The 57,671-nt window shown below is 65.0% G+C and carries 40 protein-coding genes, 1 tRNA gene and 3 pseudogenes (1 of these 44 running past the window's edge); 24 read left to right on the top strand and 20 right to left on the bottom strand.

All coding sequences use genetic code 11. The annotated features are described in order from the left end of the window. From N825_RS27900 to ubiE, 4 genes are all read right to left on the bottom strand, one after another. A protein-coding gene (locus N825_RS27900) for a type II toxin-antitoxin system VapC family toxin (RefSeq protein ID WP_051513333.1) crosses the window boundary here: on the bottom strand, nt 1-379 show its 5' portion. The gene continues 56 nt to the left of window position 1, outside the view; only the first 379 of its 435 coding nucleotides appear in the window; the start codon lies at nt 377-379; its stop codon lies beyond the left edge, outside the window. Further along, a complete protein-coding gene (locus N825_RS27895) occupies nt 349-780 on the bottom strand; it encodes a type II toxin-antitoxin system Phd/YefM family antitoxin (protein WP_157619585.1) in 432 nt (143 codons plus the stop codon). The genes N825_RS27900 and N825_RS27895 overlap by 31 nt, the downstream gene beginning before the upstream one ends. A gap of 109 nt (nt 781-889) precedes the next feature. Next, complete coding sequence (ubiB, locus tag N825_RS27890; RefSeq protein WP_037459202.1) at nt 890-2,476, bottom strand: 2-polyprenylphenol 6-hydroxylase; 1,587 nt, start codon at nt 2,474-2,476, stop codon at nt 890-892. Nucleotides 2,477-2,528: 52 nt separating this feature from the next. Next, nucleotides 2,529-3,365, bottom strand: coding sequence for a bifunctional demethylmenaquinone methyltransferase/2-methoxy-6-polyprenyl-1,4-benzoquinol methylase UbiE (ubiE, locus tag N825_RS27885; RefSeq protein WP_245613254.1), 837 nt, complete (start codon nt 3,363-3,365; stop codon nt 2,529-2,531). Nucleotides 3,366-3,490: 125 nt separating this feature from the next. On the opposite strand from ubiE, the gene mutM reads away from it, so the two are divergent. From mutM to gyrB, 7 genes are all read left to right on the top strand, one after another. Continuing rightward, nucleotides 3,491-4,330 carry a bifunctional DNA-formamidopyrimidine glycosylase/DNA-(apurinic or apyrimidinic site) lyase gene (mutM, locus tag N825_RS27880; RefSeq protein ID WP_037459251.1) on the top strand — a complete coding sequence of 280 codons (840 nt, stop codon included), beginning with the start codon at nt 3,491-3,493 and terminating at the stop codon, nt 4,328-4,330. Between the two features lie 141 nt (nt 4,331-4,471). After that, the gene (locus tag N825_RS27875) at nt 4,472-5,248 is read left to right on the top strand and encodes an enoyl-CoA hydratase (protein WP_037459199.1); all 777 of its coding nucleotides are present in this window, start codon (nt 4,472-4,474) and stop codon (nt 5,246-5,248) included. A gap of 177 nt (nt 5,249-5,425) precedes the next feature. Next, entirely contained in the window at nt 5,426-5,686 is a 261-nt protein-coding gene (gene rpsT, locus N825_RS27870) for a 30S ribosomal protein S20 (RefSeq protein ID WP_037459198.1), read from the top strand. Nucleotides 5,687-6,317: 631 nt separating this feature from the next. Then, the gene (dnaA, locus tag N825_RS27865) at nt 6,318-7,724 is read left to right on the top strand and encodes a chromosomal replication initiator protein DnaA (protein ID WP_037459248.1); all 1,407 of its coding nucleotides are present in this window, start codon (nt 6,318-6,320) and stop codon (nt 7,722-7,724) included. 182 nt (nt 7,725-7,906) lie between these two features. Further along, a complete protein-coding gene (dnaN, locus tag N825_RS27860) occupies nt 7,907-9,037 on the top strand; it encodes a DNA polymerase III subunit beta (protein ID WP_037459196.1) in 1,131 nt (376 codons plus the stop codon). 104 nt (nt 9,038-9,141) lie between these two features. Then, the gene (recF, locus tag N825_RS27850) at nt 9,142-10,371 is read left to right on the top strand and encodes a DNA replication/repair protein RecF (RefSeq protein WP_084165126.1); all 1,230 of its coding nucleotides are present in this window, start codon (nt 9,142-9,144) and stop codon (nt 10,369-10,371) included. A gap of 97 nt (nt 10,372-10,468) precedes the next feature. After that, nucleotides 10,469-12,955 (top strand): DNA topoisomerase (ATP-hydrolyzing) subunit B, encoded by a 2,487-nt coding sequence (gene gyrB / locus N825_RS27845; protein WP_051513331.1) that lies wholly within the window; start codon nt 10,469-10,471, stop codon nt 12,953-12,955. A 365-nt stretch (nt 12,956-13,320) separates the two neighbouring features. On the opposite strand, the gene N825_RS27840 is transcribed toward gyrB, so the two are convergent. Continuing rightward, complete coding sequence (locus N825_RS27840; RefSeq protein WP_037459191.1) at nt 13,321-14,289, bottom strand: hypothetical protein; 969 nt, start codon at nt 14,287-14,289, stop codon at nt 13,321-13,323. Between the two features lie 195 nt (nt 14,290-14,484). Here N825_RS27840 and N825_RS37055 point away from each other — a divergent pair, with 195 nt between their 5' ends. The 4 genes from N825_RS37055 to N825_RS37050 are packed head-to-tail and all read left to right on the top strand — an operon-like array spanning nt 14,485 to nt 20,009. Beyond that, nucleotides 14,485-15,045 (top strand): TnsA endonuclease N-terminal domain-containing protein, encoded by a 561-nt coding sequence (locus tag N825_RS37055; protein ID WP_051513329.1) that lies wholly within the window; start codon nt 14,485-14,487, stop codon nt 15,043-15,045. 3 nt (nt 15,046-15,048) lie between these two features. Beyond that, nucleotides 15,049-17,076 (top strand): Mu transposase C-terminal domain-containing protein, encoded by a 2,028-nt coding sequence (locus N825_RS27830; RefSeq protein ID WP_037459189.1) that lies wholly within the window; start codon nt 15,049-15,051, stop codon nt 17,074-17,076. Continuing rightward, complete coding sequence (locus tag N825_RS27825; RefSeq protein WP_051513327.1) at nt 17,073-18,059, top strand: TniB family NTP-binding protein; 987 nt, start codon at nt 17,073-17,075, stop codon at nt 18,057-18,059. Before N825_RS27830 ends, N825_RS27825 begins: the two co-directional genes overlap by 4 nt. 6 nt (nt 18,060-18,065) lie before the next feature. Beyond that, nucleotides 18,066-20,009 carry a TniQ family protein gene (locus tag N825_RS37050; RefSeq protein ID WP_281174386.1) on the top strand — a complete coding sequence of 648 codons (1,944 nt, stop codon included), beginning with the start codon at nt 18,066-18,068 and terminating at the stop codon, nt 20,007-20,009. Nucleotides 20,010-20,195: 186 nt separating this feature from the next. On the opposite strand, the gene N825_RS37045 is transcribed toward N825_RS37050, so the two are convergent. Continuing rightward, complete coding sequence (locus tag N825_RS37045) at nt 20,196-20,642, bottom strand: hypothetical protein (protein WP_157619584.1); 447 nt, start codon at nt 20,640-20,642, stop codon at nt 20,196-20,198. 195 nt (nt 20,643-20,837) lie between these two features. On the opposite strand from N825_RS37045, the gene N825_RS27810 reads away from it, so the two are divergent. From N825_RS27810 to N825_RS40935, 6 genes and pseudogenes are all read left to right on the top strand, one after another. Next, entirely contained in the window at nt 20,838-21,179 is a 342-nt protein-coding gene (locus N825_RS27810; RefSeq protein ID WP_051513323.1) for a helix-turn-helix transcriptional regulator, read from the top strand. Between the two features lie 129 nt (nt 21,180-21,308). Next, a complete protein-coding gene (locus tag N825_RS39220) occupies nt 21,309-21,920 on the top strand; it encodes a hypothetical protein (protein WP_157619583.1) in 612 nt (203 codons plus the stop codon). 531 nt (nt 21,921-22,451) lie between these two features. Continuing rightward, a pseudogene (locus tag N825_RS27805) lies at nt 22,452-23,891 on the top strand (ISNCY family transposase); the annotation flags it as partial. A gap of 151 nt (nt 23,892-24,042) precedes the next feature. Beyond that, nucleotides 24,043-24,171, top strand: a complete 129-nt coding sequence (locus N825_RS41055) for a hypothetical protein (RefSeq protein ID WP_425423755.1) — start codon at nt 24,043-24,045, stop codon at nt 24,169-24,171. Nucleotides 24,172-24,243: 72 nt separating this feature from the next. Further along, on the top strand, nt 24,244-24,453 hold the full coding sequence (locus N825_RS41050; protein ID WP_157619582.1) for a hypothetical protein: 210 nt from the start codon (nt 24,244-24,246) through the stop codon (nt 24,451-24,453). 427 nt (nt 24,454-24,880) lie between these two features. Beyond that, nucleotides 24,881-24,988 (top strand): annotated as a pseudogene (locus N825_RS40935) (Arm DNA-binding domain-containing protein); the annotation flags it as partial. Nucleotides 24,989-25,049: 61 nt separating this feature from the next. On the opposite strand, the gene N825_RS27795 reads toward N825_RS40935, so the two are convergent. The 7 genes from N825_RS27795 to N825_RS27765 all read right to left on the bottom strand — a co-directional run bounded on the left by N825_RS27795 (nt 25,050) and on the right by N825_RS27765 (nt 40,870). Then, nucleotides 25,050-25,841: an HNH endonuclease gene (locus N825_RS27795; protein ID WP_051513319.1), complete on the bottom strand. Its 792-nt coding sequence runs from the start codon at nt 25,839-25,841 to the stop codon at nt 25,050-25,052. Nucleotides 25,842-25,844: 3 nt separating this feature from the next. Continuing rightward, nucleotides 25,845-26,360, bottom strand: a complete 516-nt coding sequence (locus N825_RS27790) for a hypothetical protein (protein WP_037459188.1) — start codon at nt 26,358-26,360, stop codon at nt 25,845-25,847. Then, nucleotides 26,357-27,640, bottom strand: coding sequence for an HD domain-containing protein (locus N825_RS27785; RefSeq protein ID WP_211098418.1), 1,284 nt, complete (start codon nt 27,638-27,640; stop codon nt 26,357-26,359). Before N825_RS27785 ends, N825_RS27790 begins: the two co-directional genes overlap by 4 nt. A gap of 219 nt (nt 27,641-27,859) precedes the next feature. Next, on the bottom strand, nt 27,860-28,972 hold the full coding sequence (locus tag N825_RS27780) for an ImmA/IrrE family metallo-endopeptidase (RefSeq protein WP_037459183.1): 1,113 nt from the start codon (nt 28,970-28,972) through the stop codon (nt 27,860-27,862). 4 nt (nt 28,973-28,976) lie between these two features. Beyond that, nucleotides 28,977-32,924, bottom strand: a complete 3,948-nt coding sequence (locus tag N825_RS27775) for an Eco57I restriction-modification methylase domain-containing protein (protein WP_037459181.1) — start codon at nt 32,922-32,924, stop codon at nt 28,977-28,979. Nucleotides 32,925-32,927: 3 nt separating this feature from the next. Further along, the gene (locus N825_RS27770; protein ID WP_037459237.1) at nt 32,928-35,693 is read right to left on the bottom strand and encodes a DEAD/DEAH box helicase; all 2,766 of its coding nucleotides are present in this window, start codon (nt 35,691-35,693) and stop codon (nt 32,928-32,930) included. 5 nt (nt 35,694-35,698) lie between these two features. Beyond that, nucleotides 35,699-40,870 (bottom strand): DEAD/DEAH box helicase, encoded by a 5,172-nt coding sequence (locus N825_RS27765; RefSeq protein ID WP_037459179.1) that lies wholly within the window; start codon nt 40,868-40,870, stop codon nt 35,699-35,701. 633 nt (nt 40,871-41,503) lie between these two features. On the opposite strand from N825_RS27765, the gene N825_RS27760 reads away from it, so the two are divergent. Further along, a complete protein-coding gene (locus N825_RS27760) occupies nt 41,504-43,279 on the top strand; it encodes a hypothetical protein (RefSeq protein WP_037459176.1) in 1,776 nt (591 codons plus the stop codon). A gap of 82 nt (nt 43,280-43,361) precedes the next feature. Here the strand turns inward: N825_RS27760 and N825_RS39215 are convergent. Beyond that, nucleotides 43,362-43,463: pseudogene (locus tag N825_RS39215) on the bottom strand (IS5/IS1182 family transposase); the annotation flags it as partial. An 832-nt stretch (nt 43,464-44,295) separates the two neighbouring features. On the opposite strand from N825_RS39215, the gene N825_RS27750 reads away from it, so the two are divergent. The 4 genes from N825_RS27750 to N825_RS27735 all read left to right on the top strand — a co-directional run bounded on the left by N825_RS27750 (nt 44,296) and on the right by N825_RS27735 (nt 50,639). Continuing rightward, nucleotides 44,296-45,258: an aldo/keto reductase gene (locus N825_RS27750; protein ID WP_037459235.1), complete on the top strand. Its 963-nt coding sequence runs from the start codon at nt 44,296-44,298 to the stop codon at nt 45,256-45,258. Between the two features lie 187 nt (nt 45,259-45,445). After that, nucleotides 45,446-48,145 carry a bifunctional acetate--CoA ligase family protein/GNAT family N-acetyltransferase gene (locus tag N825_RS27745; protein ID WP_037459174.1) on the top strand — a complete coding sequence of 900 codons (2,700 nt, stop codon included), beginning with the start codon at nt 45,446-45,448 and terminating at the stop codon, nt 48,143-48,145. A gap of 97 nt (nt 48,146-48,242) precedes the next feature. Beyond that, on the top strand, nt 48,243-49,526 hold the full coding sequence (locus N825_RS27740) for a DUF445 domain-containing protein (RefSeq protein WP_051513317.1): 1,284 nt from the start codon (nt 48,243-48,245) through the stop codon (nt 49,524-49,526). An 84-nt stretch (nt 49,527-49,610) separates the two neighbouring features. Next, nucleotides 49,611-50,639 carry a TAXI family TRAP transporter solute-binding subunit gene (locus tag N825_RS27735; protein ID WP_245613252.1) on the top strand — a complete coding sequence of 343 codons (1,029 nt, stop codon included), beginning with the start codon at nt 49,611-49,613 and terminating at the stop codon, nt 50,637-50,639. On the opposite strand, the gene N825_RS37035 is transcribed toward N825_RS27735, so the two are convergent. From N825_RS37035 to N825_RS27720, 3 genes are all read right to left on the bottom strand, one after another. Beyond that, the gene (locus tag N825_RS37035; RefSeq protein ID WP_157619581.1) at nt 50,640-52,730 is read right to left on the bottom strand and encodes a hypothetical protein; all 2,091 of its coding nucleotides are present in this window, start codon (nt 52,728-52,730) and stop codon (nt 50,640-50,642) included. 213 nt (nt 52,731-52,943) lie between these two features. Further along, nucleotides 52,944-53,020, bottom strand: a tRNA-Asp gene (locus N825_RS27725). Nucleotides 53,021-53,417: 397 nt separating this feature from the next. Further along, complete coding sequence (locus N825_RS27720; protein WP_037459172.1) at nt 53,418-53,900, bottom strand: hypothetical protein; 483 nt, start codon at nt 53,898-53,900, stop codon at nt 53,418-53,420. Between the two features lie 255 nt (nt 53,901-54,155). Here N825_RS27720 and N825_RS39210 point away from each other — a divergent pair, with 255 nt between their 5' ends. Beyond that, nucleotides 54,156-54,314: a hypothetical protein gene (locus tag N825_RS39210; protein WP_157619580.1), complete on the top strand. Its 159-nt coding sequence runs from the start codon at nt 54,156-54,158 to the stop codon at nt 54,312-54,314. Nucleotides 54,315-54,413: 99 nt separating this feature from the next. On the opposite strand, the gene N825_RS27715 is transcribed toward N825_RS39210, so the two are convergent. From N825_RS27715 to N825_RS27705, 3 genes are read right to left on the bottom strand one after another with little or no spacing between them, the layout of a single operon-like run. Continuing rightward, nucleotides 54,414-55,067, bottom strand: a complete 654-nt coding sequence (locus tag N825_RS27715) for a class I SAM-dependent methyltransferase (protein ID WP_037459170.1) — start codon at nt 55,065-55,067, stop codon at nt 54,414-54,416. 42 nt (nt 55,068-55,109) lie between these two features. Further along, complete coding sequence (locus N825_RS27710) at nt 55,110-56,000, bottom strand: alpha/beta fold hydrolase (RefSeq protein WP_198038922.1); 891 nt, start codon at nt 55,998-56,000, stop codon at nt 55,110-55,112. A 39-nt stretch (nt 56,001-56,039) separates the two neighbouring features. Continuing rightward, entirely contained in the window at nt 56,040-56,225 is a 186-nt protein-coding gene (locus tag N825_RS27705) for a hypothetical protein (protein ID WP_037459168.1), read from the bottom strand. Nucleotides 56,226-56,372: 147 nt separating this feature from the next. On the opposite strand from N825_RS27705, the gene selA reads away from it, so the two are divergent. Next, a partial coding sequence (gene selA / locus N825_RS27700; RefSeq protein WP_051513311.1) for an L-seryl-tRNA(Sec) selenium transferase occupies nt 56,373-57,671 on the top strand: 1,299 nt, incomplete at its 3' end.

Below are 57,671 nucleotides of genomic sequence, written 5' to 3'. Positions count from 1 at the left end.
CCGCCGTCAACAGAGGGGCGTTTTCACTCAAGGCGGTCGCCACGATGATCCGATCGGCGGGATCAGGATGGAAGTCGAAAAGATGAGCCGCGGCCACCCCAATCCTGCCTGTCATGGGGATTTCCACCAAACCGATGGAGAGAACCGTCTCCCGCCATGCCGCGGTGTCGACCCTGTCCAGTATCTTACCACGCTGCGCCAGCATGGCGATTTCCCAAAACGAGATGGCGGATACCATCACGCGATTCGCCGAGAAGTGGTTCGCCGTCATTTGGCGGGCCTGGTCGCCCAGTCTCGACAAGCCTTCGAACAACCATACGAGGACGTGGGTGTCGAGCAACAACGAGGTCAAAGGAGAATGCCTTTGGCGGCGTTCCATTCAACATCCACCGGCGCTTCCAAATCCTCATCCCCAAGCGGCATCCGGCCTTTCAAGATGCCGAACAGCCGTTCCGGCGGCACGTGGGACGGTTTGAAGTCGGGTGGGGTGAATTCGGCCAAGACGCCATCATGATCGACCAGCCTGACACTGGCTCCCGCCTCCCGTGCCGTGGTCTCCGCGAGCAGCATCATGGCGCCGAGGGTGTCGCCGGGATTTCCCCGGATCTCGATCATGTCCAGCGCGTCGGTACCGGCGCTGGATCCCTCGTGGTCGATCGGCACGAGTTCCAGGAAGGGTTGTCCGCCAGTGGTGAGCACGACGGGCTCGCCCGTGCGGGCGATCTCCCGCACGAAATCGAGCACGGCGTCCTTGAGGTCCGATGCGCTGATCGTCTTCATCATATCGCTCCCGCCCACGCCAATGCCGTCGGCTGGTATCGCCGGCTGGCGATCATGCCATCAATCCGGGCTCGGCGCCAACACGCCGACGCCAGCCGTCACCAAGCGCTCACCCCACCACCAGCGCCAGCGCGGTCACCACCACGGCCGTCGCCAGCCACATCGACCACATCAGGCGCCTGCGCCGACGCACGGAACCCTCCAGCAGGGTTTCGATGGTCGCCGGGTGCAGCTTCAGGCCATTCTCGGTCAGCATGGTCGCCATCCGCTCGGTCTCGCGCAGCACGCGGGGCAGGGTGCGGAACGCGTTCATGATGGCTTCCAGCTCGTCCACCACGCGCGCTTCGGGTCCCCGGTGCTCGCGCATCCAGTCCTCGATCAGCGGACGGGCCAGCTCCCACATGTTGATGTCGGGATTCAAGGCGCGGCCGACGCCCTCCGCCGTCAGCATGCTCTTCTGAAGCAGCAGCAGCTGCGGCTGTGTCTCCATCTCGAACTGCTCGGTCACCGAGAGCAACTGGGCCAGCAGGCGGCCGATCGAGATCTCGTGCAGCGGCTTGTTCAGCAGCGGCTCGCCGATCGCCCGGCAGGCCTGGGTGAAGTTCTCGATGTTCTGGTGCGCCGGGACATAGCCGGCCTGGAAATGGACTTCCGCCACCCGGCGATAGTCGCCGTTGAGGAAGCCCAGCAGCATGTCGGCCAGATAATACCGGGTGGCGCGGTCCAGCCGGCCCATGATGCCGAAATCGACCGGCGCTATGTTGCCGTCCTCGTTGACGAACAGGTTGCCGGGGTGCAGGTCGGCGTGGAAGAAGCCGTCGCGGAACACCTGGTTGAAGAACGACGACGACGCCTGCGCCAGCACGTCGTCGGGATCGAACCCGGCGGCGCGGATGCGGTCGACCTCGTCCACCTTGATGCCGCGGATCCGCTCCAGCGTCAGCACCCGCTGGCTGGTGCGGTCCCAATTGACTTTCGGCACGTTGAAGGCGCTGTCGCCCTTGAAGTTGTCGGCCAGCTCGGACGCGGCCGACGCCTCCATCCGCAGGTCCATCTCCATCTTGACCGTGTCGGCGAAGATCTGCACCACCTCGCCCGGCCGCAGGCGTTTCAGCCGAGGCTGGATCGTCAGCGCCAGTTCGGACAGCCAGCGGAACAGGTCCAGGTCGCGGCGGAACGCCTGTTCTATCCCCGGCCGCAGCACCTTGACCGCGACCTCGCGGGCGCGGCGGTCCTCCGGGCTCTCGGGTCCCTGTTGGTCCAAGGGCCGCGCCACCACGGCGAAATGGACCTGGGCGATCGAGGCGGCGGCCACCGGCTGCGCGTCGAAGCTCTCGTACAGGACCTCGATCGGACGGCCCAACTCCGCCTCGATGATCCGGCGGGCCTCGGAGGTCGGGAACGGGGGCAGCTTGTCCTGCAACTCGGCCAAGTCGGCGGCGATCGCCTCGCCGACCAGATCGGAGCGGGTCGACAATATCTGCCCGAGCTTGATGAAGCTGGGGCCGAGATCGCGCAGCGCCGCCGCGAGACGTTGCCCCGGCCGTCCCGGCACCCCCTTGGCGGAGAGCAGGCGCGCGAAGCCCGCCAGACCCGGCGCCACGTCGCGCACCTCGTTGGGAAACAGCGCGTCGTGGCGGCCCAGCGTCCGCATGATCACGACGAGGCGGGCGAGATTGCGGATCGTGCGGATCATGGCGAATTTCTAACTTGCGGAGAACCGACTCGGGGGCGAACTGGGGATAAGGTCAGAGCCGCCAGCCAGAATGGATCGCGGCGACGCCGCCAGTCAGGTTGCGGTACCGGACCTGGCCGAAGCCGGCCGCCTCGATCCTGCCCACCAGGCTTTGCTGGTCGGGAAACTGGCGGATGCTCTCCACCAAGTACTGATAGGCCTCGCGATCCCCCGCGACCATCTGGCCCAGACGGGGCAGCACGGTGAAGGAATAGCGGTCGTAGATGTCGCGCAGCACCGGCAGCACGACCCGGCTGAACTCCAGGCAGAAGAACCGGCCGCCCGGCTTCAGCACGCGGCGGGCCTCCGCCAGCGCGGCGTCGATCCGCGTCACGTTCCGAAGGCCGAAGGCGATGGTGTAGACGTCGACCGACCGGCTTTTCAACGGCACCTTCTCGGCGTCGCCGACGATCCAGTCGACGCCCTCGACCACGCCCCGGTCGATCGCCCGGTCGCGGCCGACCAGGATCATCTTCTCGTTGATGTCGCAGACGAAGGCCTGGGCGGGGCCACCCGCCGCCTCCAGGAAGCGGAACGAGATGTCGCCGGTGCCGCCGGCCACGTCCAGCAGGGTCATGCCCGGCTTGGGCTGGATGAGATCGATCAGGGTCGTCTTCCACAGCCGGTGGATTCCGCCCGACATCAGGTCGTTCATCAGGTCGTAGTTGCCGGCGACGCTGTCGAACACCTGGCGCACCATCGGCGCCTTGGTGCCGGGATCGACCTCGCGGAAGCCGAACCAACGCGATTCCGGCCCCTCGACGCGATCGGCGGGCGAGGAGGCCCCGGGAGTCGGGGCGGGGGAGGACGGGGGGCGCGTCGCCGCGCTGGGAATCGGATCATCGGCCATGGTCCGCAACATAGCGGCTCGACCGTGCCCTTGCCAGTTGCGACGATCCGTTTTCCGAGCGGTTTCCCCCGGTGGAAGCCATCGCGGCGCTTTTTGTCGCGCCTCGAACCGGTTATGGTCCGGCCATGCCCGAACTTCCCGAAGTCGAAACGGTCTGCCGCGGCCTCGCGCTCAAGATGGAGGGCCGAGTGCTCGCAAAGGTCGAGCAACGCCGCCCCAACCTCCGCATCCCGTTCCCGAACCGGATGGTCGAGCGGTTGACCGGCCGCCGGGTGCTCACCATCCGGCGCCGCGCCAAATACATCCTGATCCACCTGGACGATGGCCAGGTGCTGATCGTCCATCTCGGCATGTCCGGCAGGATGACCATCGGCCGCGACCTGGGGCCGCCGACGGCGCATGACCATGTCCTGCTGACGACCGACGACGGGTCCGACATCCGATTCAACGACGCCCGCCGATTCGGCCTGATGGCGCTGACCACGGCGGAGGAGCTGGAGCGCCATCCCCTGCTGGCCTCGCTGGGACCGGAACCGCTGGGCAACCAATTCGACGCCGAGACCCTGTCGCGGGCGATCAAGTCCAAGATCACGCCGATCAAGTCGGCCCTGCTCGACCAGACCGTGGTGGCGGGGCTCGGCAACATCTATGTGTGCGAGGCGCTGTTCCAGGCCGGCATCAGCCCGAAGCGGATCGCCGCGACGGTGGCCGGGCGCCGGGCCGAGCGGCTGGTGCCCGCGATCCGGGAGATCCTGGGCCGGGCGATCGAGGCCGGCGGCTCGACGCTCCGCGACTATGTCCAGGCATCCGGCGAGCTGGGGTATTTCCAGCACCAGTTCGCGGTCTACGACCGCGAGGGCGAGGCCTGTCCCGGCTGCACCTGCGACATAACCACCACCGGCGGGATCGAGCGGATCGTCCAGGCGAACCGCTCGACTTTCCATTGTCCGCGGCGGCAGCGCTGATGTATCAGCTTTCGACCCTGTGGCGCGCACCGGCGCTGGCGGCACCGTGATGGTCCGGGTCACGCCAAATCCGCGATAACCTTCCGAAGGCCAATTACCGGGACGAAACCCTGGAGGCCGAAATCTTGGGGAGCGATAGTCATGCCTTACGAGAACATCCTGGTCGAAACCCGCGGGCACGTCGGGCTCATCACGCTGAACCGGCCGAAGGCGCTCAACGCCCTGTCCGACGCGCTGGTGACCGAGCTGGCCGCCGCGATCGACGCCTTCGAGGCGGATGACGAGATCGGCTGCATGGTCCTGACCGGCAGCGAGCGGGCGTTCGCCGCCGGCGCGGATATCAAGGAGATGGCGTCCAAGAGCTACATGGACGTCTTCCTGTCGGACTTCATCACCAAGAAGTGGGGCAGGGCCGCCACCGCGCGGAAGCCGATCATCGCGGCGGTCGCCGGCTACGCGCTGGGCGGCGGCTGCGAACTGGCCATGATGTGCGATTTCATCCTGGCGGCCGACACCGCCAAGTTCGGCCAGCCCGAGATCACCATCGGCACCATCCCCGGCGCTGGCGGAACCCAGCGCCTGACCCGGTTCGTCGGCAAGTCGAAGGCGATGGAGATGGTCCTGACCGGCCGCACCATCGACGCCGCCGAGGCCGAGCGCAGCGGTCTGGTCAGCAGGATCGTGCCGGCGGCCGACCTGGTGGACGAGGCGCTGAAGGTCGCCGCCCGGATCGCGTCGCTGTCGCGTCCGATCGTCATGATGGCGAAGGAGTCGGTCAACCGAGCCTACGAGACCACCCTGGACGAGGGCATCCGGGTCGAGCGCCGGTTGTTCCATTCCACCTTCGCCACCGAGGACCAGAAGGAAGGCATGGCCGCCTTCGCCGAGAAGCGCGAAGCCAACTTCAAGAATCGCTGAAGCTGTCCCGAGTCGCGCTTCTTGTCCGATTCTTCGGTCCCCTCGGGTTGGGCCCATCACGGCGGCGGGAGAAAACGCATTCCTCCCGCCGCCACTCTCGGACTTGACTCTCAATTGGCGCGCCCCCTATAAAGCGCGCTCGCATTCGGCACAGGTGTGTCCGCAGAAGGTTTAGTTATGGCCAATCATACGTCCGCAGAAAAAAGAATCCGTCAGACCGAGCGGCGCACCGCCGTCAACCGCGCCCGGGTCAGCCGCATCCGCACCTTCGTCAAGAAGGTCGAGACCGCCATCGCGACCGGCGACAAGTCCGCCGCCGCCGAGGCCTTCAAGGAAGCGCAGCCCGAGATGATGCGTGGTGTGTCGAAGGGTGTGCTGCATCGCAACACCGTTTCGCGCAAGCTGTCGCGGCTGTCTTCCCGCATCAAGGCTCTCTAAGCCTCCTTGCGGCGAGATCAAGCCGCGCCGCTATCCGGCGCGGCTTTTTTGTTCCTGGGTCTCCTATTATTCCTGCCGCTCGACGTTAATCCCGTCGAGCCCATAAACATGCATACGTCGCATGGGTGCGGGAATAATTACTTCGAGACCGAAATTTGCTTTTTCGGCCGTTCCCTTTTCGATCCTGTTGTCAGCAAGACGGCAGACCATTAACATTTGTGGATGCGCTGACCAGTGACGCGCCGGGCCAAGTAAAAGCCTGGGGTTGTATGGTGGGGCGCATACCAGAAATGGAAATTGGATGGGTGGCGGAAGAACTTTCAGAAGTATCTTTCCCGGCATCCGGTTACACTAAAACATGAAATCGAATAGCGGCGAAGGGGTTCAACCTTTGCCGGCAGGGAGCGGTATTGCCCATTTTCATGGTGTCGACCCGGAGCTTTCCGTCTCCAGGAACCTTGTCCGCGACCGGACGCGTTCCCAGGGAGCGGAGGTGCCGCGCGCCATATTTCCCGCGTCCCTGTGACCCCGCAGCCGATTTGGCGGATGGGGTGTTGTCATACGGTGTTTGGAATGGGGCCGGTCACCGCCGTGCGGGACCGATGGAATTTGGTGTCAGGAGCTGATGGGCATGTCGGTGGGCGGTTCGTTGGATCAGCAATGGGTGCGCGTGAGCGGTCGGCTCAAGGAAGAGGTTGGCGAAACCGCGTATAGGAGCTGGCTTAAACCGCTGACGATCGGCGAGTTGAAGGGCGGCGAGGTGCGCATCACCGTGCCGACCCGGTTCATGCGCGACTGGGTGCAGACCCACTACGCCGACAGGATCAGGGCGATCTGGTCGGGCGAGAACCCCCGCGTGCAGTCGGTCGACATCGTGGTGGCCCAGGCCCGGCTCGATGTCGGCGCCTCCGCCAACGACGATGCCGACATCGTCGAGTCGCCGATGCCCTCCGACGAGATCGAGGAGGAGCGCCCCACCTCCGGCGCCCAGCTCGGCATCGACGGCCGCGACGAGCACTTCGCCCATCTGGACCCGCGCTTCACCTTCGAGAACTTCGTCGTCGGCAAGCCGAACGAGCTGGCGCACGCCGCCGCCCGCCGGGTGACCGACGCCGCGACCGTCACTTTCAACCCGCTGTTCCTCTATGGCGGGGTCGGTCTCGGCAAGACCCACCTGATGCACGCCATCGCCTGGCAGATCCGCAAGAAGGACCCCAACCGCCGGGTGCTGTACCTGTCGGCCGAGAAGTTCATGTACCAGTTCATCCGGGCGCTCCGGTTCAAGGACACCATGGCTTTCAAGGAGCAGTTCCGTTCGGTCGACGTCCTGATGATCGACGACGTGCAGTTCATCAGCGGCAAGGACAGCACCCAGGAGGAGTTCTTCCACACCTTCAACGCCCTAGTGGACCAGAACCGGCAGGTCGTGATCTCCGCCGACAAGTCGCCGTCCGACCTGGAGGGCATGGAGGAGCGGCTGCGCTCGCGGCTGGGCTGGGGTTTGGTCGCCGACATCCATCCGACCACCTACGAGCTGCGGCTGGGCATCCTCCAGGCCAAGGCCGAGTCGATGAACGTCCAGATCAATTCCAAGGTCCTGGAGTTCCTGGCCCACAAGATCACCTCCAACGTCCGCGAGCTGGAAGGCGCGCTGAACCGCATCGTCGCCCACGCCGAACTGGTCGGACGCGCCATCACGCTGGAATCGACCCAGGAGGTCCTGCACGACCTGCTCAGGGCCAATGACCGGCGCGTGACGATCGACGAGATCCAGAAGAAGGTCGCGGAGCACTACAACATCCGGCTGGCCGACATGCATTCCGCCCGGCGCGCCCGCGCCGTCGCCCGGCCGCGGCAGGTCGCCATGTACCTCGCCAAGCAGCTCACCGCTCGCTCCCTTCCGGAGATCGGCCGCAAGTTCGGCGGCCGCGACCACACCACGGTGATGCACGCCGTCCGCAAGGTCGAGGAGTTGAAGACCAGCGACCAGAGCTTCGCCGAGGACGTCGAGCTGCTGCGCCGCATGCTGGAGGGCTGAGAGCCGCCGGAACGCTCTGGACAACCCGGTATCATACGGAAATTCCGTTCGGAATCGGTTAGCATTTCGCGCGCGTGTGCTATAGTCGCCGCCCGTTTCGCGGCATCCCGAGGGGTGTCCGCGCGGCGGGGCACACCTGTCGGGCCCGGCCTGAAGACCCTCGAGATCAGCAGCGGATCAGCATGAAAATCACGATCGAACGCGCCGCCCTCCTCCGCTCGCTCGGGCATGTTCAAAGCGTGGTGGAACGCCGGAACACGATCCCGATCCTGTCCAACGTCATGCTGAAGGCCGAGAACGGCGAACTGGCGCTGACCGCGACCGACATGGACCTGGAGATCGTCGAGTCCGTGCCCGCCGAGATCGCCCAGGGGGGATCGACCACCGCTCCGGCCCACACCCTCTACGACATCGTCCGCAAGCTGCCCGACGGCAGCCAGGTCGAGTTGGACAGCTCTGGCGACAATGGGTTGCTGACGCTGCGGTCCGGCCGGTCCAACTTCAAGCTGGGCTGCCTGCCGGTCGAGGACTTTCCCCAGATGTCCGGCGGCGACATGGCGCACCGCTTCACGCTGGCCGCCTCCGACCTCCGCAATCTGGTGGACCGCACGCGCTTCGCGATCTCGACCGAGGAGACGCGGTATTACCTCAACGGCATCTATCTGCACGCCACCAAGTCACGCGCCGGCGAGGCCGAGATGCCGGTGCTGCGCGCGGTCGCGACCGACGGCCACCGGCTGGCGCGGGTCGAGATCCCGCTGCCCTACGGCGCCTCCGGCATCCCCGGCGTGATCGTGCCGCGCAAGACCGTGCTGGAGATCCGCAAGCTGATCGACGAGGCGGCCGACCGGATCGAGGTCAGCCTATCCGAGACCAAGATCCGCTTCGGCTTCGATACGGTGACGGTGACCTCCAAGCTGATCGACGGCACCTTCCCCGATTACGAGCGGGTGATTCCGACCGGCAACGACAAGGTGCTGGAGGTCGACAGCCGCGTCTTCGCCAGCGCCGTGGACCGGGTCGCCACGATCTCGACCGAGAAGAGCAGGGCGGTCAAGCTGAGCATCGACCGCGGCAACCTGACGCTGTCGGCGACCAGCCCCGAGGCCGGCAGCGCCACCGAGGAACTGGAGGTGAGTTATGACAGCTCACCCCTCGAAATCGGCTTCAACTCTCGCTATCTATTGGACATCACCCAGCAGATCGAGGGTGACGGCGCGCGGTTCATCATGGCCGACGCGGCGTCCCCCACGATCGTCCGGGACGTGGCCGACAGTTCGGCCTTGTATGTTTTGATGCCGATGCGCGTTTGACGCGGCCTCTCGCACAGGCGCGTGGAACGCGTCGCCGCGCGCGAGCCGCGGCCCCCGTGGCATGGCCGGGTCTGGGCCACGCCGCGGGAGGGGCTGGAGTATCGATGCCGCTTCCGACACCAATCCAAACGCCCCCGCTGGAAAACCCACCGGTCGTGGAAAACTCGCCGGTCAAGGTCGCGGCTCCCAAGCTCGCGGTCACCCGCCTGACCCTGACCCAGTTCCGCTGCTATGACGGCGCGCGGCTCAACACCGACGCGCGCCCCGTCGTGCTGACGGGTCCGAACGGCGCCGGCAAGACCAACCTGCTGGAGGCGGTCAGCTTCCTCTCGCCCGGCCGCGGCCTGCGCCGCGCGCGTCTGGCGGAGGTCGAACGGATCGGCTCGCCGGCTGGTGCCGGCTGGGCGGTCGCGGCTAGGGTCGAGACGCCGCTCGGTCCGGTCGACATCGGCACCGGCCGCGACATGACCACCGACGGGACGTCTGAGCGCCGTCTCGTCCGGATCGACGGCCATCCCGTCCGGGGGCAGGTGGCGCTGGCCGAGCATGTGGCGCTGACGTGGCTGACGCCGCAGATGGACCGCCTGTTCGTGGAAGGGACCAGCGGACGGCGCCGCTTCCTCGACCGGTTGGTGTTCGGCTTCGACCCGGCCCACGCCGGTCGGCTCAGCCGCTACGAGCACGCGCTGCGCGAACGGAGCCGCCTGCTGCGCGACGGGCGCGGCGACGACGCCTGGCTGTCGGCGCTGGAGGACGAGATGGCGACATCGGGCGTCGCTGTCGCCGCCGCGCGGCGCGACATGGTGTCCCGGCTCCAGCAGGCGTGCGAGCAGGCGACGGGACCGTTCCCGCGCGCCGACCTCGCCGTCTCCGGAACGGTTGAGGACTGGCTGGCCGATCAGCCGGCGCTCGCCGCCGAGGACGCGCTCCGCCGCCGACTGGCCGACGGGCGCCGGTTCGACGGGGGATCGGGCTCCGCTGGCGAGGGTGGCGGCGGCACCATCGGGCCGCATCGCAGCGACCTGGAGGTCCGCCACCGCGGCAAGGACATGCCGGCGGAGGTCTGTTCGACCGGTGAGCAGAAGGCCCTGCTGATCGCCATCGTCCTGGCCAACGCCCGGCTGATGGCGGCCGAGCGCGGCCAACCTCCCCTGCTGCTGCTGGACGAGGTCGCGGCCCACCTGGACGCCGAGCGGCGCGCGGCCCTGTTCGGCGAGATCCTCGCGATCGGCGCCCAGGCGTGGCTGACTGGCACCGATGTCGGGATGTTCGCCGGGTTGGGCGACGCCGCCAACTTCTTCCGGGTGGAGGACGCGCATGTTCTACCGGCTTAGACCTCCCCGTATCGAGACCCGTCCAAATCACCTTCCGATCAGCGCCGTGGGGATTAATCCACCGGCATGTAACCCGAAACTCTGATAGTATCGACCGATGGCACAGGAAGCTTTCAAGACCCCCGACTCCGCACCGCAGGAATACGGCGCCCACTCCATCAAGGTGTTGAAGGGGCTGGACGCGGTGCGCAAGCGCCCTGGCATGTATATCGGCGACACCGATGACGGCTCGGGCCTGCACCACATGGTCTATGAGGTCGTCGACAACGCGATCGACGAGTCGCTGGCGGGCTATTGCGACAAGGTCGAGGTGCTGCTCAACGCCGACGGATCGGTCACGGTCCGCGACAATGGGCGCGGCATCCCGGTCGACATGCACGAGGAGGAGGGGGTCTCGGCCGCCGAGGTCATCATGACCCAGCTCCACGCCGGCGGTAAGTTCGACCAGAACTCCTACAAGGTCTCGGGCGGGTTGCACGGCGTCGGCGTCTCGGTCGTCAACGCCCTGTCGGAACTGCTCAGCCTGCGCATCTGGCGCGGCGGCCGGATCTGGGAGATGGATTTCCGCCACGGCGATCGGGTCGAGCCGCTGAAGGAGGTGGGCGAGGCGCCGCTGGTCGATGGCAAGCCGCTGACCGGCACCGAGGTCACCTTCCTGCCAGCCAAGTCGACCTTCACCAAGGTCGATTTCGATTTCGGCACGCTGGAGCACCGGCTGCGCGAACTGGCCTTCCTCAATTCCGGCGTCTACCTGCAATTGATCGACGCCCGCGGCGTCGAGCCCAAGGTGGTCGACCTGCACTACGAGGGTGGGCTGGAGGCGTTCGTCCAGTATCTCGACCGCTCCAAGGCTCCCCTGCACAAGCCGGCGATCGCCCTGACGGCGGTCCGCTCCAGCGAGCTTGGCGGCGAGATCACGGTCGAGGCGGCGTTGCAGTGGAACGACAGCTATCACGAGACGATGCTGTGCTTCACCAACAACATCCCGCAGCGTGACGGCGGCACCCATTTGGCCGGTTTCCGCGGCGCGCTGACCCGCACCCTGAACAACTACGCCACCGCCTCCGGCATCGCCAAGAAGGAGAAGGTGACCCTGACCGGCGACGACATGCGCGAAGGTTTGACCTGCGTGCTGTCGGTCAAGGTGCCCGACCCGAAGTTCTCCAGCCAGACCAAGGACAAGCTGGTCTCGTCGGAGGTCCGTCCGGTCGTCGAATCCGCGATCACCGAGGCGCTGACCACCTGGTTGGAGGAACACCCGCAGGAGGCCAAGCGGATCACCGCCAAGGTGGTCGAGGCCGCGGCCGCCCGCGAGGCCGCCCGCAAGGCGCGCGAGTTGACGAGGCGGAAGGGCGCCTTGGACATCACGTCGCTGCCGGGCAAGCTGGCCGACTGCCAGGAACGCGACCCGGCGCTGTCCGAACTATTCATCGTCGAGGGTGACTCGGCCGGTGGCTCCGCCAAGCAGGGCCGCTCGCGCCAGTATCAGGCGATCCTGCCGCTGCGCGGCAAGATCCTCAACGTCGAGCGGGCGCGCTTCGACAAGATGCTGGGTTCGGCCGAGATCGGCACGCTGATCGCGGCGCTCGGCACCGGCATCGGCCGGGAGGAGTTCGACGTCGCCAAGACGCGCTATCACAAGATCATCATCATGACCGACGCCGATGTGGACGGCTCCCACATCCGCACGCTGCTGCTGACCTTCTTCTACCGCCAGATGCCGCAGGTGATCGAGAAGGGCTACCTGTACATCGCCCAGCCGCCGCTCTACCGGATCAAGCGCGGCAACGCGCGCGAGCGGTACCTGAAGGACGACAAGGCGCTGGAGGATTACCTGACCGACGAGGGCATCGACGACGTGATCTTCAGCCCGTCCTCGGACGGCGTGATGATCGTCGGCGAGCGCCTCAAGTCCCTGGTCGAGCAGGCCCGCGTCGCCCGAAGCTCCCTGGAGACGCTGACCCGCAAGGCCGGCAGCCTGCGCGTGGTCGAGCAGACCGCCATCGCCGGCGCCTTCGATCTGGCGATCCTCAACGAGCCCGAGCGCGCGGCGGCCATGGTCGCCGAGATCGCGGCCCGCCTCAACGCCCTGTCCGACAGCGACGGCATGACCGGCGGCGGCTGGCAGGGGAGCGCCACCCAGGACGCGCTGGTGATTTCCCGCACCCGCCGCGGTGTCACCCACCGCCACGTAATGGACCGCGACCTACTGCGCAGCGTCGAGGCCCGCACGCTCAACGGCATGGCGGCCTCGCTCAAGACCAACTACGCCGGCATCGGCCGCCTCGTCCACAAGGACAAGGAACTCCGCCCGATCACCGGCCCGTTGGCCCTGCTCGACGCCATCATGGAACTGGGCCGCCACGGCGTCACGATCCAGCGCTACAAGGGCTTGGGCGAGATGAACCCCGAACAGCTGTGGGAAACCACCCTCGACCCGACCAAGCGCTCGCTCCTGCAAGTCAGGGTCAATCACGCCGACGAGGCCGAGGAGGTCTTCAGCACCCTGATGGGCGACATCGTCGAGCCACGGCGCGAGTTCATCCAGGACAACGCGCTGAAGGTGGCGAACCTGGACGTTTAGGGCGCGACAAAAATGTCGCGTGACGCATAACCTGCGAAAAGTGACGCATAAGATGCGAATTCAACAAGGTTCGCGTTTTATGTGTCGATTTTACTACCCTAAGTTACGTGGACTTGTTGGGATGGTTGTGCCCGTCGCATTGCAAGCCCGTATCGCCGACCGCTCAAACCCATCGTTGAATTGGAGCGGTGTCCGATCAGCTTGACTCGGCCGGAACAGGCGGGGCAATGCGTTGGGCCACGGCCAAACCTACGATCGACGGGTCGGACACCTCCGTCCTGCATCAAGCCGTAGGTTTGGCTGTCGCCCAACATATCACTATGAGTGGAACGGCAGGCTGATCCACGGTTCGCACAAGGGACTCGTCATTCCGCCGCGAAGTCGGGAATCCCTTGCCTCATAACTTCCTCAACGACCGTTTGGTATCGCTGTGGCTTATCGCCTCCACGGGGCCGCCTCAGCACCTTCACCTCACCGGTTTCTTCATAGGAGGCGATACCGACCGTCAGTAGTCCCAACCGATTCAGATCCTGGGAAATGCGCTCCAGGGACCACTTCTCAGGATTGGCGATGTACAGCCAGAGGTGTCGGAAAAAGCTGGCGCGATAATCAACCTTGGACAACAATTCCTGATAGTCATCCTCAGCTTTAGGCGGTATTCCGTGAAGAACGACAAAGCCGTCCACGAAGCTTAGGCCGAGGCCCTGCCAGGTCAGGGCAGTGACATCGATGTTAACCAAACTGAACCGGTAGCGCCTGTAGTAGAATCGGACGTCCTCGTTGCCATAGAGAACGGCAGCGCTTCCCTCGAGAGCGGCGACCTTCTGATCCAACTCACGCCGTGCATCGCCGACCGACTTGAAGCTGACAACCTTCCCCTCGGGCTGCCGATTCAGGAGATCCTTATACTCCTCACGGACTCTGCTGGTCGACAGCTTGCCTACCAACATCCGGCGAATGAGGGCGAGCCCCTCGGCCGCGTCGAGCTTGTAGGCGCGCGTAGCCACTTCGGCCGGTGCGAAGGGGCCGATCCGCGCGGCGAGACACCCTGCTGACCGAGGTTTCGAGCCAAGGACATCCTGCAGTTCACTGCGGTGCTTCTGCTCAATCTCCGCAAGCGCCCGGAACGTCGTGACATAACGTTGGAGAAGGTTCCTTCCGTAACCCGTGCTCTCTTCAATTGTGGCCCACATGACCTCCTTGCTCGGATAACGAGAGCGCCACGCCTTCGGATCAGCAATTTCGGCTGCGTCGGCTGCAACCATGTACCAGGAAAGCCTCCGCTCCTTCGCCTTGTGGATGCCTTCGAAAACCTTGTCGAGCGTCTCAGCCATATCCGGATTACCGATAAATCTATTAAACGCTGCTCGTCTTAGCACAAATTTCTCTCTTGTGCACATATTACGACGTGCATATTGTGCAACACGTAGCAACACGAATGTGCCATGACCCAACTCGACATAGGTGGACAGAGAGCTTGTCGCGTCATACGGCGCAGCATGCACCGAATCATGGGACGTTTCCCGAGCATGAAATCCGGACGGAGCATCCACTGGGAATCGCAGCTCGAGCGCGATCTCGTGTACCTGCTCGAGTTCGATCCTGCCGTTGTCAGCTACCGTGAGCAGCCGGTGACCGTGCACTACGAGGACGCCGGTCGGCTCTGCCGCTACACCCCGGATTTCCTCGTGCAGATGGCATATGGCCTCCACGTGATCGAGGTGAAACCGGCGCGGATCGCGGAAGAGCCGGAATGGCGCGACCTCTTCGAGCGCATGGTGGCCCACTTCGCCAAAGAGGGAGCCAAATACGAGGTGCTGACGGAACGCGACATCCGTCGGCAGCCTCGCTTGGACAACGTCGCGCTGCTGCTGCGCTACCAAAGGCAAGCTGTTCAGGACGGTGCCGTCTCGGCGATCCGTGGCTGCCTGTCTGGTGACAGGATGATGCTGGCTGATCTGGCGCGGCGAATCGCTGAACGTGGAGGCGGAGTGGCAACCATCTATGCCCTCTTGGCCCAGCACATTCTTGCAACCGATCTCGACACGCCGCTCGGGCTCCAAAGCCCGATCTGGGTCGCACAGGAGTGAGTCATGCCCGCGATTCGGCTTGGCCTCAATACACGCATCAACCTCGACGGCCAAGTTTTCGCTGTCCGACGAAAGGTCGGCAACGGGATTATCCAGCTGGAAGGGGAGAATGACGGCGAGCTTCGGAACGTCTCCCGTGATGAGATCGCCTCGGCCGTCATGGCCGGGAATGCAAGTATCGTCCATGCCGATTCGTCGCAGGTGAGTGCCCAGGCGAAGGGCAATCCGGCCGACATCGACCTTTCCGCATTGCCGCAATCGCTGCAGAAGGAGGTTCGAAGGCGTCATGCCTATGTGGCGGCGGTCGAGAGCCCCACGGTCCCGCTGACTGGACGCCTTCTCCATCAAGCTTGTATCGCCGAAGTCGCCGAGAGGATCGGAGATGCGGGCCCTCCGGTTTTCCAGACCTTATACCGCTGGCTGAAGAAGTACCGGGACTCCGGTGGTGATGTCCGTTCCCTGATCCCGAACTCGGAGCGGCGGGGCAACCGGAAGCGCCGCTTCCCCCAGGAAGTTCAGGACGTGATCCAGCGTGTCATACAGGAGCGCTTCCTGATCACCGAGCGTCCGCGGGTCAGCGACATCATCGCTGCCGTTCAAGTGGATATCCAAAAGCTGAACACCGCCTGTTCCGCGGATTGCCAGCTGCCCGTGCCCAGTTATCGCACGCTGTTGCGCGAAGTGAAGCAGATAGATCGGTACCAATTCATCAAGGGCCGATACGGGAAGAAGGCTGCCGACATGGACAGTCGCTCGATCGGGCCCGGCGTCACGACATCCCGGCCCCTCGAGCGGGTGGAGATCGACCACACCAAGCTCGACATCATCGTGTGCGACGATCTCTTCGGCGTGCCCATCGGCCGCCCGTGGCTGACCGTCTGCATCGATCACTTCACCCGCATGCCGGTCGGGTATTACATGGGCTTCACCCCGCCCAGCACGGACAGTGTCCTGCTGGCGCTCCGGAACTCGATCCGGCCGAAGGACTGGGTTCGACAGCGGCATCCGGATGTTACCGGCGACTGGCCCTGCTACGGCATTCCGGAGGTCTTGGTCACGGACAACGGTGCCGAGTTTCACTCGCAGGACCTGGAACTAGCCAGCCTCCAGCTGGGAATGAGCCTGCAGCACACCAAGGTCAAGGCACCCTGGACCAAAGGCGTCGTGGAGCGCTTCTTTGGGGAAGTGAACCGGGCCCTGCTGGGCGGCATCCCAGGCACGACCTTCAATTCCGTCGCCGCCCGCGGGGATTACGATCCGCAGGGTAATGCCAAGATCCGCCTTTCGCAGTTGGACGGTCTGCTCTGCAAATGGTTCGTCGATGTCCACGGGGCCAAGGTCCACAGCGGCATCTCCGACATTCCTGCACGCCGATGGCGTGAAAGCGCGGACAGCTATCCGCCAAGGCTGCCAGCCGACATCCGCGACCTCGATATTCTGCTGGCGCGCAGCAGCGACCACAAGCTCCGCCAACTGGGAATTCAGCTCAACGGCCTCTGGTACAACAACGAAGCCTTGGTCAACCTGCGCAGCCGGTCCCAGAAGAACGTTTCGGTGAGCATCAAGTTCGATCCCCAGGATATCTCCACTATCCATGTCCTGGATCCGGAGACGCGGCGATACTTCCCGGTCGCGACGACGGCCAAGGATTATGCCGTGGGCCTCGGTCTTTGGCAGCACAAGGTCATCGTGCGCCAAGTGCGGGAGAGGAACGAGGGAGCCGTCGACCTGAAGTCCCTGGCCCTTGAAAAGGAACGCCTTCACGAGATGATCGAGGAGAGCATGGCCAAACCCCGCAGGAGGGAAGGCTTGGCCAAGGCCGGCCGCTTCCTGGAGGCCGGGGGAAAGCGGAGGCCGCCCGAGGATCACGGTGGCATCGGGCAGCATCCGCCGATGGTGGGCGGCGCGGTCGAGCAATCGTCGCCGGCACTCCCGGAACCTGCCGTCCGCTGGTTCGAAGACGAGGACGACGACGTCGCGGTCACCTTCGACATGTCCCGTACGGCAAAGGCGGAGCGAGCCACACCATGACTTCGCGCGACGACATCCTGTCCGGCGCCCATGCCCGTATCGAAGAGATTTTCGTCGATCACAAGCGATTCCGGGCCGCGTACCGACGGTTCGATGAATGCCGCGCCTCCTTCGGCCATGCCGCCGAGCCGGAATGCCTTCTCGTGATGGGGTCTTCGGGGGTGGGCAAGTCGACCCTCATGCGTCGCTATCTGCTCAATACGCCCATGCAAAGGACTGACGAGGGCTTGCAGGTGCCTGTCCTCACGGCGACCATACCGGTGCCGGCGACGATGAAGAACATGGCCGCGAGCTTGCTCGATCGCCTGGAGGATCCCCTGGCCGATCGTGGCACCCTGCTTCAGAAGACCCGCCGTCTGCGGCGGCTGCTGAAGGAATGTCAAGTCGAGCTGATCATCCTTGATGAATTCCAGCACTTCATCGAGCGGGACAGCGATCGGGTCATCCTCGACGTGTCGGACTGGCTGAAGAACCTGATATCCGAAACGGCGGTGCCGGTCGTCCTGATCGGACTGCCCAGCGCCAAGCGCGTCCTCGTCGCCAATGAGCAGCTCCGGCGCCGCTTCAGCGCGCAGCTCCACCTTGAGCCCTTCGGGTGGGGCGACGATGCCTCGCGCGACGAGTTTCGCCGCATTCTCAATGCCGTCGACCTCGCCTTGCAGATGCGGCAGCCCAGCGGTTTCGCCGATTTCGCCGATCGCTTCCATGTCGCGTCGCGGGGGCTCATCGCCACGGTCATGAAGCTGATCCGGGCCGCGGCACACCGGGCGATCCGGGAGAACGCGCCCCGGGTCGAATTGCGCCACCTGGCGCGCGCCTTCGACGAAAGGGTGTTTCCGGAGGACAGGCGGCCGAATCCCTTCCTGGATGGCTGGGACGGCAGCGTCATCACCACCCCTGACCCTGAGCCCGCGAACACCTCCGTATCGATCCGGAAATCGACTGGCCGGAAGCCGCGGCTGGGCGACAACCTGCATGCGTGAGCCATCGTGCCCTTAGACGATACCCGCCCCCTGGTTCGAACGCCCCGGCCGCAAGCGGGTGAGGGCTTCATGGGCTATCTGTTGCGCGTATCCGAAGCCAATGGATGCCCGGATCCCTATTGGCTGCTCCGTGCCTTGGGGTGCTCGGCCTATGCGCTGGCCACCTCAGGGACGCTCAAGCCTTTGGCCGATGCGCTTTCGCTCGAGGAGGTATCGCTCGAGGCCCTGCGGCACGCGCCGGCCTCCGACGGACCGGGTTCCCGGCAGGTGCGATTCGGCAGCGGGACGGTTCACCGGAGCGCCATCATTGCCGATCGAAGCCGCTACTGCCCGATATGCCTGGCCGAGGAAGGTTTCTTCCAATCGGTCTGGCAGCTTAAACCGGTAACGGCATGCCCGAAGCATGGAGTCCAGCTCCTGGAGCGATGCGCCGGGTGCGGCCGATCCGTATCGTGGAGGCGCGAAGAGCTGTTCCGGTGCCCCTGCGGCCATGACCTGCGCCAAAGCACCAGCCAGCCGGCATCGCCGGAATCCATGGCACTCTCCCGGGTGCTCATGGGAAAGCTCGGAAACCCTCTCCACGAAGTAGCGGATCCGGCGCTCCTGGCGGAGGCCTTCACCGCGCTCGAACTCGCAGATCTGGTGGATCACACGCTGTTCATCGGTGCGTACGTTTCCGGCCGGGGCCGCGGCGCCGGACGCCAGACCATGTCCCGGCTCATGGGCGACGCCGGCATCGATGTCTTTCAGCGCGTCGCGGTGATCTTGGCAGACTGGCCGAAGGCCTTCTTCGCTCTGCTTGACGATTTCCGCCGGCATGGAGGGGAGGGCGCCACGCATATCGGGCTGGAGATGGAGTTCCGCTCCTTCTATGCGGCCCTTTACAGCCGGCAATTCCGCGAGTCGGGGAAGTTGGGCTTGGTTCGCGGGGCATTCGAGACCTATCTGCGCAACCACTGGAGGGGCGGCTTCCTTGGTGCCAAGAACCGGCGGCTTGCCGACGACCTGCATGACCGGCAGCGTTATGTCCCGTTGGCCAAGGCTGCTCGCCTGATCGACATGCATTCCGGTGCCCTGGAGCGCGAGATCCGGGCTGGCCTGATCGAGGCATTGATCCTCCGCATGGGCAGTCGCACGCTGATCATGATCGATCGGGAGAAACTGGAGGCGTACCGCCTCAATCGTGACCAGATGGTGGGGCTCTTCGATGCCCGGCGAGTCCTCGGCCTGTCGAAGTCTCCCTTCCTCGATCTTGTGCGCGCGGGCATCGCCAAGGCGGTAAGGGGACCGACTCTCGACGGGTATGCATATTGGACGTTTCGCAAAACGGACCTTCAGCAACTGCTCGATACGATCCTGTCCGGTGTCCCGGAAAGCAAGCCGGGACCCGACCACATCGAGTATCGGAAGGCAGTCAGGATCGCCACCTATCGCGGGCTGGGGATCGTCGATTTCGTCAAGGCGATCCTCGGCAGGAACCTTCGGGTGGCCGGAGCCGACCCTCGGGCCGTCGGTATGGAGCGATGCTACTTCGATCCGGACGAGTTCCTGGCCTTTGCCAGCGGGGAGCGCCCCTTCGCCAACTGGACGGCTTCCGTCGAGGAGGCCGCGGCCCAGTTGGGGCTCAAGAGCCAAGTCACGTATCATCTGGTCCGCAGCAACCTCATCCGTTCCGTTTCGGTTTCCGAGGGCGGAAAGATCAGCTTGCGGGTTCCGCTGGACGCGATCCGGGAGTTCGAGACCAGCTATATCCCGGCGGCTGAGTTGGCGGTCCGATACGGCACATCGTCGCGACACCTCGCCGCCGTCCTCCAGCAGCATGGGATTGTCCCAGTAACCGGACCGACCGTGGATTCTGGCCGGCAGTACTTCTTCAGCCGGTCCCGGCTCGCCATGCGGGATGCGTCGGAGATCCTGGAGGGGATCCGCTCCCGCATTGATACGGCTTGACCCCGGAACTGAGCCTGGACGCGGTTCGCAGTTTATCTGTCACGACTTCATTGAAAAGTTCAGCTGTAACAACGTATTGCCACGATTGTCGCGAAAATCGGAGGTGCACCAAATGTCGAGAATCGACCTGATGCCGAGATTGCGCGATCGTGATTGCCTACCGGATCGACCTCAGCCGGCGCGAAACTAACCGGCTGTCCATCGCAATCGCCCGCAGGTCCTTGTGCCCACTGCTTTCTTCCGCGATCTGAGCCGAGACAGTACCTTGCCGACGCGGACCGCCGTCGTTGCGAGCAGTCCGGCATCCCCGGCGTCGAGGCTTCGCGCGATCACTACCCGCCGAGCGATCTCCACGGTATCGAGCGGATGGGTTGCCCTTCGCAGGACCTCCAGCACGAGGTATGGCAATTCACCTGGTTGGAAGACCGCCTGCCGGACCGAAGCGGGTGGGGAGGGTATGGTTCCGCCAGCGTCTGGGTAGAAAAGCTTGATGGCACCGTCCAGATGAACCAAGTCGGCATGGAGCTGGGTGAGCACCCGCTCGGTCTCCGTGATCAGATTAGCCAGCTCGGCCCGCTTGGCTACCAAGGTCGGCACCACATCGGCCTCGCTGCGAGATTCGAACATCTCCATGCTCCCCGCCACTGCTACCTCCTAGGGACGAGCTTTCCGCGCCCGGATAGTGGTTAACAGTTGCCGATCGATTCAGGCATCAACGGAACTATAAGTCAGATTATAGTTTATCAAGAATTTTTCATGTCCGATTGATGGATTAATCCGTCTCTTAGAGGAAACCTGCCTGCTGGTCGACAGCCGAGGAAATACCCTGTGAAGGAGCACATCGCCCACGCCATTCGGGAGGGGCGCAAAGCCCGGGGCTGGACGCAGGAGGAAATGGCCGGGCGCATAGGGATGGCGACCCAGTCCCTGTCCAACGTCGAACGCGGACAAGCCCTGCCATCACTCGAGACGCTGGCGCGCATCGCCGAGGTGCTGGAAATGCCGATCAGCTGGTTCCTGCCATCGGATGTCAAAGGAAAGTCGGAGCAGCGGCTTGCGCTGGACGCCCGTATTTCAACGCTTGTCGCCGCTCTGGATGATCGTGAGGCAGAAGTGGCGGCAGGTTTGCTTGCTGTCTTGTTGCGTGTGTATTCACGATCGGGCGGGTGATACAACTTATGAGGCTGCCGCGAACGGTTCAATCTTGTATATGCGACCGACCAATCGTCTACCCATTTGCCGTCTCTATGGTTGTTGATTCTCATCAGTCAATACAATCATGAATGTTAGAACAAAGCGTTGAAAGATCTTCTGAGAGAGGGCATCCTCAGCCGGTTAATGAGGGTTGAGGAAGCTATGGGGCAGACAGAATTTTTGACAGGCATCTCTGGTACGTTTCCGAGTGTCCAGAACGCTATCGAAGAGCTGCAAAATCTCTCAACCATCTTTATGAACCGATGGCACCGGGGCCAGTCTCAGCAAGCTGGCAATGCAAGTGAGAAGGCTATGGTCTGCTTTGATCACGTCGTTGGAGAGATCATGCGAGCTCGAGAGAGTAGAAAATATGGAGGAACCTATGCGGGCTCGCCTTTCGAAGTGGAAATGATTAAACCTTTAGGGCTGATAGCGACCAACGCCAGCTTGGCAGAACATCAGATGGTTAGAATGGCCGGACCGGGCAACGGTTCTCTCCCTTCGAGGTCCAATGGACACGCATCAATCACTCTGGAGAAAACGCTAAACAAAGTGAAGCATCGCAGCAAACTATACATGAATTTCCGGATCACAAACAGCAGGCACATATTTGTGATCTGCCCAGAGAATACTCACGACGGTAGCCCCGAAAGTGTAATTGAGTTTGATGTGGAAGATTTTTGTCAGCTCTGCTTACAGACTGCCGCAGTCATGTAAGTCAGGCAATGCATGCCTCGATGTTCTTGAGATTCACTATCACGGCTCCTTTGAAGCTCAAGGGTGTCAGGTCGCCCGATACGACGCAATTTTGGATTCATCCGCATTCCTGGTGCACAACGAGTGCGCCGAAGGGTGACGAGATTTATGTCGGAAGGAGCACTTTTTTCCCGAAATTGCCGTTTTCTCAGTATCCGACTCGCTGCTGTCCCTGCTCCCCGTTGGTCTCACAGTTAAGCGGAGTATTGTCCATCCTAATCGCGTCACTGTTGGCACTCGCGCTCGCACCGCCACAGCGTCTTGCCCCATTGCCCACGCTCAATAGGCAGGCCATCGGACGCTTGGAGATGTCGATGCCAAAGGTCCGGAGTTGGGTGGCCAACTCGGCATAGTACGTGGTCCTGATGACTATTGCAGGAGCATGAAGCGGCCCAGCTTCGGTCCGCATTGCCTCGCCTGAAATGCTCCTCAAGGATCTGTCGTTGCCTCAGTTGAAATGTTCCCCAGCGGTTGACAGCTGCGGGAGCAGAGATGAGGCGGGTAAGCATGGCGACCAGGAATGAGTTGGTTGAAGCGATTGCGGCGCGATATGCCCGGAGTGACCGGGCGGAAAAGGCGCGTATTCTGGACGAGTTCGTTGCGGTGACTAATTTTCACCGCAAGCATGCGATGCGTCTGCTGCGCGGCGGAGCGTCGGCCGGGCGGTCAGGTCCGCGCCCGAGCCGCCGGATCTACGATGATGCGGTGCGCGAGGCGCTGCTGGTCATGTGGGAAGCGTCGGACCGGATCTGCGGCAAGCGGTTGAAGCCGCTGGTACCTGTTCTGCTCGACGCGATGGAGCGCCATGGTCACCTTACCCTTGAGGCGAAGGTGCGGGCGGGATTGCTGGCAATGAGCGCCGCGACGATTGACCGGGCTCTGCGTGCGGCCCGGGAGAAGACCGGACAGCGCGGGCGCCGACGCGGATCGGCTTCGTCGGCTGTCCGGCGGAGCATCCCGGTGTGCACTTTTTCCGACTGGGAAGATCCGCCGCCCGGGTTCATCGAGGCGGATCTGGTGGCCCACAGCGGCCCGGTGGCGAGCGGCAGCTTCATCCAGCCGCTGGTGCTGACCGACATTGCCACCGGCTGGACCGAATGCGCGCCGCTGCTGGTGCGCGAGCAAACCGTGCTGGTCGAGGTGCTGAGTGAAGTTCGCAAGCTGCTGCCGTTCGGGCTGCTCGGGTTCGACACCGATAACGACACGGTGTTCATGAACGAAACCGTGCGCGATTACCGCCAGGTGGCCGGCATCGAGTTCACCCGCTGTCGGCCCTACCGCAAGAATGACCAAGCGTGGGTTGAACAGAAAAACGGGGCGATCGTCCGGCGGATTGTCGGCTACCGGCGCTACGAGGGTTTGGAAGCGGCCGCGGAACTGGCCCGGCTCTACGCGACGGTCCGGCTGTTCATCAACTTCTTCCAGCCCTCGCTCAAGCTGGCCAGCAAGCAGCGCGAGGGCGCGCGGGTGCGCAAGCAGTATCACCCGCCGGCAACGCCGGCTCAGCGGCTGTTGACGGACCCCAGGACGTCGGAGGACGTCCGGCTCCGGATCAAGGCTTGGCAAGCGACGCTGGATCCCGTTCATCTGCTCAGCGAGATGTGTTCGGCCCAGCAGCGTCTGGTCGAGATCGCCGACCGGACGCTGCCGTCGGAGTACGAGGCAAGCCCGGCGCCAACGCTCGAGGAGTTTCTCAGCGGGCTGCGAACTGCTTGGCAGGGCGGTGAGGTGCGGCCGACCGCACAGCCCAAGGCGGCGGCCAAACGAACGCGTCGGCGGCCCGACCCGTTTGCAACGGCTTCCGAGCGGTTGCGGGACTGGTTTGAAGCCGAGCCCTGGCGAACCGGCCGGGAGTTGCTGGACCGGCTGCAGGCGGAGCACCCAGGAGTTTATCCGGACGGTCAGCTTCGGACGTTGCAGCGCCGCCTGAAGATCTGACGGCAAGAGACGGCACACAAAATGGTGTTTAACGCCTTGTCCGGTATTGATGGGGCCGAATGAGATGTGGAAACGTGAACATGACGGTGAGGCAACGACAAGCCATTCGGGAACATTTTTCGGTGAGGCAATACGTGTTCTCATCTTGATTGTCGCGGAACACGCCACCAAGCCCAAGCAGGGTCTGACGATGCTGAGGCGGGCGCTGGACACTGGTGTGCCCTGCGCCTGGGTGACGGGAGACAGCGTCTACGGTGCGGATAGCGCCATTTGACGCGAACTGGAGCGCCGCCGGATCGGCAACGTGCTGACCGTCACCAGCGGCCAGCGCCGGTGGCCGGGCACGGTGAGCGATTGCTTCGAGGAGGTGCCGACCGACGGCTGGCACCGGCTCAACACTGGCGACGGCGCCAAGGGACCAAGGCTGTACGACTGGGCCTATCTGCCTTTTCGCGGCACCTCGGACAGGTGGCAGAAAGGCTTGCTGATCCGGCGCCGCATGGGCGACGGCGAGTTGACGTACTATCGACCTGCGCCCCGGAAGGCACTGCCCTGACTGATCTGGTGCATGTGGCTGGTGCGCGCTGGACCATTGAAAGCAGCTTCGAGATGGCCAAGCAAGAGGTTGGGCTCGACCAGTACGGGGTCCGCTCCTGGACCGGCTGGTATCGGCACATCACCTTGGCCCTGCTTGCCTTGCCTTTCTCACCGTCCTGCGCAAGGCGGCAATCGGGGGGAAGGGACCCGGCAGACCTGGCGGCCGACCTTCTACCCCTGACCGTGCCCGAAGTGCGCCGCCTGCTTCATCGACTCGTCATCCAAATCCCGTGCGAGCCAGACACCATTATCGCTTGGTCACATTGGCGACGACGCCACCAGCAACGAGCTCGACACAGTCATTGGAAACGACGAACCGCAATCGATAGTAAACGGCCTGTAGGATTGTGTCCCGGCGCGTGGCGTAGCTGCGCCGGGACACGACAGTGACATGGGTGACGAAACCCGGTCCCTATGCCGATGGTGGCGGATTGTATCTCCGCCTCGAACCGTCTGGCGCCAAGTCGTGGGCGTTCCGATTTCGGGTGGATGGGAAGCGTCACGACAGCGGTGACCACTCTGATTCCATGCGGAGTGGCCATAGCCACGAAATCGTCACCCGGACGATTTCCTCCCGTCACCAGATCCCGACGCGGCCATCGCGAACGGGTGCGCGCGATGCCAGACAAGCCGCATCCTGTGCTTGTCGGTCAGCGGAACCGGCCGCTTCCAACGCAGTTCGTCCCTGGCCGCTTTGCTCAGGGCCGGGGAGAAAACCGGACACCCGTCGTCATCGAAGGTAACGAGCCCCCGGTCGAAGGCGGCGTCCCACAGCGCCGACAGCAGAAGCCCGTTGTGGACGTTCAGCCGTTCGACATCGTCCGAACAATCCTTCCAGGGGATGATGTGGGAGGCGCGCATGAGGGCCGGATCGGTGATCCCGGTCAATGGGCAACAGCCCTGCCAATAGGTCATCAGCCGGTCGCGAAAGATGTCCTGGCCGACGCGCTGAACGACTAGGCGCTCCGCCTCGGTGGCTTTCGGAAGGTCTTTGACGGCGGCGCGGAACGCCTCCAGAGGACCGTCGGGCAGAGTCACGCCCAAGGCGTAGACCTTGGGAAGCACGCCGTAGAGTTCGGCCAGGGTGGGATAGGCATAGCGGGCAATGCCGGGACCGTCGATATCGGCGCGCGGATGTGGCAGCTCCTCGACCACGCCCGCGTGGTCGAGGGCGAGGTACCACGGCCCCGTCGGCCCGGCTGCGGCCAATGCGATGGCTCCCTTGGCGGTGGTCGACCCGAAGCGCGCCCAGCCATCCAACTCCCCCAGCGGACGGCGGAAGCCGTTCTGCCAAGTGGCCTTGCGGCATTCCTCGGCGACGACGAAGCCTTGGGGCGCTTCGAGCACGGCTCAGGCGGCCGGCGACAAGCCGATTTCCACGAGCAGTCGCTTGGCTTTCTCCAGGCGGCCACCCTCCGTCTTCGAGCCCTTGCGGAGGCGGATCTCCGTTTCCCAATCCTCCACCTTCTCAGCCTCGGAGAGCCAATGCGCCGTGGCGGCCAACTCCAGCACCGTGATATTGGTCGAAGCGAACCGCTTGACCAGATCGCGCAAGTTCCGATCATCCAGATAGCTGAACCGGTGGGAGTCCGCGTCGGCGAGGGCTTCGAAGATGCTGTAGCGTGCCCCGTCCGACTGGCGCCGTTCGAACTTCTCTTTCACCAGATCGAACGCTTCGGCGTCGAGGACGGCGCTATCCAGGTCGCGGGAATAGGGACCGAAATGGTGATAGGTGTAATCGAACCCGCTATGCGCCCCAAGTTGGTCCAGGAGGTAGGCGATCTTCTGCAACCGGATGCGGCTGACGAGCCGTCCCCCGGCCGCCTGTACGATGTCGGCGACTTGTTGTTCTGGCATCACGGTCATGGCGTCCTCTTGATCCTGCGGGCCTTGTCCCGGTCTTCTTTATTGGCGAAATAGAGACGGGTATATCGCTTCTTGGGTTCGAGCGCGCGAACGAGGTCCGACAGCTTGCTGATCTCCACCGGCTTGTTGGCGTCCAGGATGTGCAGTTTCTTGTGCATCTTGTCATCGTCGCCGCCGACCTCCGCGTAGATGCCGATGGCGGCGTTTTCGTCCAGCATAACCGTTTCAGCCTCGATTTGATCCTTGAACCGATCTTTGATCCGCCGCAACTGCCTGCGCTGCCGCCCAGAATCCTCTCCGAACTCCGCGATGTCGAGCGATTTGTACAGACGCCGTTCCTTCAGACGGCCAGCCGTCTCCGCGATGACCGGGTCCTTCGCCTTGGATAGGGCGTCGAGCGAGCCGAGTATCAGCATATCGTCGAGGGCGAGGTAGTTCGTCACGGTCTCACCGTCCGCCGCGAAAAAGCTCAGCAGCGGGTGGCCATCCGGCAGGCCGGTCTTGCCCGCGTTTCCATCCGTCGCGTCGGCGAGGTTGGCGACCGCGCGGAGCAGCTTGGCGATCATGTGCTCGACGCAGCGGGTCGTCTTGTGGAAGTAGACTTGCTGATGCAGGGTGTGGCGCGCCAGCAGGAACTGTTCCGCCGCCGGCAGAGCCTTGGCCGTCAGGCAGAAGGTCGGCACCCGGCGCGGCTCGTCCCCGTCTTCGTCCGGAGCGTCCAACTCGATCTCCGCGACCCGCACATTGTCGATCAGCCAGTCGAAGTCGAGCCCGCCGGCCCCGGTTCCCGTCATCAGCTTGTCGCGGCGCAGATAGTCCAGCCTGTCGGCGTCGAAGGAGCTGGATACGATGGCGTGGTGGATATCCTCCGGGTCCTCCTTCTCAAGCAGTGCCGCGACTTCTTCGGTGAATCCGGGCTTATGGCCTTCGAGCAGCGGACGGATGCATCCTTCCGGGTTGCGGATGATGTCGGCGGTCCATTTCTCATGCCGCCGCTTGACCCCGCGGGAGGCCTGGACGCCCTCGAAGGTGTGGCTGAAGGGACCATGGCCGAGGTCGTGCAGCAGAGCGGCGATCAGCGCCACCTCCGCCTTTGGACGCTCAAAGTCTTTTCCCAGCCGCTTCATCTCCCTGCGAACGACCTCCACCAAGGTGCGCGCGGTGTGGAACACGCCGATGGAGTGGGCAAAGCGGGTGTGGACGGCACCGGGGAAGGTAAACTCGGACACGCCGAGTTGCCGGATGCGGCGCAGGCGCTGAAACTCGGGAGTGTCAATCAAACTCCATGCGAGCAGATCAATCTTCGTGTCATCGAAAACGATCAAACCATGCACCGGGTCGCGGAGACGCTTTCCCATCCAGGGTCCTCAGCCAGAGAATTTCCCGGAATCTAAGTGCGATTTTACGCTCATGCAACTGAAGCGTCTTGGGCGAGCGATCCCGTTTCGTCGCACTTCAGGCGGCGGCACCCAAATTCCGAGCCGCACCAAGCATGGCCGTCACCTGTTCCACAGGTGTGCCGCCGATATTCCCATCGCGGCCTCCACGGCGTTCGCCGCCCGCGTTATGGCGTACAGATTGATGTCACCGAAGGCGCCCTGATATTTCGCCAGATAGCTTTCGCTTCTGGGCTGAAGCCCGTTCCGCCTCGCGACGAGGTAAGCCGCCATCTCGGCCTCGACCTCCATCAGCGCAAGGGATGTCGAACGGCGGTCGGCGATACGCCGTCCGCGGTCCTCGCCCAGATGGCCGAGGAAAAGATGCCCCAACTCATGCGCCACGGTGACGAACCGAGTGGGAACGGGGTGGTTCTTGTTGTATGCGAGCTCGTAAAGGTTTTTGCCCTTCTCGGACTTCGACTTCTCCAGAAGCCTGATCCAGCCGGCTTGCGCGTCCCCGGCGTCGAGCTGGGTGATCACGATCCTCTCTTTCTTGATTGAGCTTATCAGCCAAGAAAACTCATCTTCCTTCAACGCCCCGAAGGTCGGAAAGGAGAACGCACCGTCTGGCAGGGCATGCCCTTCCGTATCCTGCACGTCGAACACGAAATCGACTGGCCCCTTCATCCGCAGGATCAGCAACGGCCGCGCGCCCATCTTGGGAACCCGACCGAAACGGTTCCACCAATCCGACGCGGAGGCGGCATGGGTAAGCCCCGGCTTCTGGATGTGGAGAAGCATTCCGTTGAAGGGGGCGAATTCACGGAGCCGGATCGTGAATTCCATCAGCTCCCTGACCGCCTCTTGGCTGTCGTAGAGTCTGGTCGCCGAGATAAGCTGGTCGATCAGCGCGCGTTCGGTCTCATTCCGGCTGGTCTCGGCGAAGGCGAACAGGTCTGGCTGGACGGGGCGCGGCACTGCGCCAGGATATCCCGGCAGGGCCGCTGGCGACATCAGGGGATCGACGACACCAAGACGGACTTCCTCCAGGAAGAACATGACATAGCTGCGGACGGCATCGATCTCGTCGCGGCCGTATCCGGCTTCCGCCAGATGGCGGACGACGGCTTGCAATGAAGTCCTTGCGTCATCGCCCGGCCACGTCCGCGACGAGAGCGCCGCGAGGAACAGGGGCTTGAGCTGGGCATATCGCCTCGGATCGATCACGCCCATCGGGTCACATCCCCATCGCCCGGAAGCCGCCGTCGGCTTCCATCCGGTCCCAGGCGGCGAGCACGAGCCGGCGGGTGCGGTATTCGCCGTACTGGCGGATTTCCTTTTCCTTCAGCACCCGGAAGGTCTCCGACGGGTAATCGGGACCTTTCACGTCGGCGGGGTCGAGGATGTAGCGCAGCTCGTCCCGGTCGAGGCCGTAGGCGCGGGCGTAGAAGGCGTCGAGATCGGCGCGCAGCAGGGCGCGCCGCTCCTCGTCCCAGCGGAACGGCGGCCCGTCATAGCCGAGGTCGCGGGCGAAAGGGGCGAGACTGTGGGAGGTGTAGGTGAGTTCAAGGACTTTCGGTACGACGAAGGAGAGACGGGGTTCGGTGTAGAAGGCAGGAGGCAGGATGGGTAATTGGTAGACAGTTCCTTGAGGGATGCTCGTTTGGCTTATTTTATTCCGCAAGCAATAATCCACAACCATGCAGTTTAAAGAGGACGCCAGGATTGCTGAATTGATCGTGAATTCAGCAAAAACAAGAATCCAGCCATAGGTGACTGGAATAAACGGCAGCAATGCAGCAACACCAGTTCGCTCATTAGTGCTGCTTGAAACGCGTCGCATTCCGAGAAAATGAGTTTCGCATCTAACGGTTCGACGCCTAAGGCGAACATCGAAGAAATCTTCGTGAACCCAGTAATTTGGCATCGGCTCAAATGACGGATCTTCGTGTTCGGATAGTGAGGCAGGGCGAGTACCTCCATTCTCGCTTGTTGCAAATCGATGATCGAACTGCCAACCGTATTCCCCTTCGTGAAGAGGCAACCATTTTCCACTCTTCAAACTGCTAGATGCCGCTGCTGAAGAAACATAAATTACCATCATGTCGTTTCTGGAAGCATTAGATGGGAAATCGTTGCGCTGCCGAAACTCTGAAGCGTCCTCGGTTACATGAATAAAACGGGAATGTATATCGAGGTTCCAACGGTTCCCTGGGTTCCCAATGGCAGCTCCGGTTTTCTCTTCAATCAGCACCGGTACATTTGCATAGATCTTCGCCGTTAACTCCGCATCGGCACGAGAGCGAAAGACGGGGGCAGTGCGGGTGTTCGGGTTCAGGCGGGCAATGGCGTCCGGCGTCAGGGTGAAGTTGCGCTCCGGCTCCACGGCCTGAGCCGGATCGGTGAGGAAGAAGGCAAACCGCGCAACGCCTTCGCCATGGCCCACTGTCAATAAGCAAAACTTCATGCGACTATCCACGGCAGGAAACAGCCCGGCACGGTTTTCAAAATCCACCAATTGGGACAAGCGTCTGTCTGAGACCATTGCTGCGAAGAAGGGCGCGGTTGTCGCATCCGTCGCGATACCGGTCGGCACGATCACTCCAGACCGCCCCTTGGGTCCGGATAAGCGCGAAAACAACTCGGCAAATAGGGCGTAAGTGTTCACATCTCCGCGCCCGGTCAGAGGGAACCGCCCACCCTCCTCGCCAGGGATGCGAACAAACTCACTGGCCGCTTCGGCTTCCCGCTTGGCGGCGATGAAGGCGATGTGCAGCCCTCGATCAAGGCTATCCACCTCCGCCTCTTCCAGGACCTTGATCAGCTTCTCACGCGCCGCCTTGTTGGCGGCGGCCGCGATGGCGGGGGAGCGGGCGGCGAAGAACTCCAACTCCTGTAGCTTGATCCGTTCCCACGGCGGGTTGCCCAGCACCACGTCGAAGCCGCCGCGCTCCATGATGTCGGGGAACTCCAGCGGCCAGTGAAGGGCACGGGCCATGTCGGCCAGTTGGTCCACTCGGGCGACCAGCGGGCCATAGAGGCCGCGGCCGGCCATGGCGTCCCAGACATGCGAGGTCGTCGGGATCGTCACCGTGTTGCGGTTGGCCGGCACGCCGCCCACCTTCGGCGCCAGGAAGGCCGCGACATAAGCATCGCAGGCGATCTTCCAGCCGTACCAGTCGGAGCGGCGGCGCAGGTCGCGGAAGCGGGCGGCCTTGGTCTCGATCTCCGCCAGCGTGGTCTCCGGCAGGTGGCGCAGATCGGCGCCCAGGTCGGCCAGTTGCCGTGCTGCGGGCAGCGATCCGCCGCCGCGCGCGAAGTCCAGGCTGCCCTGGCCGGACTTTTCGCTTTTGTTGCGCTTGGCGCAGTGCTTGGCCGTCTCCTTGTCGTCGCCGGACAGCGGCTTGTAGGCGGCATCCGGGATGCCCTGTTCCAGGGCCTTCAGGTCGAACACGCCCAGCAGCGAATCGCCGCAGCGGATCTGCGCGTCGAAGAAGCCCAGCGGCAGGCCGGGGTCCACCGTCTCGATCCACAGCGCCACCTGCGTCAGCTCCACCGCCATGGGGTTCTTGTCGACCCCGTGAAGGCAGCAGCGGGCCACGTCGCGCAGCGCGTGGCGGAAATCCTCCAGGGAGGGCGTTCCCGCGGCGCGGATGCGGGCGACGCGGGTGGCGATGCGCCGGGCGGCGGCCAGCAGGAAATGGCCCGATCCGCAGGCCGGATCGATGACGGTGAGGGCGAGCAGGGCCGCGGCCTTGTCGTCGGATTCCGCCTCCGCCCGGTCCAGCACCGGGTCGAGCGCCGTGTCCAGCAGGGCCTGCACCAGACTGTCCGGCGTATAGTAGGAGCCGGTGGTCTTGCGCTGGTTGCCCTTCCGCTCCGCCGCGTCGGAGGCGAAGGCGAGCGCACGGCCGCCATCGGCCAGTTGCGGCTGAAGCTCCAGCAGGGACTCGTAGACCGACCCCAGCTCCTCCGTCTCCATGGCGCGCCAGTTGACCGGGACCATGCCGGCCTTGTCGGTCAACCAGGACAGCCGGTACACCGCCTCCATGAAGGCGCGGTTGGACAGGGTCGCGGTTTCCAGATGCGGCAGCCGGTCGGAGCCGAACAACCCGCCCAGCGCCGGCAGGCCCAGCGCCGGCTCGCCGCGGGCGAGCGCCCGGAAGGCGACCTTCAGGCACTCGTAGCGGTCGTGGTGGCGGTCCCACGAGGCGCGGCGCACGGACTGCGCCCGCAGCGCCGTCAGGCCGTAGCCCTCGGCGTAGAGCCGGCGGGCATCGATGCCGGCGCCGGCGGGATGCAGCAGGTTGCGGTCCTCCGCCACCATCAGGAAGATCAGGCGGTAGACTAGGCGCAGAAGCTCGTTGAACCAGCCGGTCAGCGGAATTTCCCCCGATGCCAGCCGCGCCGCCAGATCGGGATTGGCGCCCAGGAAGCCGGTGCCCAGAACGCGCAGGGCGTCCTCCACTTGGCCGGCCAGACGGTCGCGCGCCGCCTCCCCCTCGCGCGACCCGGCGTCGCGCCAGCGCTCCAGCGCGCAATCGGCGGCGGTGCCGCCCGTCCGCCCGAAACGCGAGCGGTGGATCAGCAGCCACAGCGCCGTGAAGGAGGCCGCGTCCTCGGTGGTGAAGATCTGCCCCAGATCCGCCTCGATATAGGCCGGGCGCGTCAGCGAGGCGTTGTCGCGCATCAGGCGCAGGCGGGTCCCGTTGGTCACCAGACCCCACAGCGTGTCGTCGCTCTCGTTCAGATGATCCTGGAGCGCGAAGGCGGGGGACCGGGCGCGGTCGGCCGACAGGGTCGGGCTGCGCCGGTCCAGCGCCTCGGCCGGCGGCACGACCACCACCGGAACCCGCCCGCCAGCGATGAAGGACGTGGGACCCTCGGCCGGCGCCAGATCGTCGAACCCGAAGGTCTCCTTCAGGAAATCGCGCATGAAGCGGCGCGTCGCCCCGGCGGACGGGGCCTCGGCCTTGGCGAAGGCGTCGAAATGGGACTGGCCGACGCGGAAGGCGATGGAGACCTCGTCGCGCGCCGTCAGGCCCTTGCGGATGCCGTAGCTCTCCTCGGCCTGTTCCGGCGCCTCCCGCCGGTCGATCTTCGCGACCATGGCGGGCGCGATCAGGTTGCCCTCCAGCGTCAGCGAGGGCCATGCGGACATATCGGTAATGGGCTTGCGCGGCATGGATCAGGTCTCGCTCGGCATCAGCACGAAAAGCCCGATGACGTCGGGCGGCAGAACGGCTTCCACGGCGACGCGGGAAGCGGAACCGGCGGCGGCGCGCAGCCGGGCGTGGTCGGCGGCAAGCTCCTCCGCCCGGATGCGGACGAAGGCGGCGATCGGTCCGTCCAGCAGGGCCGGCAGCTCCTCCCGCGCCCGACCCACGAAGCGGTCGCGGGCGGCGGGCGCGAAGTCGCCGGAGGCGGGGGTGTCCAGCAGCATCCGCGCGGTTTCCCCCGACGCGACGACCTCGCCGTTCCGCAGCGCCACCAATGCCGCCTCCTCCGCCAGCAACAGCCGCTCCCGCCGGGATTGGACGGTCAGCTTGAAGCGGATGCGGAGCAGCGCCAGGCGCGTCACCCGGTCCACCGCCGGGGTCGGCCACGCCCCCACGCGACCGATGCCGAGGCCTGACAGGGTGGTGGGATCGAGGGAGGCTTCGACCAGGGCCTCCGCCAGCGTCGACGTCAGCGGATGCGACCGGCTGATCAGGCCGGCGCCGGCCGGGGCGGGCTCCGCCATCGCCAGACGCAGGCTTCCCGCCAAGCCGCGCTCGGCCAGCCGCTCCCGCAGGGCGGGGTCGAGGGCGTGGACATGCGCCAGCAGGGCGGACCGCCGCTCCTCCAGAGGCACGCCGAACCCGGCCATGGCCCGCTCGATGAAGGTCCGCGCGGCTCGCGGGGATCCGAGAAGGCCGGCCGCCTTCTCCCACTCCGGCGTCACCTCCTGCGGTTTCATGGCATTCTGGGCGAAGCGCGTGCGGGAGCGCTTCTCGTTCTCCGCCACGTCGCGCCAGCGGGTATCGATCAGGCGGGCGCCGTCGTCCAGCCGCAGGTCGAACGCCATCTGCCGCGTGTCGCTCCGGCGCAGCATCATGGAGGCCATGAGGGCTTCGGTCACGGGTCCCCGCTCGTCCGGCAGCGGGACGGTCACGCCGGTCACTTCGCGGATCTCCTTCGCCTTGCGCAGGATCACATCCAGCACCGCCCCGTCGATGGCGCTGTCGGGGGAATACATCATGACCGAGCGGACCACCGGGGCCGGCTGCCCGAAGCGGTCCACCCGGCCTTCGCGCTGCTGGTGGCGGGTCGGGTTCCAGGACAGGTCGTAATGGACGACGGTGTCGAAAAGCTGCTGAAGGTTGATGCCTTCCGACAGGCAGTCGGTCGCGACCAGGATGCGCTGGGCGGGTTTCTCCTCGTCGTCCGGCGCCATGTCCACGACCCTGTCGCGCCGTTCGTCCGGGGTCAGGACACCGGTGACGGCTTCGATCCGGAGCTTTGGAAACGCCGTGCGCAGGCCGTTTCGGACATGTTCGGCGGTCGCGAGATAGCGGCAGAACACGACCGGGTTGGCCCCCGATTTGATCAGCGGCTTCAGGATGCCGATCAGCGAGTCGAGCTTCGGGTCGGGTTCCCCGGCGAGCCGCTGCGCCTCTCCGACGAGGGCCTGGAGCGCCGGGTCGCTTTCCCAAGCGGCACCGGGTTCGAGGTCGACCGCGTCCTCGTCCTCGCCATCCTCGTCATAGATCCGCGGCTCGATGCGGTCGGGCTCCTGCGCCAGGCGGTTGCGCAGCGCGCTGAGCGCCGCCGCCGGGGATGATCCCACGCAGCGCATCAGGGCCAGCGTCCCCCAGAAGGCGAGGCGGCGTTCCCGCTGTCCGGTTCCGGCACGCGAGACCATGCCCAGGCAGTGGTCGAGCGCCGCCTCCTGGAAGCGCAGGTGTGCCGGCGACAGGCGGTAGGGCGCCTCCGTCGTCTCATGCTTCGGGAACGCCCGGTCCTCGCCCCAGTCGCCCGACGTGATGTCGATCCGGCGGCGCTGCACGAAATGGCGGGATAGGCGCTCGCGGTATTTCGCGTCGTCGAAATCGAGCGCCGAGAATTCCGGATCGATCAAGGACAGCAGGCGCGCGAAGGCTTCCTCATCACCCGAATGCGGGGTCGCGGTCAGCATGATCATCCGCCGCTCCGGATTCCTCACGAGGCCGGCGAGAAGCTCGAAGCGCTGCTGCCGGCCCTTGTGCGTCCCGACGCAGGCATGGGCCTCGTCGACGATCACGAAGTCCGGGCAGGCGCGGGCGAACATATCCCGGCGTTTCTCGGCCTTGATGTAGTCGAGGCTGACCACCGTATGGGGATGGGCGTCGAACAGGGTCTGGGCGAGCGGCAAGCCCCTTTCGAGCCGCGCGGCCGTTCCGGACGTCACGGCGGCGGCGTCGATCCCGAAGCGCGTCTTGAGTTCGGTCGTCCATTGTTCGACCAGATGGGGCGGACACAGGACCGAGAAGGCGTCCGCCTCGCCGCGATCCATCAGCTCCCGCAGGATCAGCCCGGCCTCGATGGTCTTGCCGATGCCGACATCGTCGGCGATCAGGAGGCGGGGAACCGGGAGGCGCAGCGCCATCAGGAGCGGGACGAGCTGATAGGTCCGGGGCTCGAAGGCGAGTTGGGCCGCCGACCGGAACGGCCCCGCCCCGCGGCGCAGGGTCAGGCGCAGGGCGTCCGCGAGCAGGGACGCCTTGGATTGGACCGTCGCGGCGGCACCTTCCGGCAGATCGAAGCGGGCCGGGCCGACCGGCGAAATCTCCAGCCGCGGGTCCAGCAGGACGGTGTCGCCCTCGCTTCCGGACAGGGGGCGCAGGGCGAGAAGGCCGGCGCGGGGCGCGGGAAGGGCCACCCACTCGCGGCCGCGCGCCCGCACGAGATCGCCGGGGGCGAAGGACAAGGTCATCGGGGTCATTCCTTGAGCATATCGCCCATCTCGGCGGGAAGCGCCACGTCGGGAGACGCGGGCAGCCGGAAAAGCGTCCAGCCCTTGGCCTCGGCCTCATCCCGCGCCGCCACGGGAATCTCGCCGGCCGCGGCCGCGACGTAGTGGCGGCGCCAGGCGAATGGGAAACTCGTACCGGCCATCGTCACCCCAGTCCGGTCGGGAGCGGCCAAGCCGGCCTCGGCGAAGCTGTCTTCCCAGCGTTTCTCAACGTCGTCCCTTCGAGGGGCGGCGGATAGGACGACCGAACCGCGGGCGAGATCGATGAGGAATTTTTTCACCTCGTCGCTGGCCCGGTCGATCAGCTCGTGGTCCGGCTGGTTGAAGTAGGACAGCAGGCATCTGTAGCAGCCCCGGACGCAGGCGTCCTCCCGGTCCCTGAGCAGGTGCGGGTCGTGGGCGGCGATGGCCTCCTCGACTCCATCGAAGTGCATGAGGTCGAGCGCCGTACGGGCGACCTGGTTCAACATCCCGGCATCCTCGACCAGACGGTTCAGGACACCCGCCCCGCCTTCCGTCGCTTCGTAGGCGAGGATGGTCCGCCGCTTGTCCCGCTGGGGAAGCGGCTCGCCGAGCACCTCGCCCTCTTCGAGTTGGAAGACCACCTCGATCCCGCGCATCAGGGCATGCTGCACCGTCGCGACCGTCTCGGGCCGGAAGGCATCGGGATCGTGGAAGCGGAACAGGAGAGCGTTCTTGCGGTCCCGGACGATCGGCACGATCCGCACCGGCCGGATCGCATCCGGCGGCCGATCGGCTTCGGGGTCTTCGTCGTCGCTCTTGGCCCAATATCCGGTCCGCGGATCGATGTTGAAGCCGAGCACGGTCTTGTCGCGGCGGCGCTTCAGCCCTTTGTTGATCCGGCTGATCTCGGCGCCGTTGGCGTATTGCAATGTGAAGAGAGGAGCGTCCCCGATCCGGAATTCCGCCTCGGTCACCTCCAGGCGGCCGTGCTTCCTGGGCCAGGAGAAGACGGTCTGGATGTCGAACCCCTGGCGGACACGCTCTTCGTCGTTGGCGGTGATGCGCTCCGCCGGCGCCGCCTCGACGTTGTTGATCCGCAGTGTCCGCTCGACCGCCCCTTTCTCGGTGATGGGCTCATCGCAGGCATGGCAGCGCTCGCATTGCTCCGTATGGGCGGCGCCGCAGTTCGGGCAGATCGTGACCTTTTGGGTGGCGAGTTCCTGGCCGTCGGGTGTGCGGGTTTCCGGCGGCAGCTTGGCCTTCACCACCCGGTACGCCCGTCCCTCGTGGTAGATGAGGCTGCGCGGACCGAACTCGGAGATGGCGAGGAAACGGGCGCGTTGCAGGAAGGCGCCGGACCCGCCCTCTCCGGGGATGAAGGCGTAGAGCGGCAGGCGCGGGAAATTGTAGCCCGGCAGGAATCCTTCCGTGGCGAGATAGCGGTAGGAGTAGAAGTCGGACCCGTTGGTCGCCTTTCCCTGTTCGAGAATGCCGATCTGATCCATGGCCTGGGCCTGGGCCGCCTTGATCTTCCGGCGCTCGGCGGCGGCAAGGCCGGCGACCTGCGAGCGCAAGTTCGCCTCGGTCAACTGGGAGCGCGCGGAATCGTAGAGTTCACGCCAGCGCTTGAAGGCGCGGTCGAACTCCTCCGGGGCCAGGGTCGCGACTTCCCGCACGTAGTCGTCCGGGTTGCCCATCCAGATCGGGCGCACGCCCCCGACGGACGCGAGGATCTGGCCGAGGACACGGCTCATCGGCTCGCAAGCCCTGCCGACGAGGCCGGGCGCCCCGATCTCCGCGAGGATTTTCTTCTTGAGCGGGTAGCCGGGCTGTTGCAGGTCGAGGATCTCGGGAATGTCCGGAGACAGGGCGAGCCCGGACTCGGCCAGCCAGATCGCGTGAAGATGGGAGGTGACGAGAGTCTCGTTCGTGACGTCCAGGGCCGGCGGGCGAACCACCCCGGCGACCATGTCGTTTCGACGTTCGAAGAAATACTGATCGTGGGGGGACTGGGCGGCACAGTAGGTCACGATGACCGCCGCCTGCCCGGACCGGCCGGCACGGCCCGCCCGCTGGGCGTAGTTCGCCGGGGTCGGCGGCACGTTACGCAGGTAGACCGCGTTCAGAGCCGATATGTCGACCCCAAGCTCCATGGTGGGAGAGCAGAACAAGGCGGGAAGAAAACGGACCGATTCGCCGCTCGCCTTGATTTCCGCGGCGTGGTTCTTGATGTTCTCCCGGTCGTCATCCTCGTGACGGAAACGCCACTCCCGCCACTCCCGCTGCTTCTGCGAGACCTGGGCGGTATGCTCCCGGCTCTCCAGCCCGAAGAACGCCCCGCCGCCCGTCGCCAGTTGATCCGCGATCCCGGTGTAGAGGTCATGAAAGTACCGGTTGCCCGCTGGCTCGCCCCGGCGGATGGCCTCACCGGGGACGATGCGCACGGCGGACGGTGACAGCCGCCAGCCGCGCATGTCGGTATCGGCTTCAACCAGCGTGACGAGGCCCTCTTCCGTCAGGTAATCGAGTAAATTCGACATGAACTCCATGTAGGAGTCCCGGCCCAGCTTGGTGCCGATGACGCTCTTGCGATTGATGAGGCGGGCGATGCGCGAATTCAGCCCGGCTCGCAGGATGGTCTGCTCCTCGCGAAGTCCGACGACATCCTTTCCCGGAGCCTGCAAGAACAGCGTCGTACGGCTGCGGGGCGACTCCTTGGTGTCAATGGTCCAGGGAGCGCGCAGGAGGCTGCGGGATTTTTGCGCCACCGCGTCGAGGATCGTCAGTTCGAGCGCTTCCGTGCCGACGGCGAGGCCCTCGAGCATCGACTCGAGCAGTAGACGCAGAACCTTTTTCCGGCCTTCGGTGTCCATGGCCCCCAGTTCGGGCAGCATGGCCATGAAGCGTTCCCGATTTCCGGCGATCTCGTCGAGGCCGACGAAATCGACCTCGATCAGCTTCAGGACCGACAGGCTTGGGTTGGTGAACCGCCAACCGCGGCGAAGGTCGGTCCAGACCCGGTGCGCGAGCACCTTGGCGAGCGCCCGTTCGGCATCACTTCGGATGACAGCACCCGCATCGGGCTCGAACATCCAATGGACACGGGCCGCCTGATTGGCGGCCGTGAAGCCGAGGGCACGCGCCACGCGCAATCCGAATTCGTCCTCGCTCAGGCCATCGGTCCCGGCGTTGGTGACAGCGCGCAGGATGCCGCCGCGGAGCAAGCTCACGAACAGGAAATCGTTGAAATGCCCGGCTTGCAAAGCGGCATCCTGCCGGTTGTCGGTGAATCCCAGGAGCTTGCGCTTGTCCTCGGGGACACCACTGCCAGGCTGGTTCAGCCATTCGAGCGCGCTTGAGACGAGCAGCGTCGTCGCCGAACTCCGCCCTTCCGCCGAGAGACCCGCCAGCTTGCTGCGCTCACGCGTGGCGCTGTGCGGCTCATCCTGACAGCAGGCGCAGAACCCGAATTTGCCGGGAATGAACCAGAAGGAGCGGCCCCGCGGATCGAAACGGCCCGTTTCGGCGACCGTCACGGTGACCGGCACGCGCCGTGTCCGGTTCTTCCGCAGCTTGGGGATGCCATTGCGCTCCTCGATCCATCCCTCGGGGTAGGTTTCGAGGCTGCCGTCGAAGCAATAGCTGGGATCGCCATCCGCTGTCGGCGTCAGGTACCCGGCCACCTCGACCTGATCCTCGGCCTCGATCGGCGTGTCGTCGATGTCACGGGCCAGGAAAACGGTTCCGCCATCCCGCTCGGCCTTCGTGACGACGTGATATTCATGTCCGCATTGTCGGCAGAAGCGCGTCGGATAAAGGCGCACGCCGGGGTCGGAAGGGTCCTCGATCTGCCCCTCGAGGAGTACGGTACGCGGTTTTGGCTTCAGGGTGGTGTAGATCTCCCCGGCCCCGGAGATGAATCGGTGGAGCTTGAAGGCCAGGAAGGCGTGATCACCCTTGTCGCCCCGGTCCTTCGCCGGCAGGCTGACGCGCGTGAGGAAGACCTGAAGCGCGTTCCGGCAGAGTTCCGGCCCCAGGCCGGTGGCTTGGGCAAGCTGTCCAATGGCTTCGCCGAACGGAACCGGCTTCCGGCGCTCCAGGCGAAGGCCGTCCTTCAGACCGAGCGCCAGCTCGGCCCAGATCGCGAGAGGATGGCTGAACAGGTCGGCGTCGGGCAAGTGGGCTGGAATGCCTTTGGTGATCGCGCCGCCCAGGGCCGGTAAGACGTCCTGAAGGGACAATCGATCGTCGGTCGCCCGCCGCAGGGATTCGTCGATCACCGCATCGGGGCCGATCGGTGTGCCGAACAGGCGCGAAGCCACTTCCGACACGGTCACCGCCCGTTTCTCGTCGCTTCCTTCGCTTGCCATCGTCGCGGACGTGCCGATGCAGATCGGCGCCTTGCCGGGTGCGCAGCGATCCCGGAGCCGACGGACTAGGATGGCGACGTCGGCCCCCTGACGCCCCCGGTAGGTATGGAGTTCATCGAGCACGATGAATTCCAGGCCCTTGGCATTTTCCACGACTTGTGAATCGACTTTGTCTTGCCGGGTGAGCAAGAGTTCCGCCATCATGAAATTGGTCAGCAGGATGTCGGGCGGATTGGCCGCGATCCGCTGCCGCTCTTCCTGCGATTCCTGGCCCGTGTAGCGCTTGACCGACGGCTTGAGGTTTTGCGGCAGGCCGGACTGCCCGATGAACCTTTCGATCTCCTTGATCTGACTGTTGGCCAGGGCGTTCATCGGATAGACGATGACGGCCCGCGTCCGAGGAGCCTGTCCGGCTTTCCGCGCCCGGATGATGGCATCGACGATCGGAACGAAGAAGCAAAGGGACTTGCCCGATCCCGTCCCCGTGGTCACCACGAAACTCTGGCCGGCTCGAGCTTTGGCGATAGCCTGCCTTTGGTGTGCGTGGAAGCGGATCGGCGCTGAGTCTTTTCGGAAGACCTCGGCCGTCTCTGGGGCCAGATCGCCAGATCGCACCAAATCCTCGGTGGTAAGGCTTGCTTCATAGCTCGGGTTTAGAGACAGGAGCGCATCCGGCCAGAACCGACCACCAGCATATTGATCATCGACAGAGTCGCGTAAATCTTGCGACCTTATGGTGCTGAAAGATCGTGAAAAGTGAGCGTAACTTTCAATGATCTTGCGATCAAAATCAAAAGCTCTCATCTGAACCCCTTTTCGATTTGGAGAAATCTTCCTTCACCATCAATCTAAAATAGTTTTTCTGCTATAATGTTGTTCCCTCAGATATTAATAATATTATCGGTGCTATAAAGGGGAGGCCTAGTTTGACTTTCACTGGTTTTTTCCTAAGGCGTCTTGTTTTTTCCGTAAATTGCTTAGAGTGGTTAGTGTGGCGTTGTCGCGAATAACCTCAGATCGGCGAGGTTCCATAACGCTAGAGGTTTCATGGCCTTAATTCAAGTTGGACGAGCAGCCCAGTTCGAAACCAAGCTCGCCCATCTCCTACTGTGCACTGAGCCGTTCGGCGGCCCAATCATCCAAGTTGAGCATCACGTTGCGCTACTGTCGCATTAAGTAGATCCACAAATTGGCTGGATCGCACGGGTCTGTGTGGATGGCACTGACAGCCGGCGCCATCATCACTCCCGAGGATCACACGCATTTGGCGACGGTGATCGGGGAGACCGCACCAGCCCGCTCAAAAACGTCCAATGGGCCCGGGTCGTTCTTCTATCGTCAGATATCAATAAAACGACACAGACGTCCCGCAGGATGTTGCATCGACCGCGCCGGGCAGGTTGAATGGTGCGAACGGGACCTCAAAAAAGGTGATCAGTGGACTACGCGTCTCTCAAGCAAAAGTTGCAAGCCTTCGAGCGGCAGCTCGACGCGACGCTTGCTGCGTTGCCAAGCCGGCAGTGGGCAAGCTCGAGCGCGCTACGGATTGCATCCGAACTCTATGAGATTGGGGCGTTTAAAAACAGCGGCACCGACCGTGCCGAATATCTCGATTACGGCTATGCCATTCTCGCCAGCCACTTCGTCGCCGGGGAGGTAGGCTATCAAGCGGATATATCCCGCGAGGCGGATCTTCGACAGCTTATTGCAGATCTCAGCTTCGCGTCGCACTATTACATGATTCGTGAGTATCTCTATTACTCGTATAACGTGCCAGAATCGATGTCCTGGTCCTTCGGAGAGGGGCGAGTCGAGATAAGATTCTCGGATAAGTCGATCCCGCGTCAATTCTTTACGGTGTACAACGATCAGATGCTGGGCTCACAGTCCCATTTCCGCAACTTCAATCATTCCGCCGAGATCATACGGTTGCTCGAGAATGAGCCGGAAGGCGTGGTCACTCCTAACTTCGAGACAGCCGATCCGCTCATGCGGGCCGAGGCCGACCTCAAGCTCGCCGCTTACTTCTCGTTGATCGCACCCGACAGCCAGATCGATCTGGGCGGCTATAGCTACGCGCAGTTCCTGAACGTCTACCGTATGCTCCTCACCAAGGCACTCTATCATCGTTATTTGGCCCGCGCGCAGGATGCGGTCGGCGCGATCTACATGCCCGAAGGACAGTTGCTCGATGGGATCGCAGGCGAACTAGGGATCTCTCTCGATATCGGACGGCGCATTCTGAAGGATCTGGTGTTCGACCTTGACGCTGCCGCCAACAGGGTGGACGCGACCTATTTCTCGCTGATGCGCGAGGGGGAACCGGGCGGCCGGATCGTAATGCGTCCGCACCATTTCGCGACCGCCGAGGGGCTGGTGAACATGCTCCGCGTGATCGCGCAGCGGCGACCGCAGACCTTTCTCGACCGGGTTAGCAACGAGATCGGCCGTGCTTTTGTCCAACGCGTCAAGGCGGCTTGGGAAGCGGAGGGATTCACATGCCTGAGCGAGGTATCGCTGCGCGACTTCGACCCTAAGCTTCCCGACATCGACTTGCTCGTCATCTCCTGCGAACCGACGCTTGGCTATATCATCCATGTTTGCGAGCTCAAATGCCCGGTGCCGCCGCGCTGGGCGAAAGACCAGCTCAAGGTTCTTAACAAAGATAGCGTTTCCAAGGCGTTTCGGCAGGTCGAGGTGCTGCAGCGCTTTCTACGCACCGAGGCGGGCGTACAGTTTCTGGCACGCGTGCTGCCCAAGGAGGGCCATCCGCATTTCAGGGACTTTGTCGTAGCGCTCAACCATCTGATCATTACGTCCGATAATGCCGGCATGTTCTTCGGTGCCGAAACCACCAGAGCGATCAACTTCCGGACGCTCGAGCGGCTGCTCAGCCGATCGGATGGCGACATGGCGCTGATCCAGCATATCTTGAGCACGTATGACGAGCATGCGGACGAGGCGCTCGTCACAACGATGGTCGAGTTCCAGCTCGGGTCGCTCACGGTCGCCTATGAGGGTGTGACCGCAAGCCCGTTGCTCGAATTTCCGCAAGGCAGCTGGCGAAGCTCGCCCGATCGGCAGGCGATGGTCGACGCATTCATCGCCGACGGCGCTCACCCGTTCGACGTATTAGAGCTTCACCCGCCGGACGTGGTTGTGAACGATCACTCGATTAGGGTTACGGCCGATGAGGAAGTGCCTAAGAAATGAGGGCCACGATGATCACGCGGCTCTATCTTGGTGGTGCCTGGCAATGGTCAGATTGATGAACGGCGGCGCTTAGGGCCCGGATTCATAACCAGTAGCTGACGATGGCGGTGATGTGGACGGTGCCTAGGAAGCTGACGGCAAGCCGGTCATAGCGGGTGGCGATGCGCCGGAAGTCCTTCAGCCGGTGGACGTAGGCCCTTCCGCAAACTCGGTGCAGCAGGTCAGCTGAACAGACGGATTTGTCCGCGCCAGCATCACGCTGCCTCGAGAACGCGATGACGCAGCAGGTCAAATCCGGCACGCCCGCACATCGAGTGTAAGTGCCGGGTGAATAGTGGTTCTTCCGATGCGCCTTGCAGAATGGCAAGAACGGGAATGCCGCTGTCCTGCACCTGGATGGCGAGCACAACGTCTGTTGGCTTTGGCTCGGGCATGCGAAGCCAGCGCGGTGGTGATGTACTGATCGAGGCTCATGCTGGTGGCTTCTGCTTGGGCGGCTGCCTCCTTGAGATCTTCGGGAATGCGAAACCGAAAGCTGCTAATGCTCGAGCCCCTTTGGAAGCGCCCTTCAGGTGTCCGGAGGGTTTCTGCCGAACGCCGCTGTACCTGCCGCCGTATCGTTTAGTTTTCATGCTGGCGATCAGGTCGTCCGCGCCATCAATCAGATGCCATTAACCAGATATTCTGACGGTTCGCATTTTACCGTGACAATTTAGCAGCTTTCGCCACATATGTGTCGTTCTGTTCGCAACGTCTGTGTCAGGGCAAACCGCAATACCTTGGTTTACGGTCACTCCGATTCGCAGGTTATGCGTCACACGACACGCGACAACAGCGGGCATGGGGCGCGGACTCTCCGGAGAGTCCGCGCCCCATGCATTTTGATCACGCGCCCACCAATGTCCCGCGGCGCGAAACAGCTCTTTCAAGCCACCCCCCGGCTACCCATCCACTGCCCGCACCCCATGTAACCCCGGATGACCGCAACCCAACAACCACATTGGAGCGACATGGCCATGGCAAAGCGCGAACTCGGCGGCACGGGTCTCGAGATCGAACCGCTCGTCTTCGGCGGCAACGTGTTCGGCTGGACGGTCGATCGGGCGACCAGCTTCGATCTGCTCGACGGCTTCGTCGATGCCGGCTTCAACGCGATCGACACGGCGGATGTCTATTCGGCCTGGGCCGAGGGCAACACGGGCGGCGAGTCGGAGACGATCATCGGCGAGTGGCTGAAGGCGAACCCGGCCAAGCGCGACAAGGTGCTGCTGCTGACCAAGGTCGGCTCCGAGATGGGCGAGGGCAGGAAGGGACTGTCCGAGCGCTGGATCGTCCAGGCGGTCGAGGATTCGCTGCGCCGGCTGCGGACCGACCGCATCGACCTCTACCAATCCCACTGGCCCGACCCGGAAACCCCGTACGAGGAAACGCTGGGCGCCTATGACAAGCTGCTGAAGGCCGGCAAGATCCGCGCGATCGGAGCCTCCAACCTGGACGCGGCGCAGCTCGGCGAGTCCCTGAAGGTCGCCGCCGACAAGAGCCTGCCGCGCTATGAGACGCTCCAGCCGGAATACAATCTCTACGATCGGGGCAAGTTCGACGGCGAGCTGCGCGACCTCGTGCTGCGCGAGGGTATCGGCGTCATCACCTATTACAGCCTCGCCTCCGGCTTCCTGTCAGGCAAGTACCGCTCCCAGGAGGACCTGTCCAAGAGCCAGCGCGGCGGCGGCATCGCCAAATACCTGAACGAGCGCGGCCACCGCATCCTCGGGGCGCTCGATACGGTGGCGGCCCGCCAGGACGCCAAGCCGGCCGAGGTGGCGCTCGCCTGGGTCATCGCCCGCGAGGGCGTGACGGCGCCGATCGCCAGCGCCACCAGCCGCCATCAACTCGACAGCCTCGTCAAGGCCGCCCGCCTGACGCTGACCGCCGAGGACATCAAGTCCCTGGACGACGCCAGCGCCAGCGCCAGCACCTGACCGGCCGGCCTTTGATCGTCCGGTCTTCATCGCCCGGCCTTGGGGCGTAATACCGCACCCCGGAACGGGAAGGTTGGTTTGCCGCTTCGACCCGGCGCGCGTAAGGTGCGCCGCATCAACGAGACCTCCGTCCCGCCGGCCGGTTGTCGGCGGTGGCCGGATGGCCCATCACGATCCGGGACCGGCCATGACCGTTCGAAATCTCGACTTCCTGCTGAAGCCCAACTCGATCGCGCTGATCGGTGCCAGCCGCCGCCCGAAATCCATGGGCGCCGTCGTGGCGCGCAACCTGTTCAACGCCGGGTTCGGCGGTCCGATCATGCCGGTCAGCGCGGACGAGCGATCGATCGAGGGCGCGCTGTGCTACCCGTCGGTCGAGTCGTTGCCGATCGCCCCGGACCTGGCGGTGATCTGCACGCCGCCCGATACCGTGCCCGACCTGATCAATCGCCTGGGCGAGCGCGGCACCAAGGCGGCCATCGTCATCTCCGCCGGCTTCGGCGAGTTGGGGGCGGAGGGCAAGGCGCTCCAGCAGCGCGCGCTGGACGCCGCCCGGCCCCACCTGATGCGGATCGCGGGCCCCAACTGCCTGGGAGTCATGGTGCCCGGCCGCGGCCTCAACGCCAGCTTCGCCCATGTCAATCCGCTCAAGGGCGATATCGCGCTGATCGCGCAGTCCGGCGCCGTCGTCACCTCGATCGTCGATTGGGCGACCAGCCGCCGTGTCGGCTTCAGCCATCTGGTGGCGCTGGGCGGCATGGCCGACGTGGATTTCGGCGATCTGCTCGACTACATGGCGGCCGACCAGCACACCCGCGCGATCTGCCTCTATGTCGAGGCGATCACCGAGGCGCGCAAGTTCATGTCGGCGGCCCGCGCCGCGGCCCGCCAGAAGCCGATCATCGTGATCCGCTCCGGCCGCACCGACGAGGCCGCCAGGGCGGCCAGTTCCCACACCGGGGCGCTCGCCGGCCATGACGACGTCTACGACGCCGCCTTCCGACGCGCCGGCATGCTGCGGGTCGGCGAGCTGGACGAGCTGTTCGACGCGGTCGAGACGCTCGCCATGGGCGTTCAGATCACCGGCGACCGGCTGGCGATCGTGACCAATGGCGGCGGAATCGGCGTGATGGCGACCGACACGCTGATCGACGAGGGCGGCCGGCTCGCCAGCCTCGACGAGACGGTGATGGCGAAGCTCGACGCCATCCTGCCGCCGACCTGGAGCCGGGGCAACCCGATCGACATCATCGGCGACGCGCCGGGCAAGCGCTATGCCGACACCGTCGGCGCGCTGATCGGCGACCACAACCACGACGCCGTGCTGGTGATCAACTGCCCGACCGCCGTGTCGGAGGGCACCGAGACGGCGCAGGCGCTGGTGGATTCGCTGAAGGGCCGCAAGCATCCGGTGCTGACCAGTTGGCTCGGCGAGGACAGCGCCCGCGACGCCCGTCACCTGTTCGCCGCCAACCGCATCCCGACCTACGAGACGCCGAACAAGGCGGTCCGCGCCTTCATGCATCTGGTCCGCTACCGCAAGAACCAGGAAATGCTGATGGAGACCCCGGCCAGCACGCCGGAACAGTTCCAGGTCGACGAGGCCGCCGCCCGCGCCGTGATCGAGGCGGCGATGGCGGAGGGCCGCGGCTGGCTCAGCGAGTTCGAGGGCCAGCAGATCCTGCGGGCCTACGGCATTCCCGTGGTCGAGACGCTGAAGGCGCTGACGCCGGACGAGGCGGCGGAGGCCGCGCGCAGGATCGGCAAGCCGGTGGCGCTCAAGATCCTGTCGGTCGACATCATCCACAAATCCGACATCGGCGGCGTCCACCTGCACATCAAGACGCCGGAGGAGGTGCGCGCCCGCGCCGTCGCCATGCTGGAGCGGGTCAAGCGGCTGCGGCCGGACGCCCAGATCGAGGGCTTCACCGTCCAGGCCATGGCGAGCAAGCCGGGAGCCCACGAACTGATCCTGGGCGTCGCCGACGATCCCTTGTTCGGGCCGGTGCTGCTGTTCGGCCAAGGCGGCACCTCGGTCGAGGTGGTGCAGGACAAGGCGCTGGGCCTGCCGCCGCTCAACACCAACCTGGCGCGCGAGATGATGGCCCGCACCCGCGTCTGGAAGCTGCTCCAGGGCTATCGCGACCGGCCGGCCGCCGCCATCGACCAGATCGCCCTGACGCTGATCAAGATCAGCCAGCTGATCACCGACATCGCCGAGATCGTCGAACTGGACATCAATCCCCTGCTGGCCGACGACGCTGGCGTGCTGGCGCTCGACGTCCGCGTCAAGGTGGCGGTTCCGACACTCACGCCGGGCACGCGCCGCCTCGCGATCCGGCCCTATCCCAAGAAGCTGGAGAAGCGGGTCAAGCTGAACGACGGCCGCGGGTTCCTGCTGCGTCCGATCCGACCCGAGGACGAACCGCACGTCCAGCGCATGTTCGAGCGCATGACGCCCGAGGACATCCGCCTGCGCTTCTTCGCGCCGATGAAGCGGCTGTCGCACCAGATGGCGGCCAAGCTGACCCAGATCGACTATGACCGCGAGATGGCGCTGGTCGCGGTGGCCGAGACGTCGGATGGGCACGAGGAGCTTTACGGCATCGTCCGCATCGCCGCCGATCCCGACAACCAGAAGGCCGAATACGCGGTGATGGTCCGCAGCGACCTGAAGGGTAAGGGGCTGGGCTATGTCCTGATGACCCAGATCATCGACTACGCCCGCTCGCGCGGACTCAAGCAGGTGTTCGGCGAGGTGCTGCGCGAGAACACCACCATGCTGGCGATGTGCAGCGAACTTGGCTTCTCCCGCCGCGAAAACCGCGACGAGCCGGGCGTCGTCGAGGTCACGATCGGGCTGACCGACAAGCCGCCCGCCACCTGAGGGGCGGGCCTGAGGCACATAAGGGACGGGCTGGGATACCAGCCGGACCGGGAACATTCCCCGCGCGGGCGATGTTTGGCCCCAGCCAACCAGCCGCGTGGGGGAGTTCAACCTGAGTTCGACCGAACCGACATTCGACATCGATGAGCACGAGGCCGGCCAGCGCCGCCTGCTCCGGCGCAACCGGAGCTTGGCGACGGGCTTGCTGCTGTTCGCGGCCAGCCTGTTCGTGGCGTTGCGCTTCGTGCCCGACCCGGGCTTCTGGATCCTGCTTCTCCGCGCCGCGTCGGAGGCGGCGATCGTGGGGGCGCTGGCCGACTGGTTCGCGGTGACCGCGCTGTTCCGCAGGCCCCTGGGTCTGCCGATCCCGCACACCGCCATCATCCCGTCCAACAAGGACCGCATCGGCGACGGCCTGGGCGGCTTCGTCGAGCGTAACTTCCTGGAGCCATCGCTGGTCGTGGCCAAGCTCCGCTCGGTCGATCCCGCGGCGCGGCTGGTGCGCTGGCTGAACGCGCCGGGCATGGCCGAGGCGCTGGCGGCGCGGTTGGCGGCCTCGCTGCCAAGCCTGATCCACTCGATCGAGGACCGCGAGCTGCGCGTGTTCTTCGGCCGGGCGCTGGGCGAGCAGTTGCGGGGAACCGAGGTGGCGCCGCTGATCGGCAAGGTGTTGGGCGTGCTGGTCGCCAGCGGCCAACACCAGCCGCTGCTGGAGCGGGCCGTCGGCTGGGCGATCGACTTGGTCGAGCGCAACCAGGGCCGGCTGGAGACCATGGTCGGCCAGCGCAGCGGCTGGTGGATCCCCAAGGCGATCGACCGGCGGGTCGCCCGGCAGCTCAGCCAAGGCGCGCACGACTATCTTAGCGAATTGCTCGATCCGGCGTCACCCCTGCGCATCCGGATGGAACTGGCGGTCGAGGATCTGGCCCGCGACCTTCAGGAGGACGCCGATACCCGCGCCCAGGTGGAGGACGCCAAGTCCAGGCTGCTCGACCGTCCGGAGATCCAGGCTTGGCTCGGTGGCCTGTGGGACGAGGTCCGCCGGATCACCCTGGACGACCTGGAGCGGCCCGACGGCAGGACGCGGGAGGCGGTGACGACGGCGCTGCGCTCGCTGGGCGCCGCCCTGGAGGCGGATCCCGCCATGCGCGCGCGGCTCAACGCCTCGGTCGAACGGCTGGCGCTGGATCTGATAACGCCATGGCGGCGCGGCATCGGCCGGTTCATCGCGGAGGTCGTCCACGGCTGGGACGCGGGCACCGTGTCGGACCGGATCGAGATGGCGGTCGGCAGCGACCTTCAATATGTCCGTATCTCCGGCACCATCGTCGCGGCGCTGGTCGGCTCCGTCCTGTTCCTGGTGACCCGGCTGATCGAGTGACCGCCTGTGCTTATGGGCAGGCGCCCCTTTCGAGAGGGTAGCGGACCCGCCCGCCCGCTGTAGGCTTGGGACAAGGCAAAGCTGATGCGGGAGGCGAGGATGGATGGGCTGCGGACGGTGCGGGGACTGGCTTTGGCGCTCGCGGTGTGGTTCCTGCCGGGTGCCGTCGCGGCGCAGACCAGCGCCGAGGTCCGGGCGGACGCCGCCGTGCGGGATCGGGTCAATGGCGGCACGGTCGGCGTGATCTCCGGTGGGGTCGATGGCACCTATGTGCGGATCGCCAGCGATCTGGCCGCCGTGTTGGACAACCGCGAGCAATTGCGGGTGCTTCCCATCCTGGGCAAGGGGTCCTTGCGGAACCTGACCGACATCCTCTATCTGCGCGGCGTGGATGTCGGCATCGTGCAATCGGACGTGCTGGCCTATGCCCAGCGAGAGAAGCTGTTCCCGACGATCGACAAGCGGGTCCGCTATATCGCCAAGCTCTATAACGAGGAGTTCCATCTGCTGGCCGGCCGCGACATCGGCGGCGTCAAGGATCTGGCCGGCCGCAAGGTCAACTTCGACGTGGCGGGCAGCGGGACGGAGATGACGGCCTCCCTGCTGTTCGACCGATTGGGCGTGGCGGTGGAACGGACCTCGTTCGATCAGGCGCTGGCGCTGGAGAAACTGAAATCCGGCGAGATCGCGGCCCTGGCCTATGTCGCCGGCAAGCCGGCCCGGCTGTTCCGCGACGCTGGTAACGCCGGAGGGGATGGCGCGGGGGGCGCTGGAGGGCTCCACTTCCTCCCGATCCCGGCCGAGGCCGATCTGCTGGACACCTACCTGCCATCGCAACTGGGGCACGACGACTATCCGGGCCTGATTCCGGACGGCCAGTCGGTTGGTACGGTGGCGGTCGGCGCGGTCATGGCGGTCTACAATTGGGAAGAGGACAACGACCGCCACCGCAAGGTCGCGGCCTTCACCCGCGCCCTGTTCGACAACTTCGAGGAGTTCCGCAAGCCGCCGCGCCACGCCAAATGGCGCGAGGTCAATCTGGCCGCCCAAGTGCCGGGCTGGACCCGGTTCGGCGCGGCGGAGCGGTGGCTCGACACCCACAAGACCGACTGATCAGCGCTGGCCCAGCGCCTCCAGCAGTCCCGCCGCGGAGGGTTCGCCCAAGGCGGCGGCCTTGCGGTACCAGGTGGCGGCGCGGTCGGGATCGCCCGTCACCCCACGAGCGCCGACCGACCGGAGATAGCCGGGATCGAGGGTCCGGCCCAACGCCAGCGCTCCCCGGGCGCTGCCCTGCGCCGCGGCTGATTCGAACAGCAGGCGCGCGGAGGCGATGTCGCCGATCGCCAGGAACCGGTCGCCGCGGTCCAGCAGCAGCCCCTCCGCGATCGTCGGCACCGGCGCCTCCACGGGAGCCGGCGGCGGCGCCGGAGGAGGGGGCTCGGGTGGCGGTGGCGGCGGTTCGAGTGCCGCGGCGGGAGCCGGCGCGGGCTCGGGGAGCGGGGTGACGGTTGGGCTGGTGCCTGGATCGGTGGTGGGGGTGGGAATTGTCTCCGGCTCCGGTGTCGGCGTGGGCGTGGGTTCCGCCACCGCTTCGGGCGGGGGATCTGGGCTCGGTTCCACAGCCGTCTCGGGCGCCGCTTCAGGCATCGGTTCCGGTTCGGCCACCGACTCCGGGGGAGCCGGCTCGGGTGGGAGAGCTTCCAGCGGCGACGGCTCCGGTAGGGCGGGTTCCGCCAGTTCGGGTTCCACCAGTTCGGGTTCCGCCGGTTCAGGTTCCGCAAGTTCAGGCACCGCCGGTTCCGGCTCGCGGGCCTGGAACTCGGGAGCCGGAGGTTCCGCCATGTCAGTCTCGGGAGGCTCGACCGCTGACGGACCAAGTTCCGGGACTATGGCATCCGGTGTCGCGACATCCGGGGCCGCGACATCTGGAACAAGGGCATCGGGTCTCGCGATCTCGGGGGTGGCGGAATTCGCCGCTGGTTCAGGCTCCAGCGGCGCCGCCTCGGGTGGGGGCGGTGCTTCGGGTGCGTCGTCCTCGATCACGAGGGTTCGCGTGGCGCCGCCGGGCTCGGGCGACTCGGCCGCGATTGTCACCGGTTCCGGAGCAGGTTCGGGCGGTGCCACGATCGCGCTGGCCATGATGGTGCCAGTCTTGTCGGCGACATGAAGCACCGGTGCGTCATGTCGCGGTTCCAAGGTCATGAACGCCGTCGCCGCGACGGCCAAGGCGATACCGCCGACGCCAGCCCAGGACAGCGCGTGACGCCGGGCCGAGATGCCGGGTTGGGCGGGAAGCGGCCAGTCGGGCAAAGCGAATTCGTCATCGGGATCACCCACCAGCCGATCACGAACCGGCCGATCACCAACCGGCCGATCACCAACCGGTTGATCAAGCACCAGCCGACCACCATCCAGCGGCTCGGCGCGCTTCGCCGTGGCGGGCCGCTCCTCCAGATCGCTCAGGATCTCGATCATCGAACGCTTCCGACCCCCGGTGATCATCGGCGGCCGCGCCACCGGATCGGGACGGACCGGCTGGAACATGGGGTAGGAAGTCGTAAGATCCGCTCCGGCATCGCGGTGGCGCCGAGCGGGGGGACGGGCGTGGGCCGGCCCGGCCAGCGTCTCGTAGGTCGTGATGGCTTGGCGCACCGATCCCGGCGCCGAACGGATCAGTGCGGCCAGTCCCTTGGTCTGTCCGACCAGCAGGAGGGAGATCGGGCCGCGCTGGGTCAGCAGCACCAATCTTTCCAGCGAAACGCCATCGATCTCCCGCCCTCGTCCCGGAGAGCCGTCCACGACCAGCAGGGCCCTGGTCACGCCACGCCGCGCGTATTTTTGGCTGAAGCCCTCCACCGCCTTCTCCAGCTCCCGCGCCGGCACGCCGGCCACCGCCATGGCTCCGAGATCGGTGAGCGCCCTGGCCGCCGCCGTCGTGGGTGGCATCCCGCCATCGGGCAGGGCGGCGCAGACGATCGCCTGGGTCTTCAGCCGCTCCGCCAGAATGGGAATGAGGGGGCTGGGGCTGGTATCGGCTGGTCCCGCCAGCAGCGCCACCGCTCTGGGTGACGAGAGGACGGTCGCGAGTCGATCGAGGATTTCCGCCGCGCTGGCGCCGGGCCTTGGGGGAGTGACCGAACCAGACCCATGATCGCCGCGGCTGTCCGAAAACCGATTCTCAGAGGAGGTGTGTGCTGAAACCATGATCCCGTCCCCGTGCCGGGGTTCCTTGGACGGGGGCGACTCCCGTCATGGCTCTCCACCGTGGAGAACCCTTGCGATCAGGGTATCAGAAGGAGTTTGGAATCACGGAGTGCGCAGCGGTCCATGGACCTGCGGTATACCGCTTTCGGACCTATATGGTCAGCGGCCATCTTCCCTGATCGGGAAGGCTATCCAAGGTATTCGAAGGGAAAATGGCGCGAGTGACGGGACTTGAACCCGCGGCCTCCGGCGTGACAGGCCGGCGCTCTAACCAACTGAGCTACACCCGCGTCGTGGGGCCGCGTAAGTACGACGTGGCGGCGGTGTTGTCCAGCGTGAATTTTCATTTTTTCCGCCATGCTCGATTTTTCGGTGAGGCGGACCGCTTGACAGTTCAATGACAAAGGCACATCATCAAGATGTAGCAAGAACGAGGAGGTCGTCAGATCAGGACAAACTTCTCCGAGGTCGGTTCTCCGACCGGTATCCAGCAAAAAGGCCAATGGCCGATTGATTGGAGGGTGAGTAAAATCCATGAGTCCACCGGCGATTACATGCACCTGCCATTAAGTTGGCATCCCACATGCTACCAAAATTGATCCGGTGCCTTACCGGACTGCGGTAAAGTCTTAACCGCTAACGAACCCCCGCTGCCACCGAGCACGCGGGGGTTCTTCGCTTTCAGGATCACGTTTCGGCTTTTCCCGTGTCTGGCCGCTCGAGGATAGGCTCATCGGGACTGGGCGCCAGCGGCCGGAATTTCGACGGGTCTTCACCGGGTTTCTTGACGTTCAGCAGGTCATCGGCGATTTCCAGCACACCATCGGGACCGGCGACCTCATCGGCGCGGCTCCAGCCGGGTTCGAGATACGTCTCCGCGAGCCGGTCGATCCCGCCCGGCTCGTATCGTTCGAGGATGGCGCGGACGCGGCCACCTTCCGCGACCGTCGCGTGGACCAACACGACGGAACCGCCACGCCGCAGACCGTCGGCGGCACGCTGGGCGGTCGCGGGCGAAATGCCCGTCTCCCGCGGCAAGTCGCCGATGTCCCGCTCGGACGACAGGACCTTGACCCGATCCGCGCCGAACCCCGCGTCGTCCAGATCCCGCCGTACGCGCTGGGCGGTTTCGGGATTGCCGTACTCTGCGACCAGATGCGCCTCTTCCATGGGATCGGCTCCTTTGGACTGTCGATGGGGATGTCCCGGGAATCAACCGGCTTCCGGAGCCTCGGTTCCAGTCCAGCGATATCGGGGGCGGCACTGGCCCAATTCGTCAATCTTGTGACAACAGGCCGCATGACCCGGGGCATGGTTTGAACAGCCCGGCATCGGCGCTTCGTGTAGCTTGCCGGAAAGCTCTCGACGCTTGGCGGGGGCGGCCCCGCCCTCAAGTACCCGCCCTCAAGTAACGGAGATCCGGAAATGGACGTCTATCTGAAGCCCCTCGCCGCCGGCGTGCTAGCATTGGTCGGTCTGCTGGTCATCATCGCCCTGTTCGTGACGCACCCCGTTTGGCTGGTGCCCACCGCCGTGACCATGGCGGCGGCCAACATGATCCTGCTGCTGATCGTGGCGAAATGACGGGGTCCCGTCACGGCGGTTCAGGTCCACCTGTTCCCCCAAGGCCAATCACCCTGGGGAACACGAGGATCTGAACCGCCGTGGCGGCCATGGCCGCCTTCAGACCGCTTGAAGCAGGGATTCCGCCGCGGTGTCGGAATTCCGGCAGTGGACCATCGTGAACATGCCGAACGGCGGCAGCTTGGCGATGGTCACGATCTCGATCCCCGCGTTGGACAGCAGCGGCGACATCGGCATGTCGGCGTGCCAGCCCAGCAGTTCCGCGAAGTTGGCGATCATACGCTCGAACTTCAGCCGCAAACCCGCCTTCTCGGCGGAGAAGTGGTTGACGATGTAGATGTCGCCGCCGGGCTTGCAGACGCGCTTCAGCTCGTTCATCACGGCCTGCGGGTCCTCCACCACGGTCATCACATACATCGCGACGACGACGTCGAAGCTTTGGTCTTCGAACGTCATCTTCTGGGCGTCCATCTCGACCAGGGACTCGACGTTGCGGATGCCCTTCTTGGCGACCCGCTCCCGCGCGAGGTTCAACATCTCCTCGGACGCGTCGATGCCGACGATGGTGTGGTCGGGATTGTAGTCCGGCAGCGAGAGACCGGTGCCGACGCCGACCTCGAGGATGCGGAGACCCTTGCGCCCGTTGATCCGGTCAAGTGTCTGCTGGCGTCCCGCCTCGAAGCTCTTGCCAAAGACAAGGTCGTAGACGCCGGCATAACGGCGATAGGCAGCGCGTACGGTATCGATGTGCATGTTCTTGTTCTGTCGTTGAGAAAACAGACGGGTTTTTCCGGCTCATTCTCCCGCAGGCGGAAATGTGCGAGCCGCAGGTGTAACATCGGCCAGCACGTACCTTTCCGCAATGGCAAAAAACGACGCGATGATATTGCGGTTATATTGAACGACCAGTGAAAAATGACCTTCGCCTTCTTTGACGCACATCCTGGCGTGGGGAATTAGCCGCGCGTACACTTCCGCGGCGGCGACCGGCACTTCGCTATCGGCGGTTCCATGCCAGATGATGGTCGGCGCGTGGATGTCCTCGACCGCGAAATCCCACGGCCGCGCGTAGTTTCGGGCATCGTCCAGGGCGCCTTGTGGACCGTTCCGCAGCGCCTCGCGGAAACTGTCCAGCACGTGGATGCCGAGATCGCCGGCCAGGACGCGCTTGTCGGCCTCGGGCAGGCCACCGAAACGCAAAAGCGCCCGCAGCAGCGACGCGGACCGCACACCAAGGACCAGTCGCCTGCCGAGCGCCGCCGCCAGTGCCGCCGATCCCGGCAGCCGGTCGAGGATCATCAGCTTCTCGGCGGCTCCACCGGCTTCCCAGCCCATGTCCGGCGGCGCCACCCCGCTGATCAGGACCAGCCCGGCGACCCGGTCGGCCAGCATGGCGGCGCAGGCGGCGGCATAGGGAGCACCGCCCGAGACGCCGGCGACGGTGAACCGGCCGATGCCCAGCGCGTCGGCGGCCGCCGCGGCGTCGGCGGGCCAGTCGGCCAGCGTCCGTCCCGGCTTGGGATCGGATAGGCCATAACCCGGCCGGTCCAGCGCCACCAGCCGGACTCCGGTGATCTCGATCATTCCCGCCTCGAGGCGGCAACTTGGAAAACCGTGGCAATATAGGACGGGAGGGGCGTCGGGATCACCGTACTCGGCATAGCCCAGCAGCCGCCCGTCCGGCAACGTTAAGGTGCCTTGCTTCAAAACCCCTCACAGCGGCCGTCAGCCATCCACTCCGAGCACGGCATTTAGGGTGATCGCCACGATCGCCCAGATGCCGGACATCAACACGAGCCAGACCAACAAAGTCAACCGGGCCGACAGGGGGCGGCTGGAGAGGAAACCGAGGCGGCGGGCGGGCGCGCGGGCGGTTACCGTCTTGTCCAGCGCTTTGGTAACCAAGCTCATCCCACTCTCCCGACCGATGCAAGGAGATAATTTGATGTTCTTTCGCCATACTGGGAACGAGGATTCCGGAGATACCCCCTTCGGAAGGAGAGGGTGTTTGGCCGCTACCCACGCCGCGTTCCGACGGAGGTAGGGCCATTGGAGGGGATGGGCGAGACCACCTTCGACTCCACATCGCGGATCATGCATGTCGTTCCTGCGAAGCCTCGATCCACCGTCGCGCCGTTGCGCGGCTTGCCCCAGGTGCAGAAGCTGCTGGAGAGCGCCGAGGCGGCGGCGCTGCTGGCGGAGTTCCCGCGCGGCGCCGTCGTCGAGGCCATGCGTGGCGCGCTGGACGCGCTGCGCCGGGCGATGCTGGATGGCGGCGGAGAGGTCTTCGAGCCTGTGGGCTTCCTCGATCGGGTCAAGGCGGTGCTGGAGGCGGAGCGGCTGCCGCATCTGCGGCGGGTGATCAACGGAACCGGAATCATCATCCACACCAATCTCGGCCGGGCGCCGCTGGCCGAGGCGGCGGTGGCGGCGGTGGTCGAGACGGCGGCGGGCTACACGAACCTGGAATACGACCTGGACGGCGGCGTCCGCGGCTCGCGCCACGCGGCGGTCACCTACTTGCTTACCCGGCTGACCGGCGCCGAGGCGGCGCTGGTGGTGAACAACAACGCCGCGGCGGTCCTGCTGGCGCTGAGCGGAGTCGCGGCGGGCGGCGAGGCGCTGGTTTCCCGCTCCGAACTGGTCGAGATCGGCGGCTCGTTCCGCGTGCCCGACGTGATCCGCCAAGGCGGCGCGCGGCTGGTCGAAGTCGGGACGACCAACAAGACCCGCGCCGCCGACTACGAGGCCGCGATCACGCCGGACACGCGGGTGATCCTGAAGGTGCATCAGAGCAACTACCGGATCGTCGGCTTCACCAGCGCGCCGGCGCTGGCCGAGCTGGCGGCGCTGGGCAAGCGGCGCGGCCTGGTCGTGATGGAGGACTTGGGAAGCGGCACGCTGCTCGACCTGCGGACCCTCGGCTTGCCGCACGAGCCGACCGTGCGCGAGAGCGTCGCCGCCGGCGTCGACTTGGTCATGTTCAGCGGTGACAAGCTGCTGGGCGGACCACAGGCCGGGATCATCGTCGGCCGGCGCGACCTGATCGTCGGTCTGGCGAAGCATCCACTGGCGCGGGCGCTGCGGATCGACAAGCTGTCGCTGGCGGCGCTGGAGGCGACGCTGAGGCTTCACGCCGATCCCGAACGGCTGGTCACCAGCGTTCCGGTGCTGGCGATGCTGGCGGAGCGGCTGCCGGCGCTGGCGGAGCGGGCCGGGCGGCTGGCGGCCTCGCTGGCCGGGATCGCCGGCTTGGAGGTCGCGGAGGCGGATGGCGTCAGCTATTCAGGCGGCGGCTCGCTGCCGGAGACGGCGCTGCCGAGCCGGCTGGTCACGTGCCGCGCGCCGGGGCTCGGC

This window comes from Skermanella stibiiresistens SB22, from assembly GCF_000576635.1.
Taxonomy (GTDB): Bacteria; Pseudomonadota; Alphaproteobacteria; order Azospirillales; family Azospirillaceae; genus Skermanella; species Skermanella stibiiresistens.
This window is presented reverse-complemented; position numbering and strand designations above follow the sequence as displayed.

Bases quoted from the DNA above. Each gene is read 5' to 3' on its own strand.
- N825_RS27895 (WP_157619585.1), bottom strand. From the start codon at position 780: ATGAAGACGATCAGCGCATCGGACCTCAAGGACGCCGTGCTCGATTTC.
- ubiB (WP_037459202.1), bottom strand. From the start codon at position 2,476: ATGATCCGCACGATCCGCAATCTCGCCCGCCTCGTCGTGATCATGCGG.
- ubiE (WP_245613254.1), bottom strand. From the start codon at position 3,365: ATGGCCGATGATCCGATTCCCAGCGCGGCGACGCGCCCCCCGTCCTCC.
- mutM (WP_037459251.1), top strand. From the start codon at position 3,491: ATGCCCGAACTTCCCGAAGTCGAAACGGTCTGCCGCGGCCTCGCGCTC.
- N825_RS27875 (WP_037459199.1), top strand. From the start codon at position 4,472: ATGCCTTACGAGAACATCCTGGTCGAAACCCGCGGGCACGTCGGGCTC.
- rpsT (WP_037459198.1), top strand. From the start codon at position 5,426: ATGGCCAATCATACGTCCGCAGAAAAAAGAATCCGTCAGACCGAGCGG.
- dnaA (WP_037459248.1), top strand. From the start codon at position 6,318: ATGTCGGTGGGCGGTTCGTTGGATCAGCAATGGGTGCGCGTGAGCGGT.
- dnaN (WP_037459196.1), top strand. From the start codon at position 7,907: ATGAAAATCACGATCGAACGCGCCGCCCTCCTCCGCTCGCTCGGGCAT.
- recF (WP_084165126.1), top strand. From the start codon at position 9,142: ATGCCGCTTCCGACACCAATCCAAACGCCCCCGCTGGAAAACCCACCG.
- gyrB (WP_051513331.1), top strand. From the start codon at position 10,469: ATGGCACAGGAAGCTTTCAAGACCCCCGACTCCGCACCGCAGGAATAC.
- N825_RS27840 (WP_037459191.1), bottom strand. From the start codon at position 14,289: ATGGCTGAGACGCTCGACAAGGTTTTCGAAGGCATCCACAAGGCGAAG.
- N825_RS37055 (WP_051513329.1), top strand. From the start codon at position 14,485: ATGAAATCCGGACGGAGCATCCACTGGGAATCGCAGCTCGAGCGCGAT.
- N825_RS27830 (WP_037459189.1), top strand. From the start codon at position 15,049: ATGCCCGCGATTCGGCTTGGCCTCAATACACGCATCAACCTCGACGGC.
- N825_RS27825 (WP_051513327.1), top strand. From the start codon at position 17,073: ATGACTTCGCGCGACGACATCCTGTCCGGCGCCCATGCCCGTATCGAA.
- N825_RS37045 (WP_157619584.1), bottom strand. From the start codon at position 20,642: ATGGAGATGTTCGAATCTCGCAGCGAGGCCGATGTGGTGCCGACCTTG.
- N825_RS27790 (WP_037459188.1), bottom strand. From the start codon at position 26,360: ATGACCGTGATGCCAGAACAACAAGTCGCCGACATCGTACAGGCGGCC.
- N825_RS27780 (WP_037459183.1), bottom strand. From the start codon at position 28,972: ATGGGCGTGATCGATCCGAGGCGATATGCCCAGCTCAAGCCCCTGTTC.
- N825_RS27775 (WP_037459181.1), bottom strand. From the start codon at position 32,924: ATGCCGCGCAAGCCCATTACCGATATGTCCGCATGGCCCTCGCTGACG.
- N825_RS27770 (WP_037459237.1), bottom strand. From the start codon at position 35,693: ATGACCTTGTCCTTCGCCCCCGGCGATCTCGTGCGGGCGCGCGGCCGC.
- N825_RS27765 (WP_037459179.1), bottom strand. From the start codon at position 40,870: ATGAGAGCTTTTGATTTTGATCGCAAGATCATTGAAAGTTACGCTCAC.
- N825_RS27750 (WP_037459235.1), top strand. From the start codon at position 44,296: ATGGCAAAGCGCGAACTCGGCGGCACGGGTCTCGAGATCGAACCGCTC.
- N825_RS27745 (WP_037459174.1), top strand. From the start codon at position 45,446: ATGACCGTTCGAAATCTCGACTTCCTGCTGAAGCCCAACTCGATCGCG.
- N825_RS27735 (WP_245613252.1), top strand. From the start codon at position 49,611: ATGCGGGAGGCGAGGATGGATGGGCTGCGGACGGTGCGGGGACTGGCT.
- N825_RS37035 (WP_157619581.1), bottom strand. From the start codon at position 52,730: ATGGTTTCAGCACACACCTCCTCTGAGAATCGGTTTTCGGACAGCCGC.
- N825_RS27720 (WP_037459172.1), bottom strand. From the start codon at position 53,900: ATGGAAGAGGCGCATCTGGTCGCAGAGTACGGCAATCCCGAAACCGCC.
- N825_RS39210 (WP_157619580.1), top strand. From the start codon at position 54,156: ATGGACGTCTATCTGAAGCCCCTCGCCGCCGGCGTGCTAGCATTGGTC.
- N825_RS27715 (WP_037459170.1), bottom strand. From the start codon at position 55,067: ATGCACATCGATACCGTACGCGCTGCCTATCGCCGTTATGCCGGCGTC.
- N825_RS27705 (WP_037459168.1), bottom strand. From the start codon at position 56,225: ATGAGCTTGGTTACCAAAGCGCTGGACAAGACGGTAACCGCCCGCGCG.